A 42,985-nucleotide genomic window follows, 5' to 3' on the forward strand; every position below is an offset into this window, starting at 1 on the left:
CTGTTACCGAATCTTTCTGCTTGGTCAAGTTCGGAACAAAGAGCAAGAGAAGAACGCTGATAATGAGCAAAACAACTAACATTTCAATCAGAGTAAAAGCTTTCACCTTGAGTGTACGCAATGATTTCATAAAGGAACCTCCAAATTTTCATAAATTGGCAGCAACATGGCTGCATAGAGCAAAACAATCATAAGAGCAACAAAGACAAAGACCAGTGGTTGAACGACATTCATGGCCTTGTTCAAACGATGGAAAAAGCCTGCCCAGGTCTTGTCTGCATAGATTTCCAGCTCACTACCGAGCTTGGACTTGGCCTCCCCATATTCAATCATGAGGGCCAGCTCTCGTTTAAAGAAAGGATAAGTCTGAATATGGTCAGAAAAAGACCTGCCACGAGCCAATGCCCGTTCTAAATCCTGTCCAATCTCTCGAAAGAGACGGGAACGTTGCCCCTGCATCACAGGAAAAATTTGATTCAGCTCCAACCCTTGGGCAATCATACTTCCCCATTCTCGAGCATAAAAAGCGGTCAGATAATCCTGTAAGAAGGGGCGAAGAAAAGGAAATCTAGCCAAACATGAAACCAGGGCCAGCCGTTTGGCACGACGGCCTAGGAAAAGGAGCATCAAAACTCCTGTCGCTAGCAACACACTCCCTAACAAAACATACTGGGGAAAGACACTGATCAGTCGTGTCGCTCCATTTTGACTCTCCAACTGAGGCAAGAGATAATTTTTCAGCCCCAGCATAATCAAGATCAAAAATCCCAACAAGAGCACGGGATAAGTCGCCACCTCAACTAGTTTCTTTCGAACCTGGGCCAAATTTTCCAGGTAGCTACGGATTTTTTCTAAACTTAAGGTGACATTTCCATGCTGCTCTGCCAGTGCTAATTGAGTCGTTACCTGATCGGAGAAACCTAGATCAGAGAGGATGGCTGACAGGGGCTTTCCGTTGGCAAGCCCGATCTGCATTCTTTCAACAAAATCTGCCTCTACCAAATGGCTCCGACGGAGAAAGTCGATAACCTCTGATAGATGAAAGCCACTACTGTAGAGATTGTGAAAGAGCTCAATGACATGCTCTTGCTTAGCAATCGATAATTTTTTCGGCTTGCGCCTGATCCAACTCAATATGTCCCGCTTCATAAAGTGCATCCATTTGCTGGTTCCACTTTTGACTGGAGTGGTTTTGGTAATCTTGGATGACAAAGTCAGTAACACCTCCTCCCTTTATCAAACGTTGGTAACATATCCCTTGAAGGACAATCCGTAACTCCTCCTCACTCACCCCCAACTCCAATAGGCGTTCGTAAACACCTGGAATGCTCTTGGCATGGATGGTGGAAAAGACAGTCACACCTGTCAGACTAGCCCGAATAACTGCACGAGCTGTCTCCGTATCACGGATTTCCCCTATGAGGAGGAGATCCGGGCGATGGCGCAGAGACAGTTTAATCAAGCTATCATAGGTCATTCCAATCGCTTCATTGAGCTGCAATTGCAGCATCTCTTCTTGCTTAATTTCTACCGGATCTTCAATCGACATGACTTGTTGCCCCGAAAATTTCTTCTTGGCCAGGGCATGCATCAGTGTCGTCTTCCCCGATCCGACTGGACCTGCAAATAAGTAGAGCCCCCGCTTACTCACCTTCTCTTCTAGCTCTTGAAGTTGGTCGAACCAGAAATGGAGCTCCCGTTCCTCATTGTGGAGCAGACGAATGACCAAACTCTCATATCCCCTATAGTCTCCCACAGTAGACAAGCGTAAGGACAAGACCTTATCCCCTAGAGAATAGTCACAGGATCCCAATTGACTCCGGCGCCTCTCCCCCACATTCATCCCTGCCATAAACTTAAAATGGCTGATGACCGCTACCATTTGTTCTTGCGAATAGGTCTCGACAAAGCGTCGCTCATCCCCAACCCTTAGAAAGAGCTGATAATCTGATGCTCGAGGGACAAAATAAATATCCTGAGCTTCGGCATTCGATGCCATTCGAATTATGGATTGTGCAATTTCTTGAACCATATTTCCTCCTTTCACTATATAATTCGCAAATAAATGACCAACTAGCGCTGGATTTAGAAAAAAGAGCAAAAAAAGAAACCCAACTGCACATTGAATTTCTCTTACTATAAATTATTGGTCTCGTAGTCTAGCTTACATGAGCGATGAGCCGTGTGGGCATTCTCTTTTTCGTAACCTGGACGACGCTTGCTTCTCGGAATCTTCTGATCGTTTTCTAATAAGGCGACTGAATGATATTGTTGCACATATTCCGCACATTCTTCACACCAGCGCTGATCCTCAGGATCCCAAAAAATCGTCATTAAATCACTTCTACTTTTAAATAATGGAGATTGCTCTCTTAAAAGTAACCATTGGCGTTTGTAGTATTTTAGGGCTTCATAATAGTCATCAAAACTCTGACTAGTGACAATGTCCTTCTCCCAATCCTCTAAAAACCACCAGGGTTCGTAATCCCCATACATTTCAATTACTTGATACATATTTCTCTCCGTCCTTTGTATCCAATATTATATATAAAATCCTTTGATAACAAAAGAATTCTGCTTATGAAAGAATAATGTAGTAAATTTCCCGAACATTTTTATAAATTTCTTTCAAAATCTCCCCTTATGGAGGACAGACAGGCTATTTTTTGACACAAACATAAAGAAGCCTTACTGATAATCAGTAAAGCTTCTTTTGGATTAATTTTCTTCCACTACAGCTGATTCAACAATTTCTGTTGCTTCTTCTGTGACTGGAACTTCTTCGATAATTTCGACTTCATTGACTGCTTGTGGTTCCAAGTTACGGTAACGAGCCATACCTGTACCAGCAGGAATAATCTTACCAATGATAACATTTTCCTTGAGTCCAAGAAGATGATCTTTCTTACCGCGGATGGCTGCGTCAGTGAGGACACGAGTTGTTTCCTGGAAGGAAGCCGCTGACAAGAAACTATTGGTTTCAAGGGAGGCCTTGGTGATTCCCATAAGGACCGGACGAGCCGTCGCAGGAACCCCACCAGAAATAACCACATCACGATTGGCATCTGTAAAGTCTGTGATATCCATAAGAGTACCCATGAGAAGGTCTGTATCTCCTGGATCCATAACTCGAACCTTACGGATCATTTGACGTACCATTACCTCGATGTGTTTGTCACCGATTTCAACCCCTTGGCTACGGTATACTTTTTGTACTTCCGCAAGGAGGTAAGTTTCAACAGACAAGACATCACGAACAGCAAGGAGACGTTTTGGTTGGATAGACCCTTCTGTCAATGCCGCACCACGAGAGACTTGATCTCCCACTTCGACTTTCATGCGGGCTGTATAAGGGACAACGTATTCTCCCTCACCTGTCGCACCACGAACAAAGACTTTCTTAGTCCGTGTAGAAGCATCTTCTTCAATGGCTGTAACTTCCCCTTTGACTTCAGTGATAACCGCTTCCCCTTTCGGATTGCGGGCTTCAAAGATTTCTTGGACACGAGGAAGACCCTGAGTGATATCGGTATTTGAGGCAACCCCACCCGTGTGGAAGGTACGCATTGTAAGCTGTGTACCAGGTTCCCCGATAGATTGGGCAGCGATTGTACCAACTGCTTCACCAACTTCAACCGCATCACCAGTCGCCAAGTTGATACCATAACAGTGACGGCAGACACCATGACGAGTGTTACATGTAAATACTGAACGGATGGTTACTTCTTCAACACCAGCATTAACGATTTCGCGCGCTTTGTCTTCTGTAATCAATTCATTGGCACCGATAAGGACCGCACCAGTTTCTGGATGTTTAACAGATTTCTTGGTATAACGACCTGTCAAACGTTCTTCGAGGGGCTCGATCATTTCCTTGCCATCAGTAATGGCACGGATCACAAGTCCACGGTCAGTTCCACAGTCATCCTCACGTATAATAACGTCTTGGGCAACGTCAACCAAACGACGTGTCAAGTAACCTGAGTCGGCTGTCTTGAGGGCCGTATCGGTCATCCCTTTACGAGCACCGTGAGTAGAGAAGAACATCTCGAGTACTGACAAACCTTCGCGGAAGTTTGACAGGATCGGCAATTCCATAATCCGTCCGTTTGGAGCAGCCATCAGACCACGCATACCGGCAAGCTGTGAGAAGTTTGAGATGTTACCACGGGCTCCAGAGTCCATCATCATAACGATTGGGTTCTTCGGATCTTGGTTATCTACCAAGCGTTTTTCCAGTTTCTCACGGGCTGCACGCCATTCGGCTGTAACGGCATTGTAGCGCTCATCATCTGTAATCATCCCTTTACGGAACTGTTTCGTGATTTGTTCTACACGTTTGTGAGATTCTTCAATGATTTCAGCCTTATCTTCAACAACTGGAATATCGGCAATCCCCACTGTCAAACCAGCAAGGGTTGAGTGGTGGTAACCTAAGTCTTTCAAACGGTCCAAGAATGCAGATGTTTCTGTTGTACGGAAGCGTTTGAAGATTTCTGCGATGATATTTCCAAGATTTTTCTTCTTGAATGGAACGTTTAATTCCAATTGCTCAATCGCCACTTTGACATCTTGACCAGGCTCTAAGAAGTACTTAGCTGGAACGCCTTCTGTCAAGTTGGCATTGTTTGGCTCTTGAAGATATGGAAGTTCTGCAGGCATGATATCGTTAAAGAGAATCTTCCCAACAGTTGTCAAGAGAATCTTGTGTTGTTGAGCTTCTGTCCATGGTTTGTTCAAGCTATCCGTCGCAATTCCGACACGTGTATGCAAGTGAACATAGCCATTACGAAGGGCCATGACCGCTTCATCACGGTCTTTGAAGACCATTCCTTCACCTTCGCGACCAGCTTCTTCCATAGTGAGGTAGTAGTTCCCCAATACCATATCCTGGGATGGGGTAACAACTGGTTTTCCATCTTTTGGATTCAAGATGTGCTCAGCAGCCAGCATCAAGATACGAGCTTCTGCTTGGGCTTCTTCTGAAAGCGGTACGTGGATGGCCATTTGGTCCCCGTCGAAGTCGGCATTGTAGGCTTCACAGACAAGTGGGTGCAAGCGAAGGGCTTTCCCATCAATCAAGACAGGTTCAAAGGCTTGGATTCCCAAACGGTGAAGGGTCGGTGCGCGGTTCAAGAGAACTGGGTGTTCTTTGATGACTTCTTCTAGGATATCCCAGATACGCTCATCTCCACGTTCTACCAAGCGTTTAGCCGCTTTAACGTTTTGTACGATATCACGCGCAACGATTTCGCGCATCACGAATGGTTTAAAGAGCTCGATGGCCATTTCACGTGGCACACCACATTGATACATCTTAAGAGTTGGTCCAACGGCGATAACGGAACGCCCTGAGAAGTCTACCCGTTTACCGAGCAAGTTTTGACGGAAGCGTCCTTGTTTCCCTTTAAGCATGTGGCTCAATGATTTCAGTGGACGGCTACCTGGTCCTGTGATCGGACGACCACGACGACCGTTGTCGATCAAAGCATCGACAGCTTCTTGGAGCATCCGTTTTTCGTTTTGCACGATGATCCCAGGAGCATTCAACTCAAGCAAACGAGCCAAACGGTTGTTCCGGTTGATCACACGACGGTAAAGGTCGTTCAAGTCAGAGGCGGCAAAACGCCCACCATCCAATTGGACCATCGGACGAAGATCTGGTGGAATAACAGGGAGGATATTGAGGACCATCCATTCTGGTTTGTTCCCAGATTTGTAGAAGGCATCTAAGACATCCAAACGGCGAACAGCCTTCACACGTTTTTGACCAGTTGCAGTCTTCAATTCTTCTTTCAAGACAGCAATTTCAGCTTCCAAATCCACTTGTTTCAAGAGGTCTTGGATCGCTTCTGCCCCCATCTTGGCAACAAAGGAACCTGGTCCGTATTCACGCAAGCGTTCACGGTATTCACGTTCGGTCATGATAGACTTGTGCTCAAGCGGTGTATCTTTTGGATCGATAACCACATAAGCTGCGAAGTAGATGACTTCCTCAAGGGCACGAGGGCTCATATCCAAGGTCAATCCCATACGAGAAGGGATACCTTTGAAATACCAGATATGTGATACAGGTGCTTTCAACTCGATGTGCCCCATGCGTTCACGACGTACCTTGGCACGTGTCACTTCCACACCACAGCGGTCACAAACGATCCCTTTGTAACGGATCCGTTTGTATTTTCCACACGCACATTCCCAGTCTTTTGTAGGTCCAAAGATGACTTCATCAAAGAGACCTTCGCGTTCTGGTTTCAATGTACGGTAGTTGATTGTTTCAGGTTTCTTGACCTCTCCATAAGACCATGAACGGACCTTGCTTGGAGAAGCTAGGGTGATTTGCATACTTTTAAAACGATTTACATCAACCACTATTTCTTACCTTTCTTTATGTTCATTCTCAACTGTATGTTCTTCTGCTTTTTTGTGAAGGAGAGAAGGAACTTCCTTCACACCTTCAACCCTTAAAGCATCGGGATAGAGAACCTTTTTAGATTTTCTTCCCTTCTTGAACTACATATTTTATTAATCTTCTTTCCCTTCAGCTTCGAAAGCTGCGCGAGCTTCCTTAGCTGCTTTTTCACGTGCTTTTTCTAGATCATCTACGTGGATGACATCGTCGTCTTCCCCTTCGTCAAGATCGCGAAGTTCGACTTCCTTGTCATCCTCATCCAAGACACGCATATCCAATCCAAGTGATTGCAATTCTTTCACGAGTACTCGGAAGGACTCTGGCACACCTGGTTTTGGAATTGGTTTTCCTTTGGTAATCGCTTCATAAGCTTTCAAACGTCCGTTGACATCGTCTGACTTGTAGGTCAAGATTTCTTGAAGGACATTAGACGCACCATAAGCCTCAAGGGCCCAAACTTCCATTTCCCCGAAACGTTGTCCACCAAACTGAGCTTTACCTCCAAGTGGTTGTTGGGTAACCATTGAGTATGGTCCGACAGAACGAGCGTGGAGTTTATCATCAACCATGTGGTGAAGCTTGATCATGTACATGACACCGACAGAGACACGGTTATCAAATGGCTCACCTGTACGACCATCATAAAGAATGGTCTTGGCATCGCTATCCATACCTGCTTCACGAACAGTATCCCAGAGGTCTTCTGAGCTTGCTCCGTCAAAGACTGGTGTTGCGATGTGGATGCCCAAGTTACGAGCTGCCATACCAAGGTGAAGTTCCATAACCTGACCGATATTCATACGTGATGGCACCCCAAGTGGGTTCAACATGATATCAACCGGTGTACCATCTGGAAGGTAAGGCATGTCTTCAACAGGAACAATACGGGATACAACCCCCTTGTTTCCGTGACGACCGGCCATCTTATCTCCGACGCGGATCTTGCGTTTTTGTGCGATGTAAACACGAACCAACATGTTGACACCCGATTGCAATTCATCTCCGTTTGCACGCGTAAAGATCTTGACATCACGAACGACACCATCTCCACCGTGAGGTACACGAAGAGAAGTATCACGCACTTCACGAGATTTATCTCCAAAAATAGCGTGGAGGAGACGTTCTTCAGCAGAAAGGTCTTTTTCACCCTTCGGTGTTACCTTACCAACTAAGATATCGCCTTCTTTTACTTCCGCACCGATACGGATAATACCCATTTCGTCAAGGTTTCTGAGAGCATCTTCCCCAACGTTTGGAATTTCACGAGTGATTTCTTCAGGGCCTAACTTAGTGTCGCGCGTTTCTGATTCGAATTCTTCCAAGTGAACAGATGTGTAGACATCTTCTTTCACCAAGCGTTCGCTCATGATAACGGCATCCTCAAAGTTGTAACCTTCCCATGTCATGTAAGCGACGATTGGGTTTTGACCAAGGGCCATTTCCCCTTTTTCCATCGATGGACCGTCTGCGATAAAATCTCCTTTTTCAACAACGTCACCAACCTTTACAAGAGTACGTTGGTTGTATGCCGTACCTGAGTTTGAACGACGGAATTTTTGGATGTGGTAGACATCAAGAGATCCATCTTTACGACGAACTTCTACCTTATCCGCATCTGCATAGCTAACTTTACCATCATGTTGCGCAATGACTGCAGCTCCTGAGTCATGAGCTGCTTGATATTCCATACCAGTACCCACGTAAGGCGCTTTTGGATCGATCAATGGCACAGCCTGACGTTGCATGTTGGCACCCATGAGGGCACGGTTGGAGTCATCGTTTTCCAAGAACGGAATACATGCTGTCGCAACGGCAACTACTTGTTTTGGAGATACATCCATGTAGTCGACTTGATCAGATGGGAACTCTTGGTTGTTACCACGGTGACGTCCCATAACGATTGGCTCAGCAAAACCACCTTTTTCGTTCAACTTAGAGTTGGACTGGGCTACGATGTACTCATCTTCTTCATCAGCTGTCAACCAAACGATTTCGTTGGTGACCACACCTTTTTCACGGTCTACTTTACGGTATGGCGTTTGGATGAAACCATACTTGTTCAAGTGTCCGTAGGATGACAAGTTGTTAATCAAACCGATGTTTGGTCCTTCAGGTGTTTCGATTGGACACATACGTCCATAGTGAGTGTAGTGCACGTCACGGACTTCGTATCCAGCACGGTCACGTGTCAAACCACCAGGCCCTAAAGCTGACAAACGACGTTTGTGGGACAACTCAGAAAGTGGATTGTGTTGGTCCATGAACTGGGACAATTGTGAAGAACCAAAGAATTCTTTGATCGCTGCAGTCACTGGACGAATGTTGATAATTTGTTGTGGTGTTAATACTTCATTATCTTGAACAGACATGCGTTCACGAACATTACGTTCCATCCGTGAAAGCCCAAGACGCACTTGGTTGGCAAGCAATTCACCAACGGCACGAATACGACGGTTTCCAAGGTGGTCGATATCATCCACGCGGCCAATACCTTCAGCCAAGTTAAGGAAGTAGCTCATCTCAGCAAGGATATCAGCTGGAGTGATGGTACGAACCTTATCATCTGGATTAGCATTGCCGATGATAGTGACAACGCGGTCTGGATCCGTTGGTGCCACAACCTTGAATTTTTGAAGAACGACTGGTTCTGTCAATACTGCTGAATCATTTGGAGTGTAGACAATCTTGTTCAAATCACCGTCCAAATGTTCTGAGATGCTGTCGATGACATCGCGTGTCATCACGGTACCAGCTTCTACAAGGATTTCTCCTATTTCAGCATCTACCAATGGTTCCGCGATCGTTTGGTTCAACAAACGGTTCTTGATATTGAGTTTCTTGTTGATCTTGTAGCGACCAACTGGGGCCAAGTCATAACGACGTGGGTCGAAGAAACGGGCTACCAACAAGCTACGTGAGCTTTCCGCTGTTTTTGGCTCACCTGGACGAAGACGCTCATAAATTTCTTTAAGAGCTTCATCTGTACGAGAATCCATTGGATTTTTGTGGATATCTTTTTCAACAGTGTTGCGAACTAATTCACTATCCCCAAAGATATCAAAAATCTCGTCATCCCCAGAGAAACCAAGGGCACGAACTAAGGTCGTAAATGGAATCTTACGCGTACGGTCGATACGAGTATAAGCAATATCTTTTGAGTCTGTTTCAAGCTCTAGCCAAGCTCCACGGTTCGGAATAACCGTTGATCCATAGCCAACCTTACCGTTCTTGTCCACCTTATCATTGAAGTAGACACCTGGTGAACGTACGAGCTGAGATACGATGATCCGCTCTCCACCATTGATGATGAAGGTTCCCATCTCAGTCATGATTGGGAAATCACCAAAGAAGACTTCTTGAGTTTTGATTTCGCCTGTTTCCTTGTTAACCAAGCGGAAGGTTACAAAGATTGGGGCAGAATAGCTCGCATCATGGATACGTGCTTCTTCCAAGGTATACTTTGGTTCTCTGATTTCATAGCCGACGAATTCCAACTCCATTGTGTCTGTGAAGTTCGAAATTGGCAATACATCTTCAAAAACTTCTTTCAAACCATGATCCAGAAAATCTTTAAATGAATCCGTTTGGATTTCAATCAAATTTGGTAAATCAAGAACTTCTTTGATTCTTGAAAAACTACGACGGGTCCGATGTTTCCCGTATTGAACGTCATGTCCTGCCAAAGTTTTAACTCCTTTTCTATACTAGGATACCAGCTAGGGGAAGGCCCTCTCTGAAAATCCGGTTTCTAGATCGCTTCTGACCACATCAGAATAGTTCTGATCTAGTCGAAACGATGTTATGAAGGGGGTGTGATCTACATCACGTGAGAAGAAATCTCCTCCGTATCATTCATCCTTTTTGGAATTTTTAGAAAGATTAAGTTTGTATGACAAATCTGTTTGTTTCTAAAAATAGGCACAAAAAGAGCAGCTAAATCGACTTTTATAAAGTTTGATTTAACTGCTGTAAGCTTCTATTTGGACAATATTTCAAATAAAGCACACGACAAATTACTTATCCTTATTATATCGTATTTTCACAAAAAACACAAGGTTTTCTCTAGACATGAAAACGATTTTATGGTATTGTCCCTGATAATTTTTACCGGTTTTGTCCACTCGATGATGAACTGCTTGGCGTACTAGTATTGCCTGTCCGATTGCTATTGCGATTCCCATTGGAAGTCCCCGCTGAACCTCCTAGCATTCCAGCCCAAGCACTAGCATAATCATTATCTGATCCACCAATAGCAAAACGGTAGGTCGTTTGTGGAGCACCATTTTTAGCCCAATAGCTGGTAACTGTAGCACCTGACACATCGATGTCACGACCATTGACATTGACACGACCAGGTCGTTGTCCTGTAGCTTTCAGAACAGTCGATGAAATGACACTACTATCTAGGGTGAAGCGGTCTTGCACTCCCCAAGCATTTGGATCCGCCTGGTAGATAGCATTGGCTAAATAGGCCATGTAGCTTGCGTTGTTGTTGTAACCTGTCAATGGAGCCATAGAAGCATTGTTATCGTGTCCAATCCAGCCACCTAAGGTGAGATTTGGAGTAGACAGCATGAGCCACATATCTCCATTCTCATTGGTAGTTCCGGTTTTCCCGATCCAATCGGCATTAGCAAGGGTTGGGTTGACCTGGCTGATCCGGCTCTTGAAGGTCGTTGTTGCACCGGAGCTGATGACACCTCTTAACAGATCCTGCATGATAGTCGCAGTTGCTGCTGAGTAAACTCGAGTTGGTTTGCTTTCGTGCTGGTAAACAACTTTTCCGTTTTGGTCCATGATTTTTTCAATCATGTAGCGTTTTTGGTAATTCCCATTATTGGCAAGGGTTTGATAACCGTTTGTATGTTGGGCAACGCTTACTTCGATCCCGCCTCCCATTGGCAGACTTTCAATGCCGTACTCAGCGATATCGTAGCCCATTTTTTCCATATAGCCAGGTACATCGACACCCTTTTCACGGAGAGTACGGTAGGTCCAATAAGCTGGGATATTCCATGAGGTATTGAGGGCCTCTCGGAGGTCCATCATACCAGTTCCTCGGTTATCCACGTGCATAATTGGCTCTCCACTAGAGAAGTTGGTTGGGTAATTGGAGACGATGCTATTGCTTCCCATCAAGCCTTGGTCAATGGCGATTCCATAAGCCAGCAAGGGTTTAATGGTAGAACCTGGAGAACGCTTTGTATCAAAGGCATGGTTATTTTGATTCCCGTCAAAATTCCGTCCCCCAACAAAGCCAAGAATCGCTCCTGTTCGGTTGTCCATAAGGACATTCCCAACTTCTACCGTTCCCGTTCCATCATCCAAGATACCACCATAATTGGCAACTGCTTCTTGCATGGCATTGTAGATAGCTTTGTTGATAGTGGTTTGGACCGTATAGCCACCCTCTCTCAATTCTTTCTTCGCTAACTCTTGATAAGACTTAACCGTTGAATTGTTTTTTAGGTCGTGACTAGAAACGTTGTCTCTCTTGATTAGATACTCATACATAGCATCTTCCGCTTCACTAACAGCTTGGAAATACAAGTAGTCGTGTGGTGTCTTCTCGATGCCATTTGAAGGAAGGAAATCCTTGCTTAGATCATATTGACTATATTGGTCGTACTCTTCCTTGCTGATAGCACCCGTCCGATACATATTGTACAAGACATCCTTGGCACGATCCAAGCCTAAAGCTTGATTTTCCGGAGTCTTGAGGCTGCCATCAGAAGCGTAAGGTGAGTAGACAATTGGACTCTGTGGCAAACCAGCAATAAATGCCGCCTGTGGAACAGTCAAGTCTTTGGCAGAAACACCAAAAATCCCTTGAGCTGCAGCTTCCACTCCTGCAATATTTTGTCCCCGGTTGTTTCGACCAAATGGAGAGACATTGAGGTAGGTCGTTAAAATTTCGTCCTTATCCATTACCCGCTCAAGAGCAAGGGCATCGATAATCTCAGCAGCTTTCCGTGAGAAGGTCGGTGCATCTCCCACAACTTGTTGTTTAATCAACTGTTGGGTCAGAGTCGAACCCCCACTAGAAGAACCGACTCCAGCAACTGAACCCAAGGTGGCCCGGATTACTGCCTTTGGAACGACCCCATTATGGCTATTAAAATTCTCATCCTCTGTGGCAATAACAGCCTTTTTGACATTGTCCGAAATCGCATCCTTTTGGACAGGGATCCGAATCAAGTCACTGTCAATATCAGAAATGATGCTTCCATCTGAGTAGGAAATCTTTGAAACGCTGGAAATATTTCGTACTTGTTGAACCAATTGGGTCGGATCCGGTGTCTCTGTCTCATTAAATAGGCTGGCTGCATAGCCAATCGCGATCCCTGCACCAAACAAGAGACCACCTAAAGCAAACACCAATAGCACATCCCAAAGGAGTTTCATCGTGCGGAGAATCGTTGCCACAAAATCTCCTAGTGACCAACCCTCCTTGTCTTCCTTCTCATCGACTTCAACAGTCATCTTGGCAAAGAAGTCTTTTATTTTCTTCCCGCACTTTGTAAAAAATTCTCTCATTTGACTCACTCTATTTCTCCTTGTCCTTCCTATTATACCAAATGGACCTCTTTCTTTTCAATTCCTAAAGTTGAGAACACCGTTTCCAACTGGATTTTTTTCGTCCTTTCATTGCTATTTCAAGTCATTATGGTAAAATAGAGAGAAACCATACAGATACTGGACTGTTTTCATCGATCCGGCCAGTAGCTTAGAAAAGGAGAGAACGATGCACATTTTTGATGAGCTAAAAGAACGTGGTTTGATTTTCCAAACGACTGACGAAGATGCTTTGCGTAAAGCCCTAGAAGAAGGACAAGTATCGTATTATACTGGCTACGATCCAACTGCTGATAGTTTGCACCTTGGGCACCTTGTTGCAATCTTGACCAGTCGTCGCTTACAATTGGCAGGCCACAAACCTTATGCGCTTGTCGGTGGTGCGACCGGACTCATTGGAGACCCTTCTTTCAAAGATGCCGAGCGCAGTTTACAAACTAAGGAGACTGTAGACGGTTGGGTCACTTCTATCCAAGGGCAATTGTCTCGTTTCTTAGATTTTGAAAATGGGGAAAATAAGGCTGTCATGGTCAATAACTACGACTGGTTTGGCAGCATTAGCTTCATTGACTTCCTTCGCGACATCGGAAAATACTTTACTGTCAACTACATGATGAGCAAGGAATCTGTGAAGAAACGTATCGAAACAGGAATTTCTTACACTGAATTTGCCTACCAAATCATGCAAGGCTACGACTTCTTTGTTCTGAACCAAGAGCACAATGTCACTTTGCAAATCGGTGGTTCTGACCAGTGGGGAAATATGACAGCTGGTACAGAGTTGCTTCGTCGGAAGGCTGATAAGACTGGTCACGTCATCACTGTTCCCCTCATTACAGATGCGACTGGTAAGAAATTTGGTAAATCTGAAGGGAATGCGGTTTGGCTCAACCCTGAAAAGACTTCTCCATACGAAATGTACCAATTCTGGATGAATGTCATGGATGCTGACGCTGTACGCTTCTTGAAAATCTTTACTTTCTTGTCACTGGATGAGATTGAAGACATCCGCAAACAGTTTGAAGCTGCTCCTCATGAACGCTTGGCTCAAAAAGTCTTGGCTCGTGAAGTCGTAACACTTGTTCACGGTGAAGAAGCCTACAAGGAAGCCCTTAACATCACTGAGCAACTCTTTGCAGGAAACATCAAAAACCTTTCTGTCAAAGAACTCAAACAAGGACTTCGTGGTGTACCAAACTACCAAGTACAAGCGGACGAAAACCACAATATCGTAGAATTGCTCGTGTCTTCTGGCGTGGTGAATTCCAAACGCCAAGCCCGAGAAGATGTTCAAAATGGAGCTATCTACGTCAACGGCGACCGCATCCAAGACCTTGACTATGTCTTGAGCGATAGCGATAAATTAGAAAATGAATTGACCGTTATCCGTCGCGGTAAGAAAAAATACTTTGTTTTGACTTATTAAAAAGAAGACCTCTGAAGCTATGACTTTCAGAGGTTTTTTGGTACACTAGATGTATCATGACGATCAAACCAAAATTACAACGATTTCAAACAGCCACTGCTTTTGCCTGTCCCATCTGTCAAGAAGCCCTTGACCTGATCCAACAAAGCTTGGTCTGCACTAACCGCCACTCCTTTGACCTTGCTAAGTTTGGCTATGTGAACTTAGCCCCACAAGTGAAGGCTTCCAAGGACTATGACAAGGAGAATTTTCAAAACCGGCAACTCGTTCTAGAGAACGGTTTTTACGACCATATCCTCACTAGCCTGTCAGAATGTTTGTCTCCACTGGACCATCCAGCCAACATTTTAGATATTGGTTGTGGAGAAGGCTACTATTCGCGCAGCTTACAGGAACGCTATCCAGACCATTCCTTTTACGCCTTTGATTTATCTAAGGAATCGATCCAACTGGCTGCCAAAAGCGACCAGGAATGGAAGGTCAAGTGGTTTGTCGGAGATTTAGCCCGTCTCCCTCTTTTGGACCAGAGCATGGACCTTCTCCTAGATATCTTTTCGCCAGCAAATTATCAGGAATTTAAACGGGTCCTGGCCCCAGAAGGTCGCCTTATCAAGGTCATCCCAACAGCCGCCCATCTGCAAGAGATTCGTCAGAAGGTGAAGGATCACCTGGATCAGGCCGATTATTCCAATGAGCAGATTATTCAACATTTCTCTGATCATTTTACGATTGAAAACACCATCCATTGCCAGGAAACCTTCGAACTAACACCAGCATTGCGGGAGGCCCTTCTGAGCATGACGCCTCTCCTCTTTCACGTCAATCCAGCTCAAATTGACTGGAACGATTTGACTCAGGTCACCATTTCTGCCACGATTTTGATCGGAAGAAGCAACTAAAAAATACCCTCCATTGATTAGAAAATGGAGGGTATTTTTCATGTTTTCAGATCAGTCACTTTCCTCTACGCCGATTTGTTGACGGTAGGCTTTAGGAGACTTGCCACACAACTTGCGGAATACTTTATAAAAGTAACCGACATTGCTGTAGCCAACTTCATAGCAAATATCTTCAATGCTTTCCGTTGTGGATAAAAGCAACTGTTGGGCAGCTTTGATCCGTTGTTTATTCAAGAGCTCTGCAAAGGTGGAATTGGTCTCACGTTTGATCAATTGCCCTAAATAAACAGGATTGATATAGAGATCTTTGCTGATATCCTTGAGCGACAGTTCCTTCCGATAGTCGCGTCCAATTACTTCTAAGACGGTCGCCACATTATTGTTCATCCGATATTGAGAGAAGAAGGTCTCCAATTGATTCCGAACGCAGGTAACAAGATCCTCAAAAGTCGTTGTCTCATGAACGGCTTTCACAACTTCTGTCAGGTTATCTCCCTGCAGGTGTTCAAACAAATGAAAGACATCCATAATGAACTGAATAAAGAGTTGCTTGGCTATCGCCACTTTTGGGGTATGGCTTCTCACGGTTTCTTCCAACCAGTTCAACTCCTCCAAAATCTGTTGGATATTTCCCTGAATGATGACACGGTAGATGGGTTCGTAGTAATTAAAGACACCATCTTCTTCCTCCAAAGGGAGATCCCCATAAAACAGACTTCGTTCAACAAGCTCTTTAAATTGTTGAAAATGTTCCTTATAAGGTGCTTGGAAACGGCGCTGTAGGAAAGCTCCTTCATCCTCATCGGAAAGATAGAGTTGAAGATTTTTTCCTAAGACCTGATAAGACGAACTGGCAAAGCCCTTCCTTTCCTTATCCACTCCAATCCAGAGTTGTTTTCTTCCTCGGATGGCTTGTTCGAACTCTTCTTCTGACCAATCTTCATGAAGGAGCCGATTGGCCGTTTCTTGGTCTGGTTTTTTTAGAGTTTGAGATAACTTTTCTAGGATATTCCCCAGCTCCACCTTATTGACAGGCTTTAACAGGTAGTCTGCCACCCGGAGGTTTAAGGCTTTTTTTACATAAGCAAAATCCTGGTAGCCCGACATAATGATATAAGCCGCATGGGGAAGAATGGACTGCATTTGATCAATCATTTCTAGACCAGTTTTTCCTGGCATATTGACATCCGTAATCACGATATCCACTGGATAATCCGCAACATAGGCCAAGGCTTGATCTGCATCCTCTGCTGTGTAAACAACCTCCATGTCCCATTTTTCAAAGGGAATCAGTTTTTTCAACCCCTCAGTAATCATATATTCATCGTCAACCAATAAGACTTTATACACGATTCTTTCCTCTTAAGTGTCCTCGATGGTAATCGTATAGAGAACACCTTTTCCTTTTTCTGATGTAATTTGAATGTGGTAACGATCCCCAAAGTAGAGAAGGAAACGCTCGTGGACATTGACAATCCCAATCGATTGTCGCCCCTTACTCTCTTCTACTTCTTCTCGTGGATCCCTATGACTCAATATTTGTTGGATCCGTTGCAGTTGGCTCGGTCCCAGTCCTCTCCCATTGTCTTGAACCCGAATTTCCACAGCTCCTCCAACATGACGGACTTTGATACTAATGACATTGTCCTTGCGCTTGTGATCAACTCCATGAACAAAGTAATTTTCCACTAGTGGCTGAAGAGTAAACTTCGGAATAACCATCTCTTCTAGACCGGGTTCAATTTTAAAGCCATAAGCAATCGATTTTGGATAACGCACCATACAGAGATAGCTGTATTTTCTACAAAATTCCAACTCATTTTCGATGGTCGTTTCTTTCTCCTCTGAAATATTGTTTCGAAGGAGACTACTAAATTCGTAAATAATATCAGCTAATTCTTCTTGATCCTGCATAACTGCATACATGCGAATAAACTCCATGGTATTATACATAAAATGCGGATTAATCTGCGCTTGCAAGGCCTTCAAATTGGCATCTTTTTGGCTCAGTTGTAGCTGATAGATATCACGGATAGACTTGTCCATATTGTCTAACATGGTATTGGTCGTTTCTGCAACTAAAAGGAGCTCCTGCTCTTTGGTATCCACATTGATCCGTCGCTCAGAATCCCCCTGGCTGATGGCTTCCATGGTATCTACCAAATCCAAAACTTGTTTTTGGTAATTACGGAAAATTCGTTGAAGCAAGAGATACAAGACCAAGACCAGGATTAAGGCGACCGAAATCATCCAGGTAAAACTAAACAAGGCTGTTCGAACCGTGTAAGAGGTCGGAATCCCAACCCAGATTTGATAGCCGTAAGCAGTATCTCGCACAATCCACTGGCTGTGATCTTTAGGGTTGATATCCCCTCTGTGGTAAAAAACCTTGCCCAAGGGATTATAGATTTGGACGGCAACTGGAATCGTGTCTTGAATATTGTCAACGACAGAATCCAATAGCGCTGGATTGATTTTAATATAAGCCAGTCCAATATCCTCGCCAGTCGTCACATCCGTTAAGGAGACTGGGATGGCTTGCGAGCTGGCCTTGTACCGATCCGCTGGAACTTGTTGCCCTCCTTTTTTATTTTTACTGGAGACAAACACAGTCGTATAGTCATTTAACACCAAATCAATTTGATCAATAACATCGTGTTCCAAATACAGAGTTTCAACATTACGGTGCAGCGAAACTTGAATATAATTGGAGAAATAATTATCCAATCGCCAGCTTTCGTATTCAGAAGGCGTCATTGAAAAATACTTGTAAACTCCTTCGAGCTTGGCAGGATTTTCTACCAGACTCTTTCCCCATTGAGAAGATCTCTTATAAATATCCTCTACCTCAACAGTCAAGCGCGAGGAAATCAACTGAGCAATCCGTTCTGTTTCTGCTTTCTGATTATGCCAATAGACCAAGGATACCGTCACGCCTAAGGTCGTGATGATCCCCACCATGATATAGGCATAGAACTTCAAAAGAGTCGCTAACCATATTTTTTTCATAATTAAGAAACCACTTTAGAGCGAATTGTTTCATAGACTGGTTGAAAAATATCATTGACAAAGAAATGCCACAAGCCCAGTAAAACAAAGAAGAATAAAGCCGGAACGAAATGGGTAACAACCCCTAACAGAAAGGTCCCCAAGAGAAACTTGGTCACTGCACGAATATCCAGAAAAGCACCAATGAAACTCAACTTCAAGCTATTAAGATAGGACAAGTCAAAATGGACTTGAAGCTTGAGATAGACTGCAAAAGTCAGGGGAGCCACCAATAAGAAAATCAAATTGACCAATAAGATAAAAATCTGAAACAGGGACAAGTGGGGCAATTGAACCATCAGATACATGCCATAAATAAGAATAGCTTCGATTAAAAAAAATGTATAGAAAACCTGGTTGCCCCGACGGAAATTTTCTTTATAGAGCGACCAAGCCTCAGACCAACCATATTGCTTGTAATCAGATCCATGTTCGGCATATAGACTCATAATCGTTGCACTAGCCGGCCCAAATCCAAATAGAATCCCTCCACAGAAGGTTAAAGCCCAAAAGATCCCTGTTGCCAGCATGGCTAAATAGACCCTTGTAAAAATTAATTCAATCATTCTTCCCATAATGTGTCTCCATGTTCATTTGTTGTAGAGGGGAGCGTACGACTTAGTATAGTTTCCCTAGTACAACTGATGATTATACCCTATATTATAGCACATTTCCTCTGATGGTTTCGATTTCGAAATCATCAACAGAAAAGACTTTGAAGTGCGAAGACCTCAAAGTCTTTTGATAGACTTAAGCAAGTATTGTTAGCTTATTTCTTAGCAGCAAGGTACTCATCGTATTGTTTTTGGATTTCATCCAAGACTTTTTGGTAGGCACCTTCTGATTTCAATTTTTCAAGCATCTTAGGAATTTCAACTTCAGGATCTACTGTACCTGTATTGATGGCACTTGTGAATTGGTTCAAAGTGTTTGTAAGGGCAGTGATTTCTGATTTCACGTTTTCAGTGTTGAAGATGAATCCAAGTGCTGGAGATTCTTTTGCAGTTTCCAAGTCTTTCTTAGATTGTGCAATTTGTTCATCGGTTACGTTTTCGTTGATGTAAAGGATCCAGTTGTTACCAGTGTTCCATCCTGACATGTGAGTGTTTCCGTTGTAGCCATCCAAGACTTTCACACGGTTTTCTTTACCTTCAACTTTTTCCCAGTTCTTGCCTTCTGGACCATAAACAAGACCGTTCAATAGTTCTGGGTTTGTGTTCAAGAGGTTCAATACTTCCATTGCTTTTTCTTTGTTCTTAGAGTTGTTTGAGATAACAAAGTTTGCAACTTGAGTAGTGTTGTTCTTCTTGTAAAGTTGAGTGAATGGTTTGATCTCGATCTTACGGTTTGCTACACGAGTAAGCAAGCTGTTACCGTAGTCAGCAGGTCCTACTGTTTCTTCACGTACCAACCAAGTATCTTGAGAAAGGTCATATCCAGTGTTGCTTGTAGCTACGTCTTTTGGAATGTAGCCAGCTTCATAGTATTTATGAAGAGTCTTCAAGTTTTCAACATAACGTGGGATTGTATAACGGTCAACGATCTTAGTTGTGTCACCTTGCAAATCGACAACGAATGGAAGTCCATCTACTGCGATGTAATCGAAGTCATCAGAAGGTCCACCGTAGCTCTTGTTCATTGCGAATGGAACAACGTTTGGATCTTTTTCTTTGATCGCTTTCAAGACTGGTTCAAGAGAAGCATAGTCTGTGACGTTTGAGATGTCGATACCATATTTTTCAAGAAGTGGTCCGTTGAAGGCAAAGTTTTGTGAAGATGCAACGTTGGCTGCAACTGGAACTGAGTAGATCTTACCGTTGACAGTATTCCCTTTGATGTAAGCAGGGTCAAGTGCTTCATAAAGCTCTTTTCCTTCTTTCTTGTACAAGTCTGTCAAGTCAGCGTAAGCACCTTTTTGAGCGTTGATGACATAGTTGTTTGCGAAAGCAATATCGTAGCTTTCACCAGATGAGATCATAACGTTCATCTTCTTGTCGTAGTCACCCCAACCAAGGTATCGGATGTCTAATTTAACGCCAGCTTTTTCTTCGATGATCTTGTTCGCATTTTCTAACAAGGTATCCAAGTTATCCGGTTTGTCACCGATTTGGTACATTTTGATAACTGTTTTACCGTCTTCACTCTTAGATGATTTTTGGTTATCACCTGTCAAGTTACCACAAGCAGCAAGAGTTGCTCCAAGTGTGAGAACGCTAGCAGAAGCTAAAGCATATTTTTTCCAATTTTTCATGAGAAAAACTCCTTTTTTATTTTTCTTTATTAACATTATGAAGGGTGGGTGAGAAAAGTTCGCTTACTCTTTCACACCACCGATGGTCAATCCTTTTACAAAGTAACGTTGGAAGAATGGATAGAGGATAGCGATTGGAACTGTTGCCACCACCACCATGGCCATCCGTCCAGTTTCCTTAGGAAGGGATTGGACTGCACCAGCGATTTGGCTAGATGCACCGACGGATTTAGAGATGTAATCCATATTATTTTGGATTTGCATCAGCAAGTATTGAAGGGGATAGAGGTTTTCACTCTTGATATAGAGGAGAGCGTTGAACCAGTCATTCCAGAAGGCGAGGGCTGTGAAGAGACTGATGGTAGCAATCCCTGGGAGAGAAAGTGGCAAACAGATCTGGAAGAAGATCCGTGTCTCACTGGCTCCATCTATCCGAGCAGACTCAAGAATGGCTTCTGGGATCGTCCGTTTGAAGAAGGTCCGCATCAAGATAATGTTAAAAGGACTCAATAACATCGGAATGATGAGGGCTCCAACGGTATCTCCTAAATGAAGCAACTGAGTGGTAACGATATATCCTGGTACCATCCCTGCACTAAAGAGCATACTCAAGAGGGCAAAGACAGTAAAGAAGTTTCTGTACTTAAAGGTTCTACGAGAGATCGCGTAGGCGTAGGTCGTTGTAATGAAAACATTACATGCTGTCCCTACAATCGTTACAAACAAGGTAATGAAGAGGGCTTGAAGAATCTTATCCTTAAATTGAACAAGGAAAAGATAGCCATCTGTACCGAATTTAGCAGGCCAAAATTGGAAGCCGTTAATTGCCAAACTTTGTTCATCTGTCAAGGAAATCATGACAACGAAGATGAAGGGCAAGATACAGGATAGAGCAACCAAGCCGACGATGCTACTAAAGAAGATGTCTGCTTTCTTACTGAAGGAGTGGATCCCAACATTATCAACTTTTTCTTTTTTAATTTTTGATTTTGCCATGGTATCCTCCTTTCTAGAAGAGCGCTGCATTCTTATCAATCCGACGTGCTACAATATTAGAAAGTAAAACGAGAATCAATCCGACAACTGATTGGTAAAGACCAGCCGCTGCGGCCATCGCAATATCTCCTGATTTAGCAAGTCCGTTGTAGACATAGACATCAATTACGTTTGTCACACTATAAAGGGCACCTGAGTTATGTGGGATTTGGTAGAACAATCCAAAGTCAGCACGGAAGATATTTCCGATGGCAAGGATGGTCAAGACCGTAATCAAGGAAGCCAACTGAGGAATGGTAATGTGGCGGATTCGCTGCCACTTAGATGCTCCGTCCACTGTTGCGGCTTCGTAGAAGGTTGGGTCAATCCCCATGATGGTTGCATAGTACATAACACTGCTATAACCAAAGCCTTTCCAGATTCCTAAGAAGAGGAGAAGCGCTGGCCAAATGGCAACCTCTGTATAGAAGTTGATTCCTTTCATCCCAAGTGATGTTAAGATATGGTTAATCAAGCCTTTATCGACGTTTAAGAAGGCATCTGTAAAGAAGCTGATGATAACCCATGACAAGAAATAGGGGAACAACATTGATGTTTGAAACACTTTAACCAACCGTTTGGAACGCATCTCACTAAAGATAATGGCAATCCCAACGGAAACAATCAAGCCCAAGAAAATAAAGGCAAGGTTGTAAAGGACGGTATTTCTTGTAATGATATAAGCATCTTTAGAACTAAAGAGAAATTTGAAGTTATCAAATCCTACCCACTTACTCTTCATTACACTATCAATAAATCCCTCTCCGGTGATATGATAGTCTTTAAATGCGACAACGTTTCCCAAAACAGGTATGTAGAAGAATAAAATCAACCACGCTGCACCTGGTAAAACCATCAAGAAGAAAATGAGATTTTCTCTCAAGGTCTTAACAAACTTTTTCATCTGACTCCCCCCTTTGTCATTTTATTTTTTTGGTAACGTTTACATTTTTTATTATAAAACTCTATGAAAACTTTTTCAAACTCCTAATTATAGAAAAAATTCTACAAATTTATGACATAGCCTTAAAAATGGAGAAAAAAGGAGAAGAAATTCCTCTTTTCATAGGAAATCCTTCTCCTCCTTAAAATTCATTTTCTTTAAAGACAGCCTTTTGGATTAGGTCGTATAAATGGTTGAAGCTGTCGCAATAGTATGCCACTGGTTGGCCGTCGTCGCTGCGAAGTCCTTGTCTCCGTAGAAATCATTAAATGGCAGGATGTCTACTTCTAGTTCGTCGATACGAGAGATTTCGCCTGCTAGGTAGTTTTCAATGCGGCTTTCTGCGCGCTTGATGCGTTGCAAGAGCCCACCCATACGAATGTCTACTGTATCCAAGCCAAAGACCTTGTTTTCTTTCAACCATTGGTGGCTAAAGAGAGCATGGAAGTGTTCAATCTGGCTTCTGAGGTTTGGCAATTCTTCCCTAGCAATTTGTTGCAAGCTCTCTTTATCACCTTTTTGATAGGCTTGACGAATGCGTCGGCCCACATCCACTTTACTGCTTAAAATCTGGTTCAACTGGGCCTGAGTTTCGAAAAGATAAGAATAAGTGCCCGCTTTTTCTTTAATGTCAGAAAGAATCTCAGCTGCTTGGGCAAAGTGTGGCTTGTCCTGTTCAGGTGTCATGTGCTTGTCAAGGATTGGGCAAAGAACATCCTGATAAAAGACATAGCGGTTAGGATTGATCCCACTGAGATTAGCTGGTAGGTCTGGCAAGAGATTGGCCAGATCCAGCTGCATAAAGTCCTCAACAGATAGACCTGTATTAGTCTTGAAGTGAGCTGACAGACGTTCTAAATCATTGCGGTAGCTAAGCTCTGCCCAGATTTGCAAGCTTGGCAGAATAGAGAACTGGGCTGTTTCCCCACCATTGTCCCCCCAACCCGTCACGATGACTTCCTTGATTTGATTGGCACGGCAGGCTTTGTTGGCTTCAAGAGCGATGAGACGGCTGAAATGGTTATGAGGTGTAAAGCCAATCCACTTCCAAGCACCACCTGCAAAGGCGATATCCTGGCTAATCTTGTGGTGGTTACTGAAGTTACGATTGTATTTTTCTTCGCTATCCTGATAATAATCCCAGTAAACCAAGGTCACACGGTCTTTGAGACGGTCTAAGTAAACACGAGTTTCTTCTGGAATTTCGACATCACGGTCGTACTGGCCATCTGCTGACATGAGTTTGAAGAACATATCGCTCCACATCTGGCAGTGGAAACCATACTTGTCCGCAATATCCAGCACGCGCTCCAAGTGTTGGCACATGAGGAGGCTGCGGTCAACCACACCGTTTAGGATAAGGTAACGTCCCAAACCAACCAGGTGAGCTTCATCCATCCCGATATTGACCTTGCGAGTTTGTAGCTTAGACAACGTCGCAAACATACCATCAATCAGCTCGTAAACTTTTTCTTCGCCAATAAGGAGAATATCCTCTACATCACGGAGTTGCTGGACTTCTTTGACACCCCATTTGACAAAGGCTGATAAGTGAGCCAAGGTTTGGATGCATGGAACAAAAGTCATGTCAAACTGCTGGGCGTAGCTTTCGATTTCCTGTAACTCTTCAGCTGAGTATGCTCCACGGAAATAACCAAAGTAAGGTTGTCCCTCAATCTGATAGGTGTCCTCCATATATAGCTCAAAGATTGAGTAGCCCATGAGAGCCAAGACTTCAATCATCTGTTTGGCAGATGCAACATTTAGAACCGCATTTCGCGAACAGTCCGCCATATAGGCCAAATCTTCGTAAGCTGCCTGTTCCTCAATCTCTACCTTGTCTCCTTCTGCTAAAGCTGTTGCCAGCACAGACAAGGCGCGGTAAAGTTGATGCGGTTTGCGGTAGGTCAATTGATACTGTCCACTCTCACCCTTGATAGAGATAGAAGCTTGGTCAGACTGAGCAACCGCCACTTCTACATCTGGTAGAGAAATGTGATTTTTTAATACTTCGATAGATTGTGCTTGTTTGGGACTAAGTCCTGTAAAAGTTACCATTGGTTTTCCTCCTGTAACCAGTTGACAAGGGCACCGTAGAGATTGGCATCTGCCTGGTAGGTGCAGGCTTGAATGACTGGAGCGATGGTATATTCTTCATATCTTTCCACAAAGGTGTCTACTGCTTTTTGAACCCCTTTGATAAAATCAGGGTTCTGACTGATAGAGCCGCCTAGACTAATCACATCTGGGTCAATCAGGTACTGGATATTGAGCAGTCCTTGAGCAAGATTACGGTTCATGCGCTCAATGGCTTCCTGGCAAAGGGCATTGCCGGCTGCTGCCTCTTGGTACACCTTGCGGCCGTCCCAGTCAGTCTGACCAGATTTTTCGATGACATAGCGAACCATATTTCCTGTAGAAGCGAGTTGCGACCAGTTGTTGAGCTTTTCTGCCGGCTCGATGGTGGTCATGTAGCCAAACTCACCTCCCAAACCATGACGACCACGGTGTAGCTTGCCATTGATGATCATGGCCCCACCGATCCCTGTCCCAACCACGACACAGGCTGCATTTTCAATCTCAGGATGAGCTAGCAGTTCACTCAGTCCGACACAGTTAGCATCATTTTCTAGATGGACAGGAAGTCGGTGATGAGCAAGAACCTCATACCAAGAAAAACCATGAATGTAAGGAATGGCACTGATTCCTTCAATCACCCCGGTTTCTTGGTTAACAGCCCCTGGCACACTCATAGCAATCCCACGGTAGTCACGTTCTGACAAGCGTTGCTCCAACCAAGCTAGCAACTCTTCCAGAGTCTCTGGCGTTGGGGTGCTGGCCTTATCTAAAATTTTTCCATCAGGAGTGATACTGGCAAACTTAATCCCAGTCCCTCCGATATCAATCGTTGCAAGGGTCATAGCTTTTACCTGTAAAAAGGAGCGAGTCAGCAATCGATTCTTACTTTGTCGCTCCTCCTTTCTTGTTATGTTTACTTTTTGAAATTAAATTTCTTCTTTTTTGATCAATTCTGTACGAATTTCTTGTGGTGCCAATAGTCCTGAATGAACTGGATATGGGCGTTCCAGCAAGTCAAGAATGGTTTGTTGTTTGTCAGACACGCGAACATTTTCTTGGCTCATGTTGTAGTAACGAAGGACGTAACCTTCTTCATTCTCAGCAACTTTAAAGGCTGTTGGGCAGACTTGTGGCAAATTCAGTGCTGGATGGTTGAAGAGACTACCTGTTGCTGCAACGCTACCCTCTTGTTTTGCAACTTGAAGAGCTGTAAATGGCACTTGGAAGGCTTTGGCACGACGAAAGGCTGAGAAACGATCCTGAGCCTGATGGCATTCTACTGCAAACTCAACTTCGATAGCTCGCAAGCACTGGGCTTCTGGTGTTGGGAAGTAGCCCCAGTCACCGAGTTCCCCTGAAGCACGGAGAAGGGTTACAGCTATGGTGTCGTCTCCAAGAATTTCGTATTCATGCAATCCTTTGTTGGCTACGGTCACTCCTTTAACATCATCATACAAGCTGACAAAGGCTTGTTGGTGTTGTGGATTTTCAGGATTTTCCCAAGAAGCTGCTGGTTTATTCGGCCGTGTCACGACCTCATAAATGCTTTCCGAGTCATTGCTTGGACGAGTGTTATGAGTTTTGACCAAGAGACGAATGCGGTGATCCTTAGCAGTATTGGTAAAGCGCGTCTTGAAGCGAATTTGCGGGTCATCCACAAAGACGGTCATCACTGTTTCCAACGGAATGGTTGTCAGCTCTTCTGACCGTCCTGCTTCTCGGTTCATAAACTCGATAATGCCTCTTTGTTCCGCATCCAATTGTTCATCCGCGCTGACTGGGATGGTCAAGTCATGCTTGAGCAAGATTTTGGCATAGCGAGCATTATTTTCCAAGACCTCATGAGCTTTCAGCTCCGCATAGATGGGTTCTGTTCCTTTTGGTTGGAAGTAAATGTATTCATTGCCAATATCACCGCGGTCTTCGAAGCCAAGGAAGTCCTCATAAGCCTCATTGGTCGTCTTGTCGTAAAGGGTCAAGCCATCATCAATACTGAGGGTTACGAACGGCGTATCGAGAACCCCATTTTGGTAAATCCCATCATGATGGGAAGCTTTTCCTTCCAAGAGCTGGAAGGTGGTCCAAGAAAGAGGCGCTAGGTGAACCGGAACCGTCACGCGCACTTGACGCGCAATATAGGGTTGGCGGAATTTATCCTTAGGCAGGGTATAGCCAAAGCTTGCCCCCAAGTCTTCAATCTCCGCCTCTACAAGATGACCCTCTAAATCCTCTACGTGATAGTCTGGCAAGGTCAAAGCGGCCATTTTCTTGAAGCCCTCTGTCGGATGCAATTCCTTAAATGGACAAACCGCTACATCGACAATCGTGCTGACAGTGTCCACCTTGCTATGCAAGCCAGTGTTAATAACTGTAAAGAGATGCTCACTCTGAGCTTTCTGAGTCGCGAGTTTATCTTTCCATTCATTCAGAAGGTTGGTCTTGACAAAGTTTCCAACTTGGTTGACCTTGGCAAAACGAACTTCCATTTCACGGTGAACTTCGTCAATACTACAACCACAGATACTATCGTGTGGCGCATTTTGTAAGAGCATCTTCCAGGCATAGGTCAATTGATCCTTGTGATTGTGGCCACCTGTAAGGATGGTCAAAGGTTCCACCACTTGCTCTAGCAAATTGCTGTTTTCTTGAAAGGCTTGTTTGAGATAAACACGTGAAGAAGAGGTATTAGCAAGTGTGTACCAACCATCGGTTTCCTGACTGGTCAATTCTCCCGTAACCGTTGATAATTGTTCAGGAAGCGCACTTTCCACTGCTTGCACATAGTCATCAAAGGAACTATGGATAAAGGTCACATCAGGGAAAAGCTCATTGGCCACGCGAATAGCTTCACTCAAGTTCCGTTGAACCGGTTGGTGGTCGCAACCGTTCATCATCAACCATTGGTTGGTCGATGCATAGTCACGAACGTCTGCCAATTTTTGTTTCCAGAAAGCCAAAGCTTCATCTTTATCCACTGGAATTTCATTCCCATTACTGTACCAGTTAGCAAATAGAATGCCGAGTACACGGCTACCATCCGCCCCTTGCCAGTACATTTCAGAAAATTGAGAGGTAAACTGCTCATCTTCGAGAACTTGGTTGTCAAATCCGATCGGCTTCACTCCACGCCCAAAGGCTGCTACGTGGATCCCTGATTTTTGAAGGATTTGAGGAGCTTGTCCCATATTTCCAAAGGTATCAGGGAAGTAACCAATTTGAGTTGATTTGCCCCATTTGGCACATTCAGCCTGTCCAATCAAGGTATTGCGGACATTGGCTTCACTAGAGATCAGGTAATCATCCTGCAAAATATAGAAGGGACCAATCTTGAGCTTGCCCTCGTCGATATAGCGCTGTACCTTGTCGCGATTTTCAGGGCGAATTTCTAAATAGTCATCGAGGACGATGGTTTGTCCATCCAAGTGGAAACTTTTGAATTCAGGGTCATTTTCAAAAAGATCAAAGAGATTGTCAAAAAGTTCCACCAATTGCATGCGGTGACTTTCAAAAGGTAAATACCACTCACGATCCCAGTGGCTGTGAGAGATAATGTGTACAACAACATTTTCCATGAGTAAAACCTCATTCTAACTTAAATTTTTAATGTTTTAAATATAAACTTGTGATTCTAACAAGAATCAGTGAAGCTAAAGCGTGCTCCTTATACTCAATGAAAGTCAAAGAGCAAACTAGGAAGCTAGCCGCAGGTTGCTCAAAGCACTTCTTTGAGGTTGTAGATAGAACTGACGAAGTCAGTAACATATATACGGCAAGGCGAAGCTGACGTGGTTTGAATTTGATTTTTGAAGAGTATTAGCGGATATCCAAGTAATCCAAGACTAATTCACAGAACATCATGTTGGCCCAAGAGAACCATTCACGCGAATATTTGGTTGGATCATCCACGTGGAAACTTTCGTGCATGACACCTGTTCCACCATCGCAGGCAACCAACTGATCCAGCAAGAATTTCTTCTCAGCTTTATCTGTAGCTGTTAAACCTTGGATCGACAGGGCAATCGGCCAGATATAGCGATAGAAGGTATGAGAACTTTCGAGTCCGCTTGCGTACTTTCCTTCATAGAAGTAAGGATTTTCAGGGCTCAAAATAGTCCGACGAGTAGCTTGGTAGACCTCATCGTCGATCGCGCAGTAGCCAAGATAAGGAGCTGCCAACAAGCTTGGTACGTTTGGATCATCCATGATGCTAACATTTCCCAAACCGTCTACCTCAAAGGCATAAATTTTCTCGCCCTTACTATTTGTAGTGTAGGCGTAATTTTCGATTCCTTCTTGAATCTCAGCCTGCAGGCGTTTTGCATCTGCAATGATACTCTCACTATCGGCTAGATTCAATGCTGCAAAGATTTCCTGGACATAACCCAAGACAACCACTGCAAACATATTTGACGGAATTAAGTAGCTATACTGACAGCAGTCATCACTTGGACGAAAGGCTGACCAGGTCATCCCTGTCACAGCAAAGTCAGGCCCAAAGCCGTCATTTACCAAGGTATCTTCCTTACGATCGGTATCACGGACGAAACGGTATGGTGAGTTATTGTGGTCTTGCTCCACTGTCCAGAGATGAAGGATTTCCTTGGTCGCTGTGACAAAGGTTTCATCAAATTGGCTAGTCTCACCAGTTTCCTTCCACAGGAGGTAAGCCAATTGCAAGGGATAGCAAAGCGAGTCCACTTCATACTTACGTTCCCAAATCCAGCCATTCAAATCGGTGTGGTCAGTCTCGTGGTGGCCTTTCCAGTTCTCCTCAATATTAAAAGAGTTAGCATAGGGATCCTTGAGGATCAAGGTCATCTGGCGCTTGACCAAACCAGCAATGGTCTGGCGCAAACGAGGGTCTCTTTTTGCCACATGAAGATAGGGTCTCAATTGAGCCGTTGAGTCACGCAACCACATAGCTGGGATGTCCCCTGTCAACACAAAGGTTGACCCATCTTCTAAAATTTCAACTGTATTATCCAAAGTGTCTGTGTAGCAACGCTCAAACACATCCACCCACTCCGGGTACTCCTTGGCACGTTCTGCTACTTGGTCCAGCCATTCTCTGACGATTTCTTTTGAATAAGTCATTCCTTTTCCTCACACGTATCGATTCTTTCCTATTCAGTATAAAAGATTTCAGATGGGAAATACATACGCAAATTATAGCCCTTTTTCTACAAACTTTTCTAGTTTTGAAAAAGACTTTCCCATTTGAGGGGCTTCTGCTAAAATAAAGAAAGAAAAGGGCTTGAAGGCCCTAGTATGACACAGGAGGTCCCGCATGAAGACCGATATTACTCATATTGATACCCGCTTAGGAACAGACAATCACTCAGCTTATTCTAACGGCAACACCCTTCCTTACACAGGAGTTCCTTTTGGGATGAATTATTTCCTTCCACAGACGACACATGAACAGGACGCTTGGTTTTTCAACCCCAACCTTCCTATCTTTCAAGGTATTCGCTTGACCCATCAGCCTAGCCCTTGGATTGGAGATTTTTCCTGGTGTCTCCTCACCCCACTAACAGACATTCCGACTCAAGAAGACCTCTATTTCAGACAGAGCAGTTACCGGGTCCAAGAAGCTGTCTTTCAGCCCCATTATTTAGCTCTCACCTCAGAGCGCTATCAAGTCCATACAGAGCTGACACCCAGCCTCTACGGGGCCATTCTCCGCTTTAGAGGGCCGTCTGCACTTTCACTGGCCATTCATTGCCCCAATGGACTAGCTGAAGTAGAATTCGGAGAAACGAATCTACATTTCTACATCCTAGACCAAAATCATACCGACCAACAAACCTATCCTTTCTATCTTCATGTCGAATTTGACCAAGCCATCACTCGCACTCACTGGCTAGGACAGGATTTGATCCTAGAATTTGACAGCCCTACCCTAGAAGCTCGATTAGGCACTTCCTTTATCAACCCTGAGTTGGCCGAATCTCACCTTCCTACAGCTAGCTTTGAAGAGATGAAAGAAAAAGCGAGCCGCAAATGGCAAGAGCTAATGGACCGATTTGAAATTTTAGATACGGGCGGAGAGGATCGAACATTTTTCGATCACTGTCTCTACCGTAGTCTGCTCTTTCCTCAGACTTGTTATGAAGTAACCCCTGAGGGGAAAGCAGTCCATCGCGATTTCGCCCACAACCGCATTCAAGAAGGAAAATACTTCACGAGTTTGGGCTTCTGGGATCTCTTTCGGACCACCTTTCCTCTCTATAGCCTAGTCTATCCCGAGCTTTACCAGGAATTTCTCGAAGGCTTCCTCAGCCATTACCGAGATACCGGTTTCCTCCCTAAATGGCTAGCGCCGGACGAAAGAGGCATGATGCCTGGAACCCTCATTGATGGGGTCATTGCCGATGCCATTCAAAAAGGCCTAGCTCCCGACCTCCACACGGAGCTTTTTGAAGCCATGCTAGATACAGCTAGGAAGGAAGACCCAAATGGTCATTACGGTCGACGAGGAGCTAAAGAATACAAGGAATTAGGCTATCTATCCACTGACTATCACGAAAGCGTGAGTCACACCATTGACTTCTCCTATAGCGATTTTTGTATCGCCCAAACTGCCCAGCTACTTGGCAAGGAAGAGTTGGCCAAAGAATATGCCCAGTCTAGTCTTTCCTATCGAACCCTCTTTGATCCAGAAACAGGTTATATCCGGGCCAAAGATAAGAAGGGCCATTTCAGACCAGACTTTTCCCCCATCAGTTGGGGACGCGACTATGCAGAGTGCTCTGCCATTCAGGCAACCTTAGGCGCCCTTCACGACATCGAGGGCCTCAAGCAACTCTTTGGTGGAGAAGGAGGATTTACCCACTACTTAACTCGACTAGCCACTCAAGCACCGCATTACGAAGTGACGGGCTATGGCTACGAAATTCATGAAATGAGTGAGATGGCCCAAGCTCCTTTTGGACAAATTGCCATTTCAAACCAACCGAGTTTTCACATCCCCTATCTCTTCCGCTATAGCCAACACCCGGAATACACTAGCATCCTAATCCAGGCCCTTCGCAAGGAAGCCTTCCAGCCAAGCTTTCAAGCCTATCCAGGAGATGAAGATAATGGCAGCCTATCCTCCTGGTATATCTGGTCGGTTTTAGGACTCTATCCAACTTGTCCAGGCAAGCCAGTCTATGACCTAGGGATTCCCCTCTTCAAACACTTGCACCTCTTTCTCCCTCAAGAGAAAAAATGGCTGCATATCCATAGCACAGCTCACACAGCCCAAGCACACTTTCTTCAAGATGCTTCTCTTGATGGAAAAAAGGTCGACAGAGTGAGCCACCAAGACCTCTTGAAAGCGGAGAAGCTAGACTTCTACCTTTCTTGGCTCCCTAAAATCTAAAAAAGAATGAAGAGTAGGACACTCTTCATTCTTTTTCATTACACATATACTAGCTAATTCCCAACCTTATAGAGGAAAGAACCTTGTTCCGTAAAACTGTACATCCCAGTTCCGGTCCAGAGACGGTCCTTATTAACATCAGAATCATCATGGAAGATGACTTCTCCATTTTCGTCCGTTTGGTCATCAATCGTAAGCCCGGCAGGGATGAATTCCATCAAAAATCCTCCTGTAACTCCTCCGTAGACTCCTCCTGAAACAGTTCCATAATCCGTCAAGGAAAGACCATAAGACTCATATTCGTTAGAGACCAAACCATTTTGATCAAAGACGAGTTTATTCCCCTTATCATCTTTCCAGACACCAGCTACACTACTATAATCCCCTTGAGCGATTGCTTCAATATCCATCTTTGTTTTCTCTTTCTTATCACTCGAACTCTCAGCTTTCTTTGTTTCACTAGTAGCTGAGCTATCCTTCGATTGACGAACTGTACTTTCTTTACTTTCAGATCCTGTCTCCTGCTTTTTATCACCACAGGCTCCAAGGAAAAACAGTAGAGCAGAAATCAACAATAGCAAACGATACTTTTTCATCATGAATCTCCCCATATTCAATCTATTCTATAAGCCTAATTTTATCCTTTTTCTAGCAATTTGACAAGTTTCTGTTACTATCAAAAAAGGAACCAACTGGTTCCTTCTCTAATTGATTAATGGGCCAACATTTCCTGCGCAATTTCGAATCCGGATAGGTCACTTGGGTAGTAAGTAGGCCAATTTTCCAATTCCTTATAAAGAGCCTCTTGGCTTTCCCCACCGAAGAAAATATGGAAGTGAGCTGCCTTATTAGGAGCAATTTGATGGTCACTGAATTGAACATACTTGAATTCACCCGCATTCGGATCAGTTGCTTCAAAGAGATACCGCACTCCACGATTCCCTTTTGTATAGTTTAGCGTATGCTTCCCAGCATAGCGGTATTCGAACTTCTTCTCTTCGCCATTCTTATAGAAGGTCATGGTTTTGTCTGTAATGACAATCCGGTCGACATCTGTTTTATAACCTGTGGTGTAGTAGGCTTTATACTCTTCAACTGTTTTGGACTTGGTTAATTTAGCTTTGTAGTCAAAGACTTGATCCAAGGTTCCATCTTTTAGATAAGGATACACAGACTGCCAATCACCTACATAGTCTGAAAGAGTTCGGTCCTTAATAGCACTGTCCTCAAAGTAGCCATTGGCTACTGTTTTGGTGTCTTCTTCCTCTTCTGGAGCGATTTCTTTTCCAGCTTGAATTGTTGTTAACTCCAAAGATTTGAGGTTGGCTCCCATGATAGAGATGTAGTCTTCACCATCTTTCATCTGCTCATCTGTCAAGCTCTCTAATGGATTCAAAACAGCTAGATCCACACCGGTTTCAGCAGACAAGGTTTTCGATAAGGATTTAGAAGCATTTTCTTCAAAGTAGATGACCTTGATGTCATTCTTCTTGATGTACTCTGTCAATTCACTCAAGCGAGTCGCAGACGGTTCACTATCTGGTGACAAACCTGAAATAGAAACTTGATTCAAGCCATAGTCCAGGGCCAAATAACGGAAAGCTGCGTGTTGAGTAACAAAGTTTTTCTGTTTCGCTTCAGATAAGCTCTTCGTATAGCTGTCATCCAATTTTTTCAACTTGGCAATATAGGCATCCGCATTAGCTGTAAAGCTAGCCTTTTTATCTGGGTACTGTTTCACCAGTTGATCACGAATCGTTTCCACCATTTTAATGGCTCTCTGCGGAGAAAGCCAGACATGGGGATCGTACTCATGATGGTGTTCTTCCCCTCCCTCATGGTCATGCTCTTCTTCGCCACCTGGTAAAAGCAGCATATTCTCCGTCGCTTTGACAACCTTGGTTTTCTTGCCATCCATTGATTTCAACAACTGAGGCACCCACGTTTCCATGTTCTCGTTCTCATAGACAAAGACATCTGACTCTTGGATCTTTGCGCGACCCTTGGCAGATAATTCAAAATCATGGGGTTCCGAACCAGACCCGATCAAGAGCTCCACATCTCCCTCGTCTCCAACGACTTGCTTAGTAAATTCATAGACAGGATAGAATGTCGTCATGACTTTCAATTTTCCTGACTGATTTTGACCACCACTACAAGCTACTAAAAGAAGACTACAAAAGGCTAACACCAGCCATGCAAGTTTTTTCATAAGATCACCTATTTTCTAAATTTAACAAAAAGATTTGAGAGCAAAAAGAAGGATACAAATAAGAGGGTAATGGTCGCACTAACCGGTGTATCCGGATAATAAGAAAGAATGAGACCACTGACCATCCCTACAAAACCAATGACCACTGCCAAAAGCATGACTGAACGGAAGGTTTTTCCTAGCTTTAAAGCAATACTAGCTGGCAAGACCATGATGGTAGATACCAACAAGGAACCCGCAGCCGGGATCATCAAGGCGATAGCCACCCCTGTCACAATATTAAACAAGATAGACATGAGACGCACGGGTAAACCATCTACATAAGCTGTATCCTCGTCAAACGTAAGAATATACATCGGACGAATAAAGAGAACCGTCAAACATAAAACAATCGCCGCTATGACAAACAGAGCTAGCACTTGCTCATCGGTAATGGTCAAGGTAGAACCAAATAGGTACTGGTCCAAACTCATGGAGCTTTTACCGCCACCCTTCATGATCACCAAAGCCAAGGCCAAGCCCGTCGACATGAGAATCGCTGTCCCTATTTCCATGAAATCTTTATAGACTGTTCGTAAGTACTCTAAAAATACAGCCGCTATAATCACCACAATGACTGTAGAAATAGTCGGGGAGAAACCAAGGAAAAGACCAAAAGCAACCCCTGATAGAGAAACGTGACTCAGCGTATCACTCATCAAGCTCTGGCGACGTAAAATCAAAAATACACCTAAGATAGGAGAGAAGAGACTCATAGCAACCATCGCCAACAAAGCCCGTTGCATAAAATCATACTGAAAGAGACTAAGCATGGTCCTCACCTCCATCTTTCTCATGGACATTAAAGCAACGCCATTGAGAATTTTGTTTTCTCACCAGGTGAATATTGCGATCTGCGTAATGACTCACCTCTTCAGGATCATGCGTAATCATCAAAACGGCCTTCCCATGATGATGGGCACTGTGGTGCATCAATTCATAAAACTCATCCTTACTACCAGCATCCATCCCAGTAGTCGGTTCATCCAAGACAAAAATATCTGGATCAGACGCAAACATTCGTGCAATGACAGCCCGTTGTTTCTGGCCACCGGATAGAGCCCCTAATGGTTTATCACGATGCTCTAACATCCCAACAGCAGATAAACTAGCTAAAATGTGCTCCTCATCATGATGATTTAACCGACGAAACCAACCCTTACGAGGATACCGCCCCGATTTCACAAACTCATAAACAGAACTGGGAAAGCCAGCATTAAAGCTTGCAATTTGTTGGGGAAGATAGGCAATTCGTAATTTTTTACCAGTTACATTTTCCTTAGCAATTTCAACAATCCCTACTTTTGGTTTTAAGATGCCAAGACTTGCCTTAATCAAAGTAGATTTGGCTGCGCCATTCTCACCAGTCAGCGTCACAAACTCCCCGCTGTCCAAGTAATAATTCACACCTTCTAGAACAGGCTCTCGATCATAATAAAATGAAAGATCTTTAACAGTGATATAACGCATTAACGAAGATCCTCCAATAAGCGGGATAAAAATTTAGAAATAACCATTTGTTCTTCTTGAGAGAATTCGCTCAAAACTTGATTATAAACAGCCAAAGTATGATCATGATGATGAGAATGTTCCTCAGCAACTGGACGCCCCAAATCTGTTAAACGGTACAAAACAATCCGAGCGTCTTTCTCATCTTTTAGAGCTTCTAACATCCCAAAAGAAAGTAATTGTTTAACAGCCTTAGTAACAGCAGCTTGACTAACATTCAACAATTTAGCAAGCTCAGAATTGGAATAATTATTCTTTGATAGTAACATTAAAATGTGTTCTTGCGTATTGGTTAAAGAAAACCCACTCGTACAAGAACCAATCAAAACTTCATGCTGATTCTCAGAAATAAGTAAAATAGAATTTAAAAACTCATCAATCTGATTAGCGACTTTCATACGTACTTCCTTTCTATTAACCAGTAAATACTTTACCGGTTAATTATAACACAGTAGAAGAAAATAGTCAAAGTGTTTTCAGAAAACAATGACGAAATATTCTAGTAATTCATTAGTAACTCAGCACCGAAACTTCAACAAATAAAAGAAAAAGACAAGGTCCGAAAACCTTGTCTTTAATACTATACCGGCGGCCGGGGTCGAACCGGCACGTCCTTGCGGACACTGGATTTTGAGTTCCATAACTACATTATTTAAATCTTACAACCTTGATTTAATAGGGTTTTAAGCCTTTTGAATCTTGCAAAATAGACTCATTTTTCAAATTTTTGTAACTTTTTGGTAACCCCGTTAAAGACACGGACTCATGCCCCAGATAAAGATAATTCAAATTAGATTACGTCTATCTATTTACTTACCTTTTATTTACTTTAATTCCTTTATCTCTTTTAGAATACTAAAAATATAGAAACTAAATAGAACTATATCTAGGAAATCAAACAAAAAGAAGCTTCTTTCCCCTAACAAGGAGGATATGGAACGTTATGTAGTTATCTTGTTTAAAGATTATAATTTCGTAAGTCGTTCTACCACACTCAACTTCCTCATAGTCATCCGAATTCCAAATTTCTTTTCAAGATAATTTGTGTTTAAACGTTTTTTTCGAGCATCACGTGGTAAATATAGGTAACAGCACTCGTGACCACCATAGAACTCTTCATCTCCAAAATTCTCTCTACTAAGTTCTGTTAGAGTACTTTCGGGAATCTCTTCGTTAGTAAAAACTAGATGAATACGAGAACTATCATAAGTATTATCAAATGGGTTTTCTTGAATAGCAATCTCTAATTGATTAATTTCTTTGATAATTATTGATAAATCAGCTCCAATTTTATCCAAAATCGTATCATGAACTAACTTTCTGATTTCTTCGTCAGATAACTCTGATTCTAACAGTATATTCCCACTCTGAATATATGTTTGAACATTTAAAAAACCAACTTCTGTTAGGATTTCTACTAAATAAGACATTTTGGGAATTCTATTGGTACCTGTTGGTGTTACTCCGCGAAGGAGAATAATCTTTTTCATACTAATGTCCTTGTGCATCTTTTTCTAAAGAGTTCATCATTTCAAAATAATAATGAGCATCCCCCGTTGAAAAATAATTAAACCATGCTTCTACTGTAGATTTTGAATATAGGCCTAACTCCTCGACAATGAGCTTAGTCCATGATAAAGATCCGGCTGAGCTAGCGGTAATAAGCTTTCCATCTTGAACTGCAATCTCATCTTTATAATAATCCTGCCCTCGATAATGTTGGCTCATCTGGGTTAAAAAGAATGAAGCATTACTTGTATGATATCGATTATCTAAAATTCCTTTTTCAGCTAATCCCAAAGTAGCGCCACAAATAGCTCCAACTAAAATATTTTCTTGCAATAGTTTAGAGGCTACTTCTAAAACATCATCTTGCTCATTATCCAACCAAGTATCACCTCCAATAAGCACTAGCGCAGCTGCATTTGCAGTATCTAAATCATATAGATTAACATCTGGAACAATTGTCATGCCTCCAGCAGTTTTTATAGACTTTTTCCCTTTAGAAACTGTTACTAATTTTACTTTAGCTTCTCCTAACATTGACTGTAAGCTTAGCGCCTGCATTAAATAGCCGTGTTCGAAATCAGCCATAGTATCTTGAATATACATATAAATATTTTTCATCATTCTTACTCCTCTTTGATAAATGATCGAACTATTAATTGTTTTTATTGTATCATATTTTATGTTTCGCTGTAATACCAATATTTTTTACTTCATCAGTAAAATAGCGATTTTTAGACATTAAACAACCTACGGAGGCTCACCGTAGGTTTGTATTTATGTTATCAACTTATGCAACGTTTCAACCACTTGTCCTCAATACCACTGTGCTCCCGTTTAAAAGCAGAGTGAAGGATAATGACAAATAGTACCAACATCTAGAATGAATTTAGAAACTAAAAACAAATCATCAATCTGCATTAAAATAATCATAAACCTCTTTAAAAAGGGTATGCAATATTTCTTGCTCCTCTTCATCTAAATTATATTTAGAGACTAGCTCGTCCATATAGTCAAATGCAGTGAAATGATTTTTTATCCCATGCATGACAATAGCAAACTTCAGATCATTTAGATCTGTTTTATTAAACTCTTTTAATTTTTTCAAATCAATTTTAGTGATTGGATGCGGGACAACATCTAGAGTACTGTAAGTCGTTTTTCCTAATAAATAGTCGGTCGTGGTATCAAATAATTTTGCTAATTTGACAACCGCTTCTAAATTAGGCTCTAAAGTTCCGTTTTCCCAACGAGAATAAGTACCTTGTTGTACATCAATCATCTCAGAAACTTGTACCTGTGTTAACTTCTTACTCTTTCTCAGTTCCTTAAGACGATCTCCAAAAGAATTATTACTAAACATTGTATCCTCTTTAATATTCGATTCTGTATATTTTAGCTTGACAAAGTATTCTAAACGGTATAAAATAGAATTATTCCATAAGGAATATTTATTTTAAGATTAAATATTCCATTGAGAATATTATAGCATAAAAGGAGGTAAAAGCGTATGTAATTAGTAGTCGATTTAAAAAATTTTAATAAAGGAGGTAAGATTCGACAAAATAAAAAAATCTTGAAACAAATGTGCCGTTCGTTCCAAGATCAAAACATATTATGTAACAATTATACCACAGAAAACTCTTCAGTTGCACAAGAAAATTTCGGAGGTTTCACAAAAAGATGACCAATAAAGAGTTAGTCAATCAAATTTCTGGCCTAAACTCTACCTCTACTCTTAAAAATTGGATTCAACTGATTAAAGAAATAAGTGGCAAGGAATTTAAAAAAATTAAAATTCCTATCAGTAGAAATCCTAGAACTCATCAATTAAGTTATACAGTTGCCTATGACTTTACAGACGAAGACCTTAGACAATTTCAAAAGTTAGCTAACCTAAAACTTGAAATAGGTCTAAAAGAGGCTATACAAGCCGTATTTGGGAGTCTAGCAGACAATGAGCATGAATCCCTAAACCAAGTAATAGATGAGCTCTACGATGAACTGAGCGCCTTAAAACAGGAATTTAAGCGAGAAATACGACTGATAAAAAATGAGAATGCCAGTCTAAAAAAGAAAATCCAAGATATTGAAGAGTCGATGCAAACCGGCTTACTAGGGTTTGTTCAGAAGAGGTCAAAAAATAGGTTCGGCTAATAGCGAGTTTTCGGCTGAGCCATGAGGCAGAAAGCCGAAAATGAGCGTAGATGCGGACGGACCATTTTTGACCGATAGGGTGTGTAGTAACACCACCCTCTGCAAGTTAGGTGTACCATCGAAAGAATTCAGTATTTCCAAGGGTTTCGGAGATTTTAAGGGTGGCAAAATTAGGCAAAAAGTTGAATCAAAATCTATGGCAAAAAATGAACATTTACGTTCTGTATTTGACTGGATTCAAATTCAGTTTGATAAGACTGAATTTTCGCCAAGAGAAATAATCGAAGACATTCTATTTCTTGATTATGACCTATTTATTGAGAATAAAGGGAGCCTTAAATACTATAACTATGATAGCCAGCTTCATCATGGGAATATCCGTATCTACTATGGAGCGAAAGAGTCGTCCTACATGCTTGTCATGTCAGGACAGGCACTCGAGTTCTTTAGAGATATGGTATTAGATCCAAATAGTCTGTCCGAAAGACAGTTTCTGAACAACCTCTACTACAATTACAATCAGTTTTCAGTAAGACGAATTGATATTGCAATAGATGATTTTAATGAAACACCCTACTTCACTCCTAATCAGCTTCTAAAGATTTGTCAGAAGAAACGCTTTATATATGGAAAAAGCACTTACTACAATACCTACGGAGATGAAACAATCGGTCAAACCTTATATTTGAGAAAACCCAATGATGATGAAAGACTTAGAATTTACGATAAACGCTTAGAACGAGCTGAGAAGCTCGGCATCAGCAAGCGTTATATAGAAAATTGGATAAGAACTGAGTTAGAACTTAGGAAAGAAAAAGCTCACTACTTCATTCAAGAATGGTTGCATTCAGAAATAGATCTTCTCAACTTCACCAAGGGATATCTCAAAGAAAAAGTGAGATTCTATAGTGATAGCCGTTTCTCAAAACCTTTGAGATCTTGGGAAAAGTTTTTAGGTCACTCAAAACCTATCTCTATCATTATTTCAAAACCAAAAACAGAACTAGAACAAAAATTAGAATGGTTTACTTATAAAGGTTCAGGGGCTATTCTAAAAGCGTATAAATTTCTATACGACAATAATTTACTGCATGAGTATGAGAAATCTAACTATCTCGCACTCAACAATATGGAATATCCACCAGATTTAGCAAGTGGATTAATAGAAAGGGCAATTCTCTTTAAAAGAGAGGATTTAATCCCTACAATCAAAGAAAATATCAAAAGGAGAAATTAACTATGGCAAAAATGCTTTCACAAAATGACTGGAATTTTAATAACATTGGAACAAAATTTGAATTGGATGAAGTTATTCCAAAATTTGAAACGGAAGTCCGAGCAGATGCAAACGGAGAAATTATCAAAAACCGAGATGGTAGCGAAAGACGTTTTAATACCGATAAAATCATTGGTTGGAAATACAATGTAACTATCAAGGATGGACAATTCAAAAAGAAATCAACCCAAGTCTCAGTAGACAATCCCGAAGCTTTAGTCGATAATGACTATATCCAAGCGATGGATCAAGTACCAGTTACATTTGACAATTTACAAGCCACTATGATTAGTTCAACGATGTATTACAAGGCGGATGCTATCCATTTAGTAGATGTAAAACAAAAATAAGTATCAGACAAGGGGAGTTAATCCTCCCCTTACTTAATCTGAATAGAAAAGGAGATCATATGATTAAAACTGTAACAAAAGATGACCTTATCGAACTTGGATTTGCTCCAGGAACTGCAAGAAAGATTATCCATACTGGCAAATTACTATTAGTGAATCGTGGTTTTAATATCTACGATAACAAACGGATTGGTACAATTCCAGCCAGTGTCGCTGAAGAATTACTAGGAATTGAACTCCAGAAAGAAGCATAATGAATGACTATTCGTAAAACTAAAAGTGGTAAATGGACTGTTGATGTTTCTAACGGTTTCCACCCAGTCACACAAAAAAGAATACGTATTATTCGTAAAGGATTAAAATCTAAAAAGGAAGCCCTAGAACTTGAACAACATATTAGAGTTGTAGAATTAAAAGAAAAACAATTTGACTTTGTAGTAACAACGGATATGTTATTCGACTTACTTGAAGAAGATGATTTGAAAAATGGCAGAAAAGTAAGCTACACAAGTACACAAAGAAACAATTATGAGCGTCATATTAAGCCATATTTTAAAAAAACAAATTTAAATAAATTAACGTATGACCATATATTCGAATTTCGTGAATACCTAAAAACAAAACCTAAAAAACAAAATGAAAATGAAGTTTTAAGCTATAATACAATTAATAAAGTTCTAATTCTACTTAAAAAAATTTTTGATACTGGTATAAGAAAATCTCTCATTGATAAAAATCCTGTTGAGAATTTGAGAAAATTACCAATTAGGAAGCCTAATATTCAATTTTGGAGTATAGAAGAATTCACGAGATTTAGAGAACTTATTCAAGATGATGAAATAAGCTATGACCTGTTTTTCGTAATTGCTTTCTTTACTGGGATGAGAATGGGAGAAATACTCGCTTTGAACTGGAATGATATAAATCTTTTAACAAATACAATTTTCGTTACCAAAACGGTATACTTTGTAAATAATACAAGCTACATTAATACAACAAAAACACGATCAGGAACTAGAAATATTACAATCAATCAGAAATTAGCAGAAATGCTAAAAGATTGGAAAGAAAAACAAAAAGAAAAACTTAAGGAATTTACCAAAAATACTGACGAACTACAAATAATACAGAGTACACCAATAACTATTACAAAAAATATGATTGATAAAAAGTTTAAGCAAATACTAGAAAGGGATAAAGATTTAAAGAGAATAAGAATTCATGATTTAAGACACTCTCATGCATCATTACTTATAAATCAAGGGGAAGATTATCTTGTTGTTAAAGAAAGATTAGGACACGCATCTATTACGACAACAATTGATACTTATTCACATTTGTACCCTAGCAAACAGAAAACAATAGCTAATAAACTTGATGATTTATTTTAAAATGGAAAAAATTGGTAACTCGACATACAACAAAGAAAAAAAGACAAGGTCCGAAAACCTTGTCTTTAATACTATACCGGCGGCCGGGGTCGAACCGGCACGTCCTTGCGGACACTGGATTTTGAGTCCAGCGCGTCTGCCAATTCCGCCACGCCGGCAAAGTATAACTGGGGTAGCTGGATTCGAACCAACGCATGAGGGAGTCAAAGTCCCTTGCCTTACCGCTTGGCTATACCCCAATAATATAAAATAGGCGAGTGATGGGGATCGAACCCACGCATGCCAGAGCCACAATCTGGTGTGTTAACCACTTCACCACACCCGCCATATTCTTATACACGGGCAGTAGGAATTGAACCCACACTGAAGGTTTTGGAGACCTTAGTTCTACCTTTAAACTATGCCCGTAAAGGATGGAAGGGGAGGGATTCGAACCCCCGAACCCGAAGGAGCGGATTTACAGTCCGCCGCGTTTAGCCTCTTCGCTACCCTTCCGAATAATATTAAATT

The 42,985-nt window shown here is 42.3% G+C and carries 33 protein-coding genes and 5 tRNA genes (1 of these 38 cut by a window edge); 8 read left to right on the plus strand and 30 right to left on the minus strand.

The window, feature by feature from the left end; translation table 11 throughout:
* The 7 genes from comGC to pbp1b all read right to left on the minus strand — a co-directional run.
* On the minus strand, nt 1–130 hold the beginning of the coding sequence (gene comGC, locus AC3E6G_RS07220; protein ID WP_023022076.1) for a competence type IV pilus major pilin ComGC. Its footprint begins 188 nt before the window's first position; the window shows 130 of its 318 coding nt (coding positions 1–130); the start codon lies at nt 128–130; the stop codon falls past the left edge of the window.
* A complete protein-coding gene (comGB, locus tag AC3E6G_RS07225; protein ID WP_490700736.1) occupies nt 127–1,149 on the minus strand; it encodes a competence type IV pilus assembly protein ComGB in 1,023 nt (340 codons plus the stop codon). The genes comGC and comGB overlap by 4 nt, the downstream gene beginning before the upstream one ends.
* Nucleotides 1,091–2,032, minus strand: coding sequence for a competence type IV pilus ATPase ComGA (gene comGA / locus AC3E6G_RS07230; RefSeq protein WP_195550255.1), 942 nt, complete (start codon nt 2,030–2,032; stop codon nt 1,091–1,093). Before comGA ends, comGB begins: the two co-directional genes overlap by 59 nt.
* A gap of 104 nt (nt 2,033–2,136) precedes the next feature.
* Entirely contained in the window at nt 2,137–2,514 is a 378-nt protein-coding gene (locus AC3E6G_RS07235) for a DUF1033 family protein (RefSeq protein WP_195550256.1), read from the minus strand.
* A gap of 204 nt (nt 2,515–2,718) precedes the next feature.
* Nucleotides 2,719–6,372, minus strand: coding sequence for a DNA-directed RNA polymerase subunit beta' (rpoC, locus tag AC3E6G_RS07240; RefSeq protein ID WP_490700737.1), 3,654 nt, complete (start codon nt 6,370–6,372; stop codon nt 2,719–2,721).
* A 153-nt stretch (nt 6,373–6,525) separates the two neighbouring features.
* A complete protein-coding gene (gene rpoB / locus AC3E6G_RS07245) occupies nt 6,526–10,095 on the minus strand; it encodes a DNA-directed RNA polymerase subunit beta (protein ID WP_490700738.1) in 3,570 nt (1,189 codons plus the stop codon).
* Nucleotides 10,096–10,516: 421 nt separating this feature from the next.
* Entirely contained in the window at nt 10,517–12,958 is a 2,442-nt protein-coding gene (gene pbp1b, locus AC3E6G_RS07250; protein WP_418896157.1) for a penicillin-binding protein PBP1B, read from the minus strand.
* Nucleotides 12,959–13,157: 199 nt separating this feature from the next.
* Here pbp1b and tyrS point away from each other — a divergent pair, with 199 nt between their 5' ends.
* Nucleotides 13,158–14,414: a tyrosine--tRNA ligase gene (tyrS, locus tag AC3E6G_RS07255; RefSeq protein ID WP_048789473.1), complete on the plus strand. Its 1,257-nt coding sequence runs from the start codon at nt 13,158–13,160 to the stop codon at nt 14,412–14,414.
* Nucleotides 14,415–14,470: 56 nt separating this feature from the next.
* A complete protein-coding gene (locus AC3E6G_RS07260; protein ID WP_048789472.1) occupies nt 14,471–15,313 on the plus strand; it encodes a methyltransferase domain-containing protein in 843 nt (280 codons plus the stop codon).
* 51 nt (nt 15,314–15,364) lie between these two features.
* On the opposite strand, the gene AC3E6G_RS07265 is transcribed toward AC3E6G_RS07260, so the two are convergent.
* From AC3E6G_RS07265 to AC3E6G_RS07310, 10 genes are all read right to left on the minus strand, one after another.
* Nucleotides 15,365–16,663, minus strand: coding sequence for a response regulator transcription factor (locus tag AC3E6G_RS07265; RefSeq protein ID WP_048789471.1), 1,299 nt, complete (start codon nt 16,661–16,663; stop codon nt 15,365–15,367).
* 12 nt (nt 16,664–16,675) lie between these two features.
* Nucleotides 16,676–18,322 (minus strand): sensor histidine kinase, encoded by a 1,647-nt coding sequence (locus AC3E6G_RS07270; RefSeq protein ID WP_048789470.1) that lies wholly within the window; start codon nt 18,320–18,322, stop codon nt 16,676–16,678.
* Nucleotides 18,323–18,324: 2 nt separating this feature from the next.
* On the minus strand, nt 18,325–18,936 hold the full coding sequence (locus AC3E6G_RS07275; protein ID WP_125335649.1) for a YesL family protein: 612 nt from the start codon (nt 18,934–18,936) through the stop codon (nt 18,325–18,327).
* Nucleotides 18,937–19,130: 194 nt separating this feature from the next.
* On the minus strand, nt 19,131–20,612 hold the full coding sequence (locus AC3E6G_RS07280; RefSeq protein ID WP_490700739.1) for an ABC transporter substrate-binding protein: 1,482 nt from the start codon (nt 20,610–20,612) through the stop codon (nt 19,131–19,133).
* A 63-nt stretch (nt 20,613–20,675) separates the two neighbouring features.
* Nucleotides 20,676–21,608, minus strand: a complete 933-nt coding sequence (locus AC3E6G_RS07285) for a carbohydrate ABC transporter permease (RefSeq protein ID WP_048789467.1) — start codon at nt 21,606–21,608, stop codon at nt 20,676–20,678.
* Nucleotides 21,609–21,621: 13 nt separating this feature from the next.
* On the minus strand, nt 21,622–22,551 hold the full coding sequence (locus AC3E6G_RS07290; RefSeq protein ID WP_023022063.1) for an ABC transporter permease: 930 nt from the start codon (nt 22,549–22,551) through the stop codon (nt 21,622–21,624).
* Nucleotides 22,552–22,767: 216 nt separating this feature from the next.
* Nucleotides 22,768–24,648 carry a beta-N-acetylhexosaminidase gene (locus AC3E6G_RS07295; protein WP_490700740.1) on the minus strand — a complete coding sequence of 627 codons (1,881 nt, stop codon included), beginning with the start codon at nt 24,646–24,648 and terminating at the stop codon, nt 22,768–22,770.
* Nucleotides 24,642–25,511 carry an ROK family protein gene (locus AC3E6G_RS07300; protein ID WP_125329731.1) on the minus strand — a complete coding sequence of 290 codons (870 nt, stop codon included), beginning with the start codon at nt 25,509–25,511 and terminating at the stop codon, nt 24,642–24,644. The genes AC3E6G_RS07295 and AC3E6G_RS07300 overlap by 7 nt, the downstream gene beginning before the upstream one ends.
* A gap of 84 nt (nt 25,512–25,595) precedes the next feature.
* The gene (locus AC3E6G_RS07305) at nt 25,596–28,241 is read right to left on the minus strand and encodes an alpha-mannosidase (RefSeq protein WP_048789465.1); all 2,646 of its coding nucleotides are present in this window, start codon (nt 28,239–28,241) and stop codon (nt 25,596–25,598) included.
* Between the two features lie 241 nt (nt 28,242–28,482).
* The gene (locus tag AC3E6G_RS07310; protein ID WP_490700741.1) at nt 28,483–29,763 is read right to left on the minus strand and encodes a glycoside hydrolase family 125 protein; all 1,281 of its coding nucleotides are present in this window, start codon (nt 29,761–29,763) and stop codon (nt 28,483–28,485) included.
* A 193-nt stretch (nt 29,764–29,956) separates the two neighbouring features.
* On the opposite strand from AC3E6G_RS07310, the gene AC3E6G_RS07315 reads away from it, so the two are divergent.
* Nucleotides 29,957–32,035, plus strand: a complete 2,079-nt coding sequence (locus AC3E6G_RS07315) for a GH92 family glycosyl hydrolase (RefSeq protein ID WP_048789464.1) — start codon at nt 29,957–29,959, stop codon at nt 32,033–32,035.
* A 53-nt stretch (nt 32,036–32,088) separates the two neighbouring features.
* Here the strand turns inward: AC3E6G_RS07315 and AC3E6G_RS07320 are convergent, their stop codons facing one another.
* From AC3E6G_RS07320 to AC3E6G_RS07355, 8 genes are all read right to left on the minus strand, one after another.
* Nucleotides 32,089–32,634 (minus strand): DUF6287 domain-containing protein, encoded by a 546-nt coding sequence (locus AC3E6G_RS07320; RefSeq protein ID WP_048789463.1) that lies wholly within the window; start codon nt 32,632–32,634, stop codon nt 32,089–32,091.
* Between the two features lie 113 nt (nt 32,635–32,747).
* Nucleotides 32,748–34,247 (minus strand): zinc ABC transporter substrate-binding protein AdcA, encoded by a 1,500-nt coding sequence (locus tag AC3E6G_RS07325; RefSeq protein ID WP_048789462.1) that lies wholly within the window; start codon nt 34,245–34,247, stop codon nt 32,748–32,750.
* 8 nt (nt 34,248–34,255) lie between these two features.
* Entirely contained in the window at nt 34,256–35,059 is an 804-nt protein-coding gene (locus AC3E6G_RS07330; RefSeq protein ID WP_023022055.1) for a metal ABC transporter permease, read from the minus strand.
* Entirely contained in the window at nt 35,052–35,756 is a 705-nt protein-coding gene (locus tag AC3E6G_RS07335; protein WP_048789461.1) for a metal ABC transporter ATP-binding protein, read from the minus strand. The genes AC3E6G_RS07330 and AC3E6G_RS07335 overlap by 8 nt, the downstream gene beginning before the upstream one ends.
* The gene (locus tag AC3E6G_RS07340; protein ID WP_048717496.1) at nt 35,756–36,193 is read right to left on the minus strand and encodes a zinc-dependent MarR family transcriptional regulator; all 438 of its coding nucleotides are present in this window, start codon (nt 36,191–36,193) and stop codon (nt 35,756–35,758) included. Before AC3E6G_RS07340 ends, AC3E6G_RS07335 begins: the two co-directional genes overlap by 1 nt.
* Nucleotides 36,194–36,760: 567 nt before the next feature.
* The gene (locus tag AC3E6G_RS07345) at nt 36,761–37,285 is read right to left on the minus strand and encodes a DUF1697 domain-containing protein (protein WP_061853397.1); all 525 of its coding nucleotides are present in this window, start codon (nt 37,283–37,285) and stop codon (nt 36,761–36,763) included.
* Between the two features lies 1 nt (nt 37,286).
* Nucleotides 37,287–37,922 (minus strand): DJ-1/PfpI family protein, encoded by a 636-nt coding sequence (locus AC3E6G_RS07350; protein WP_032913075.1) that lies wholly within the window; start codon nt 37,920–37,922, stop codon nt 37,287–37,289.
* A gap of 289 nt (nt 37,923–38,211) precedes the next feature.
* Nucleotides 38,212–38,664 (minus strand): helix-turn-helix domain-containing protein, encoded by a 453-nt coding sequence (locus tag AC3E6G_RS07355; protein WP_061853398.1) that lies wholly within the window; start codon nt 38,662–38,664, stop codon nt 38,212–38,214.
* Between the two features lie 320 nt (nt 38,665–38,984).
* Here AC3E6G_RS07355 and AC3E6G_RS07360 point away from each other — a divergent pair, with 320 nt between their 5' ends.
* Genes AC3E6G_RS07360 through AC3E6G_RS07380 form a run of 5 tightly spaced genes read left to right on the plus strand, consistent with a single transcriptional unit; the run spans nt 38,985 to nt 42,475 of the window.
* On the plus strand, nt 38,985–39,458 hold the full coding sequence (locus tag AC3E6G_RS07360; protein WP_490700742.1) for a hypothetical protein: 474 nt from the start codon (nt 38,985–38,987) through the stop codon (nt 39,456–39,458).
* Between the two features lie 40 nt (nt 39,459–39,498).
* On the plus strand, nt 39,499–40,695 hold the full coding sequence (locus AC3E6G_RS07365) for a replication initiation factor domain-containing protein (RefSeq protein ID WP_490700743.1): 1,197 nt from the start codon (nt 39,499–39,501) through the stop codon (nt 40,693–40,695).
* Nucleotides 40,696–40,697: 2 nt separating this feature from the next.
* On the plus strand, nt 40,698–41,084 hold the full coding sequence (locus tag AC3E6G_RS07370; protein ID WP_001096844.1) for a hypothetical protein: 387 nt from the start codon (nt 40,698–40,700) through the stop codon (nt 41,082–41,084).
* Between the two features lie 59 nt (nt 41,085–41,143).
* Nucleotides 41,144–41,338, plus strand: a complete 195-nt coding sequence (locus tag AC3E6G_RS07375; RefSeq protein WP_000598356.1) for a DUF3173 domain-containing protein — start codon at nt 41,144–41,146, stop codon at nt 41,336–41,338.
* A gap of 3 nt (nt 41,339–41,341) precedes the next feature.
* Entirely contained in the window at nt 41,342–42,475 is a 1,134-nt protein-coding gene (locus tag AC3E6G_RS07380) for a tyrosine-type recombinase/integrase (RefSeq protein ID WP_490700744.1), read from the plus strand.
* Nucleotides 42,476–42,549: 74 nt separating this feature from the next.
* Here AC3E6G_RS07380 and AC3E6G_RS07385 read toward each other — a convergent pair.
* The 5 genes from AC3E6G_RS07385 to AC3E6G_RS07405 form a co-directional block, all read right to left on the minus strand.
* Nucleotides 42,550–42,633 (minus strand) — tRNA-Leu (locus AC3E6G_RS07385).
* Between the two features lie 9 nt (nt 42,634–42,642).
* A tRNA-Gln gene (locus AC3E6G_RS07390) sits at nt 42,643–42,714 on the minus strand.
* Between the two features lie 13 nt (nt 42,715–42,727).
* A tRNA-His gene (locus tag AC3E6G_RS07395) sits at nt 42,728–42,800 on the minus strand.
* 12 nt (nt 42,801–42,812) lie between these two features.
* Nucleotides 42,813–42,883: transfer RNA gene (locus AC3E6G_RS07400), tRNA-Trp, on the minus strand.
* A 6-nt stretch (nt 42,884–42,889) separates the two neighbouring features.
* Nucleotides 42,890–42,970 (minus strand) — tRNA-Tyr (locus tag AC3E6G_RS07405).
* Between the last annotated feature and the right edge of the window lie 15 nt (nt 42,971–42,985).

The organism is Streptococcus sp. SCPM-O-B-23252 (M501) (assembly GCF_058200355.1).

Bases quoted from the DNA above. Each gene is read 5' to 3' on its own strand.
- comGB (WP_490700736.1), bottom strand. From the start codon at position 1,149: ATGAAGCGGGACATATTGAGTTGGATCAGGCGCAAGCCGAAAAAATTA.
- comGA (WP_195550255.1), bottom strand. From the start codon at position 2,032: ATGGTTCAAGAAATTGCACAATCCATAATTCGAATGGCATCGAATGCC.
- AC3E6G_RS07235 (WP_195550256.1), bottom strand. From the start codon at position 2,514: ATGTATCAAGTAATTGAAATGTATGGGGATTACGAACCCTGGTGGTTT.
- tyrS (WP_048789473.1), top strand. From the start codon at position 13,158: ATGCACATTTTTGATGAGCTAAAAGAACGTGGTTTGATTTTCCAAACG.
- AC3E6G_RS07260 (WP_048789472.1), top strand. From the start codon at position 14,471: ATGACGATCAAACCAAAATTACAACGATTTCAAACAGCCACTGCTTTT.
- AC3E6G_RS07270 (WP_048789470.1), bottom strand. From the start codon at position 18,322: ATGAAAAAAATATGGTTAGCGACTCTTTTGAAGTTCTATGCCTATATC.
- AC3E6G_RS07275 (WP_125335649.1), bottom strand. From the start codon at position 18,936: ATGGGAAGAATGATTGAATTAATTTTTACAAGGGTCTATTTAGCCATG.
- AC3E6G_RS07280 (WP_490700739.1), bottom strand. From the start codon at position 20,612: ATGAAAAATTGGAAAAAATATGCTTTAGCTTCTGCTAGCGTTCTCACA.
- AC3E6G_RS07285 (WP_048789467.1), bottom strand. From the start codon at position 21,608: ATGGCAAAATCAAAAATTAAAAAAGAAAAAGTTGATAATGTTGGGATC.
- AC3E6G_RS07290 (WP_023022063.1), bottom strand. From the start codon at position 22,551: ATGAAAAAGTTTGTTAAGACCTTGAGAGAAAATCTCATTTTCTTCTTG.
- AC3E6G_RS07295 (WP_490700740.1), bottom strand. From the start codon at position 24,648: ATGGTAACTTTTACAGGACTTAGTCCCAAACAAGCACAATCTATCGAA.
- AC3E6G_RS07300 (WP_125329731.1), bottom strand. From the start codon at position 25,511: ATGACCCTTGCAACGATTGATATCGGAGGGACTGGGATTAAGTTTGCC.
- AC3E6G_RS07305 (WP_048789465.1), bottom strand. From the start codon at position 28,241: ATGGAAAATGTTGTTGTACACATTATCTCTCACAGCCACTGGGATCGT.
- AC3E6G_RS07310 (WP_490700741.1), bottom strand. From the start codon at position 29,763: ATGACTTATTCAAAAGAAATCGTCAGAGAATGGCTGGACCAAGTAGCA.
- AC3E6G_RS07315 (WP_048789464.1), top strand. From the start codon at position 29,957: ATGAAGACCGATATTACTCATATTGATACCCGCTTAGGAACAGACAAT.
- AC3E6G_RS07320 (WP_048789463.1), bottom strand. From the start codon at position 32,634: ATGATGAAAAAGTATCGTTTGCTATTGTTGATTTCTGCTCTACTGTTT.
- AC3E6G_RS07325 (WP_048789462.1), bottom strand. From the start codon at position 34,247: ATGAAAAAACTTGCATGGCTGGTGTTAGCCTTTTGTAGTCTTCTTTTA.
- AC3E6G_RS07330 (WP_023022055.1), bottom strand. From the start codon at position 35,059: ATGCTTAGTCTCTTTCAGTATGATTTTATGCAACGGGCTTTGTTGGCG.
- AC3E6G_RS07335 (WP_048789461.1), bottom strand. From the start codon at position 35,756: ATGCGTTATATCACTGTTAAAGATCTTTCATTTTATTATGATCGAGAG.
- AC3E6G_RS07340 (WP_048717496.1), bottom strand. From the start codon at position 36,193: ATGAAAGTCGCTAATCAGATTGATGAGTTTTTAAATTCTATTTTACTT.
- AC3E6G_RS07345 (WP_061853397.1), bottom strand. From the start codon at position 37,285: ATGAAAAAGATTATTCTCCTTCGCGGAGTAACACCAACAGGTACCAAT.
- AC3E6G_RS07350 (WP_032913075.1), bottom strand. From the start codon at position 37,922: ATGAAAAATATTTATATGTATATTCAAGATACTATGGCTGATTTCGAA.
- AC3E6G_RS07355 (WP_061853398.1), bottom strand. From the start codon at position 38,664: ATGTTTAGTAATAATTCTTTTGGAGATCGTCTTAAGGAACTGAGAAAG.
- AC3E6G_RS07360 (WP_490700742.1), top strand. From the start codon at position 38,985: ATGACCAATAAAGAGTTAGTCAATCAAATTTCTGGCCTAAACTCTACC.
- AC3E6G_RS07365 (WP_490700743.1), top strand. From the start codon at position 39,499: ATGAGCGTAGATGCGGACGGACCATTTTTGACCGATAGGGTGTGTAGT.
- AC3E6G_RS07370 (WP_001096844.1), top strand. From the start codon at position 40,698: ATGGCAAAAATGCTTTCACAAAATGACTGGAATTTTAATAACATTGGA.
- AC3E6G_RS07375 (WP_000598356.1), top strand. From the start codon at position 41,144: ATGATTAAAACTGTAACAAAAGATGACCTTATCGAACTTGGATTTGCT.
- AC3E6G_RS07380 (WP_490700744.1), top strand. From the start codon at position 41,342: ATGACTATTCGTAAAACTAAAAGTGGTAAATGGACTGTTGATGTTTCT.